This window comes from Nocardia sp. NPDC004654 (assembly GCF_040609595.1).
Lineage (GTDB): Bacteria > Actinomycetota > Actinomycetes > Mycobacteriales > Mycobacteriaceae > Nocardia.
In genome coordinates this window covers 779,712-836,736 of the sequence record NZ_JBEXKI010000002.1, presented here as the reverse complement: position 1 = coordinate 836,736, position 57,025 = coordinate 779,712, and the positions used below count along the sequence as shown (strand labels likewise).

Genomic DNA, 57,025 nt, shown 5'->3' with positions numbered 1-57,025 from the left:
GCGCGCGCGGGTCGGAGGCGTCGGCGATGCGCTGCGAGATCGACTTCTGCGGGGAGAGCGACAGATTCGCGAGCGAGGTGCCCTGCACGTCCTCGTTCACGACCTTGGTCGCGGTCTTGATCGAGGTGAACGCGAGCGCCTGCGCGATGGAAACCAGCGAGGCGATCGGGTCGCCGCCGCTCAGCTTGGCCTGGCCCGCCACCGAGGCCACGGCCTTCAGGATCGGCGCGCCCTGCGGCGCGTCACAGGCGAGATCGCCTGCCGCGCAAAAACTCGCCACGCGACCGGTGAGGGCCGCGAAATCGGCCGCCTGATCCCGTTCCGGACCGATGCCGCCGCCGTGCGCCGGCGTCTGCGGCAGCGCGGCGATGGTCGCGATCTGGGCGCCCGTGGTGCCGGGCGCGGGATCCGGCGTCTGCTTGCCCGGCGAGCCGGGGAACAGCGGCGCGCCCGGATTGCGGGTCGGGTCGGCGAACAGCGCGACGGCCGCGACCCGATCGGCGGGCACCACGCCGCGGCCCTGCCCGACCTCCTGGGCGAAAACCGAGGCGACGTGCGCGCCCTGGGAGTAGCCGACGATGGCCAGGCGCGTGTCGGCGCACCGCTGGGCGACCTGGGCGGCCATGTCCCGCAGCCGCGTCAGCCCGCCTTGCACGGACTCCACGTACGGCGCCGCGCCGCCGTTGACGAAGCCGCCGAAGCCGGATTCGTATGGCACGTAGGCGCGATCGACCAGGCCGGGCCGAGCGGCCTTGGCCAGCAACGGCATGAAGACCGTGGAGAGCATGCCGGTGTCGGTGGTCGGCGCGGCGTCCGGGGAGGACTCCCCCGTGCCCTGAACGCCCAAGGCGTACAACGCCGGACAGTCATCGATCGCCAGATCGGTCGACGGGGCGGGGGATTTCGGCGGATCGGCGAGCGCGGGGCTCGCCGTCGCGGCGGCGACGGCAACGGTGGTCGCGACCACCAACCCCGAGAGTCTTGCCGTGTAATCAGTCATAGCGATCCGCAATCAATCCCGTGTTGCCGCAGCTACCCTCAACGCCATGAAACGCAATAGACCGTAACAGATTCCGGCTATTACTGCCGCAACAGAGAAAACTTTTCGCGAAACGCCGAAGCATAACGCACACTGACCGGCGCGGCGAGCAGATCGGCCCGGCAAGTTTCCGAGAGTCCGCGCGAGACCGCCACCGAGGAGCGATAATTGGGCTTACGCTCGCCAGCAACCCCCATTGACGGCTCAGCAAATATTTCAGGTCTGCCAGCAAATCTACCTAGCCACAAGGGTTTCCGGACGCCCCGGATCGCTCAGTCGCGCCAGCTCGGCGAGGACGCGGCGGCTCACGCCCCGTGAGGCGCACGCGGGATCACCGCGCGGTCCGGTGACGGGGACGTAGCGGCGTCGCACCCTGACGCACCCCACGGGATCGCCGCGCGGTCCAGCGACGAGGATGCGGCGGCCTCACGCCCCTCATGCCCCTGAGGCGCCCGCCGGATGGCCGCGCGGCACGGCGACGAGCATGTGGCGGCCTGGCGACCCTGACGCGCGCGGAATCGTCGCGGTCGGCGAACGGGCGTTGGCTCAGGCGGCCGAGGTCACGCGGTAGACGTCGTAGACGCCCTCCACGTTGCGCACCACGTTCAGCAAGTGGCCCAGGTGCTTCGGATCGCCCATCTCGAAGGTGAACTTGCTGATCGCCACCCGGTCGCCGTGCGTGGCCACCGAGGCGGACAGGATGTTGACCTTCTCGTCGGCGAGCACCTTGGTGACATCCGACAGCAAGCGGGTGCGGTCCAGCGCCTCGATCTGGATGGCCACCAGGAAGACCGACGAGGGCGAGGGCGCCCACTCGACGTCGATGATCCGCTCGGCCTGCTCGCGCAGCGAACCGGCGTTGGTGCAGTCGGTCCGGTGCACGCTCACCGCGCCGCCGCGGGTCACGAACCCCATGATCTCGTCGCCCGGCACCGGGGTGCAGCACTTGGCCAGCTTGGCCACGGTGCCCGGCGCGCCGGGGATCAGCACGCCCGCGTCGCCGGTGACGCGCTGACGGCTCGGCGTGGTGGACGGCGTCGAGCGCTCGGCGAGCTCGTTCTCCACGTCGCCGATGCCGCCGAGCTGGGCCATGAGCCGCTGCACCACGTGGTGCGCGGAGACCTGGTGCTCGCCGACCGCGGTGTAGAGGGTGGAGATGTCGGTGTAATGCAGCTCGTGCGCGACCGCGGTCATCGCGTCGACGCTCATCAGCCGCTGCAGCGGCAGTCCGACGCGGCGGACCTCCTTGGAGATCTGCTCCTTGCCGCTCTCCAGCGCCTCCTCGCGGCGTTCCTTGGCGAACCACTGCCGGATCTTGGCCTTGGCGCGCGGCGAGACCACGAAGTTCTGCCAGTCCCTGCTGGGTCCGGCGTTCTGCGCCTTGGAGGTGAAAACCTCGACCACTTCGCCGTTTTCGAGCTGACGTTCCAGCGCGACGAGACGTCCGTTGACGCGCGCGCCGATGCAGCGGTGGCCGACTTCGGTGTGCACCGCGTAGGCGAAGTCGACCGGAGTCGACTTCTGCGGCAACGTGATCACGTCGCCCTTCGGGGTGAACACGAAGATCTCGGGCGACTTCAGGTCGAAGCGCAGCGACTCCAGGAACTCCGCCGGGTCGGCGGCCTCGCGCTGCCAGTCGAGCAGCTGGCGCATCCAGGCCATGTCGTCGACCTCGGCGGCGTCACCGGAGTGCTTGCCGCGGGTCTCCTTGTAGCGCCAGTGCGCGGCGATGCCGAATTCCGCTGTGCGGTGCATGTCCTGGGTGCGGATCTGCACCTCCAGCGGCTTGCCGTCCGGGCCGACCACGGTGGTGTGCAGCGACTGGTAGACGCCGTAGCGCGGCTGGGCGATGTAGTCCTTGAACCGGCCCGCCATCGGCTGCCACAGCGAGTGCACCACGCCGACCGCGGCGTAACAGTCGCGGACCTCGTCGCACAGGATGCGGATGCCGACCAGGTCGTGGATGTCGTCGAAGTCCTTACCCTTGACGATCATCTTCTGGTAGATCGACCAGTAGTGCTTGGGCCTGCCCTCGACGATCGCGTTGATGCGCGAGGCGGCCAGCGTGTTGACGATCTCCGCGCGCACCTTCGCCAGGTAGGTGTCCCGCGAGGGCGCGCGGTCGGCGACGAGGCGCACGATCTCGTCGTACTTCTTGGGGTGCAGGATCGCGAACGCGAGGTCCTCCAGCTCCCACTTCACGGTCGCCATGCCGAGGCGGTGGGCCAGCGGCGCGATGACCTCGAGCGTCTCCTTGGCCTTCTTCGCCTGCTTCTCCGGCGGCAGGAAGCGCATGGTGCGCATGTTGTGCAGGCGGTCGGCCACCTTGATCACCAGCACGCGCGGGTCACGCGCCATGGCGATGATCATCTTGCGGATCGTCTCGGCCTCGGCGGCCGCGCCGAGATTGACCTTGTCCAGTTTGGTGACGCCGTCCACCAGGTGCGCGACCTCGGCGCCGAAGTCGGCGGTCAGCTGCTCGAGCGAGTAGCCGGTGTCCTCCACGGTGTCGTGCAGCAGGGCCGCGACCAGCGTGGTGGTGTCCATGCCGAGCTCGGCGAGGATGTTGGCGACGGCGAGCGGGTGGGTGATGTACGGATCGCCCGACTTGCGGAACTGGTGCGCGTGGCGTTCGTCGGCGACGTCGAAGGCCCGCTGCAACAGAGTCAGGTTCGCCTTCGGGTACAGCTCGCGGTGCACCGTGGCGAGCGGCTCGAGCACCGGCTTGACGGCGGCGATACCGCGCTGGCCGGTCATCCGGCGGGCCAGCCGCGCACGCACTCGCCGCGAGGCGGAGGTGGGGACGGCGGCCGCGCTCGGCTGGCGCTGGGGCGGTTCGGCCGGACGCTGCGTCGTTCCGGACGGACGCTGGGCCCGATCGGGCTGCCGCTGGGGCACATCGTTGGGCGTCGGCCGGGCGGGCTGCGGGGGCGCGGAGGCGGCCGCCGCACCGTTCGACTGCGGGGCAGATGCCGCCGATTGCTCGACATTCGCCTCGCCCAGATGCTGAGTCATGCCACCACCTCTCCACGCCGCGGTCGGACCACCCTATCCGACCGCTGCAACCGCCCAGACCACAACTTTAGTCCCCGGCCAGGCCCACCGTCGGATCCGCAGCTGCCGAGACGGAAGCCTGTCCGGTTTCCGGCCTCCCGACCGGACTTCTCGAGGCGATGCCGGGAGCCCGGCGGAGGATTCGTCCGAACCGAAATCCTCCGAGGCAGAACGGATTTGCCACCGTCACGCGGGCGCGGAGCGGACCGGCCCCAATCTTCGGGGCGCGAAGCGGACCGCACCCACCAGCGCGAAGCTGGACCGCCCCAATCATCGGGGGCGCGAAGCGGATCGCCCCCACCGAGCGCGAAGCGGACCGCACCCCTCACCGAGGCACGAAGCGAACCGCACCCTTCACCCGGGGCGCGAAGCGGACCGCCCAATTATCGGGGCGCGGAGCGGACCGCACCCATCACCGAAGCGCGAAGCGAATCGCCTCCATCATCGGGGCGCGAAGCGAACCGCCCAATAGGACGCAGAGCAGACCGCACCCCCCACCGAGGCACGAAGCGAACCGCACCCTTCACCCGGGGCGCGAAGCGGACCGCCCAATTATCGGGGCGCGGAACGGACCGCACCCATCACCCGGGGCGCGAAGCGGACCGCACCCTTCACCCGGGGCGCGAAGCGGACCGCACCCTTCACCCGGGGCGCGAAGCGGACCGCCCAATTATCGGGGCGCGGAACGGACCGCACCCATCACCGGGGCGCGAAGCGGACCGCACCCATCACCGGGGCGCGAAGCGGACCGCCCTCACCGGGGCGCGAAGCGGACCGCACCCACTCGCGGGCGTCGGCGGGACGGGCGAGCATGGAACCGCCGTCCAGGCCGCGCGGGACGGGGACATCGAGCAGATCGAGGGCGGTGGGGGTGATGTCGACGAGGGCGTAGTGCGCGTCGGTCACGCCGGGGGCGAAGCCGGGTCCGCGTGCGATGACGAAGGTGGCGGTCTCGTCGCGCGTCTGTCCGCCGTGGCCGCCCCTCGGGAGGTGGCCGTGGTCGGTGGTGACCAGCACGGTCCAGCGCTCGTCGTGGCGCGCGTCCACGGCCGCGACGATCCGACCGACCTCGCGGTCCACCCGGGTGGTCGCGTCCAGGTAGGCCTTGGACGCCGCGCCGTGCCGGTGACCGGCGAAGTCGACCTGGTCGAGGTGGACGAAAAGGAAGTCGGGGGCGTCGCCGGTGAGCGCGGCGATCGCCGCGTCGGCGGTGGCGGCATCGGTCTTCGCCTCGTCCGGGTCGTCCGGCACCGGCGCGGTGACGTGGATCCGGCTCGCGTGCGGCGCTCCGCTGCCCGCGATGGTCGCGATCTTCGACCACGTCGCGACGGCGGCCGTGCGGCGTCCCGCGCGCTCCAGCAGGGTGAACACCGTCGGGTACCGGGCGAAGGGGACGGCGTCGAAGTCGTTGTGGGTGACGCCGTGTTTGCGGTCCCATACGCCGGTGAGGGCGGTCGCCCAGGACGGGCCGGACAGGCTCATGTGCGGCACGAGCGAGGTTTGGGAGAGGGTGCCAGCGGCGACCAGCCCCAGCAGGTTCGGCGCGCGGGCCTCGCGGATCTCGGCGTACATCGCGCCGTCGAGTCCGATGACGAGAACCTTGGTGCGACCGGGGGCGGCGGTGGCGGTGACCGCGCCGGGGACCAAGGCGGCCGCCATGACGGCCGTGGCTCGCAACAGCGACCGTCTTCGCATACCGTGACGATGACGGCCCGAGCCCTGCTCCCACCAGCCCTTTCCGGGTCTGTTCATCGAGCTTTCATCGACCGACTCGGTGCCGGTCGCCTCCCTGAACTCCGGCCGAACGCCACACGACCGTCGGGTCCCGACCACGCTGATCGCTCGGTCCCGGCCGCTGGGACTTCCTCGGCGCCGCGATCCGCCTGTTCGGCGTCGTCGTGCTCATAGCCCCCGCCGCTGGATCCCTCCGGGCTGTTGCTCAGGCAGCCTCGAAGTGCGCCGAAAGTCGTAGGCAGAGTTGATCGAGACCGGCATCGTCCAGGATCCGGGCGCCCGCCCACTCGTCCACGCCGAACCAGGGAATCTCGTCCGGCGTCCCTGTCGGCCTGGCGAAGACGTGCTGGTGGAAATGCGCCCAGGTGCGGCCGGTGATCGCGGAGAAGACGTGCTCCGGCGCCAGCTCGCGACGCAGCGCCCGCGCGGCGCGGGCCACCGCCCAGCCGACGGCCCTGCTCTCGTCGTCGCTCAGGTCGGCGACGCCCGCGGTGTGGCGTCGAGTCTCCACGAACAGGTAACCGGGCAAGCGGCCCTTGCTCAGCGGCCGGTGGGTGACCACGACCAACTCGTCGGCGAAGAGGACCGGCCCGACCAGCGGCCCTTCGCCCCGGTGTTTCGCGCAGATGCCGCACGGAGTCCCCACCTCGCTACCGTACGGCAGACAACCCTTTGGGGCGCAAGGTTATTCGGCCGTGGCGGGTTCGTCCGAGGTGAAGGCCCAGACGGCGGCGGGGCGACCGGTGGGTTTGGTGCGGCGGCGTTCGGTGGTGCGTTCGAGGCCGGGGAGGGCGGCCAGGGTGCGGTTGAGGTTGGCCGGGTCGGGGCGCAAGCCGAGCAGCGAGGTGCTGAGTTCGACGGCTCTGGTGGCGGGGAATTCGGCGCCGAGGATCGCGCGGGTGAACACGGTGTCTTTCCAGAGCAGCCGGGCCAGCACGGCGCGGGAGTCCTCGACGATACGGTTGTGGTCGAACGCCAGGATCGGCGTCGCCTCGAAGGAGACCCACTGGGCCGGGCCTTGGTGCGGGGCGACCACCGCCCACATGGCGATGGACAGGGTGGGGCCGCGCGGATCGCGGTGCGGTTCGTCGAAGGTGACGAGCTGGCCGACCGCGCCGATCGCGGCCTCGGGGACGCCGAGTTTGGTGTGCACCGCGCGGCGCGCGGCCGCGACGAGGCGCTCACCGCGGCCGAGCAGCACGCCGGGCAGCGCGAGTTCGCCGGTGAACGGTTCGTGGCCGCGCGGCGCGATTCCGATCGTGACCCCGGCGTCCTCGGGCCAGAACCGGAGCGTCACCACGTCGACCGACACAACGGATTGCTCCACGCCGAACCATCCTGCCCTCCTCCGGCCGCCCCGCGCGCGCCCGGCCCGGCCGCGCCGTTCAGGCGGCGACCTCCGTCCGCCACCCGGTGCGGTCGGCCCGGGTCGGACCGTCCGCGCTCAGCACGACTGGCGCGCCGAGCGTCCGCTCGAACCAGGACAGCCGATCCTCGGGCAGCTCGGTGAGTATCGGCTCGGCGGTGGCGAGCAGCTCGGTGAGCCGCCGCTGGTGTTCGAGGTCGCGCCACGGACCGAGCGGCAACTCCAGCACGGTTCCCGCGCCGGTTCGGTAACCCGTTGCGGCCCAGCGGGTTTCCACGGCGTCCAGGTGGTTGACCACGAGCCCGTCGACGCCGCCGCACGCCGCGACGGCGTAGCGCAGCAGCACCGCGTCGACATGACCGAGCCGGAACGCGCCCTGGTACTCGCCGAATCCGTTGTGCGGCTCGGGAATCGCGAGCCGCGGGTCCTCCGTCGGCAGGGGGCCCGCGCCGTGCCTGGTCTGGTAGGTGCGCGTGACGCCGACCGTACACCCCGAATGGCCGATGGCCGCGAGCATGGCGCGCGCGTTGCGCGGCTCGACCGTGGACCAGGTGGTGTGCGGGTGCAGTCCGCGCCACTCGTCGAGCAGCACACCCTGCGCACCCTCGAAGACGAGGCGGCCGCGCCGGGCCACGCCCGCCAGGTACCGCCCGTCCACGATCCGCACCGTGGCCGCGAATTCCCAGTACATGTCGACCAGGTCATCGATCGGCTCGTAGCGGTGCGCGCTTCCCGCGATCAACGGACCGTAGTGCGCGGCCAACGCGCGCAGTTTGCCGCGCAATACCGCGGGGTTCCGGCAGTCGGCGACCGTCGGCGCGTCGTGTTCGAGTGCGTACCAGGCGGTTTCACCGACTCCCCGGCCGCAGGACCCGTGCCGCGCCGCACCGCGGGCGTCCTCGCGCGCACGGTTGGCGGCGATGTGGATCGGCGTGGTCAGGAGCGCGCGCCCGTCGACGCGCAACAGCGCCAACGGATCCCGGACGCCCAGCGCCTCCAGCCGCCGCGCCTCCCCCGCCAGCGCGATCGGTTCGACGAGCATGTGTTCGGAGAGCAGGGTCGGCACGCCGGAGAAGGTGCCGGACCCGAACTGCGCGAAGGTGTGGTGCCGCCCATCGGCGATCACATTGTGCGCGGCCTGCGCGCCGCCGTTGAAGCGCACGACGGCGGACACGTCCAGGCCCGCCTCCGGCGAGCACAGCCAGTCCACCGTCGCCCCCTTCCCCGCGTCACCGAAGCCGAGGTCTACGACGATCAGATGCGATCCGATCATGCTGTCCCGCTTTCCCTTTCACGAACGCAAGCGCGCCGCACCGACCCCGCGACGGTGCGGCGCCGCCCGCTCAGCGCGACCCGCCGGGTAGCGCCCGCATGGCCGGACGCGGCTGTGTACCGAGAGCCTTGCCGACCGAATCCACCTCCGCCGCCGACCCGACGTCGCGCAGATCCGCCAGACCCGTGTCGACATCGACCCGTCCCTCCGCCAGCCCGATGGTGAGCGCGATGAGTTCGCACACCGCAGCCGGATCGTCGAGCTTCAGGAAGTTCTGGCCGAGCAGCCCGCGCCAGTGCTCCGCGATCTCGGGGTCGTCGTAGTAACTGGACTGATTCGGCAGGATGTAGTGCACGTGCCACTTCTCGGCCAGCTCGCGGTAGATCGAGTCGACCGCGATATCGCTGCGCACGTGATCACCGATCACGGCCCGGATGTGCCGCGAGGCCAGCCTCGGCTTGTTCAGCTCGTCACCGATGAGGAACAAGAATCCGCGCTTGCGCCGCTTCTCCCACGCGTCGGTGACGACGTGGGTGGCCATGAAATAGGCCGCCAGCTCGTAGCTTTCGGACTTCTGGCCGCCACCGCCACCCTCGAGCAGGATGTTGCGCAGCTGCTCGTCCATCCGGTTGTCGGATTCGAACTGACCGATCTGCAGCGGCGCCCGGTCGGTGTCGGCATCGCCGACCGCGCCGAACAAAATCTGCGGATCGTCGGCGTACCTCTTGCGCTGGAGCAGTCCGTGCAGCTTGCCGAGTTTGTCCTGCATGATGATCGGCACCTGCCCCATCGAACCGGTCACGTCGAACAACACCGCGATCGGCAGCGAGTTCCCGTGTTCGGCGGAGTCCCGGCATTCGCGCGCGTCGACCCCCAGCGGGTCGAGAGACGGATGCGCCCGCCAGTTCGCGTACGGCTGCGACCGCATCTCGGCGGTGTAGCCGAAGTCGTCGATCCCCCGGCTGGCGCGGTAGGTCTTGGCCGCCCGGTAAGCGGTGTCGTCCCAGTGTCCGTATCCCATGTCGCCGCTCCTCTCGTGTCCGTAGTTTTAGTGTAATTGACTAAAACTCGATCGGTCAAGGGAGCTGGCCGAACGGACGCCCATCCGGTTGTTAATACCCAAGGCACGCACCGCGATTCAGGCTTAGGCGGCACGTCGCCTATTGCATGCCATAGCGACGCTGGCCGTTCACCCTCCGGATGGACGATCGCGGAACGGGAAATTCGGACTCGCCGGACGCGCGGTGCGGAGCTCCCCGGAAGTGCGGTCTGAATCAGGGGCAAGCCGCCGAGGCCGGTGCTCGCTAGGCGGTGCGCGTCATGGGGGGAGCCGACAGGGTCGTCGGCTGCCAGGCTGCGGCGCAGGGCAAGTGTGCCGCAACGCATTTCAGGGAGTGGAGCACCGATGGGGAGACGAGAGAAGCCGATCGACATCCGGTCGGGCCCGATTGCCGCGTTCGCGGGCGATCTGCGCAAGTTGCGGGCCACGGCGGGCAATCCGTCCTACCGGCAGCTGGCCAGCGTAGCCCTCTACTCCCCTTCCGTCCTGTCGGACGCCGCGGGCGGCCACCGGCTGCCGACGCTGCCGGTGGCGCTGGCTTTCGTCCGCGCCTGCGGCGGCGACCCCGGGGAGTGGGAGCGCCGCTGGCGCGAGGCGCGCGGAGACGGCGCGCCTACCGAGCCGCTGCCGATCGTGGTGGACGAGACAGCCGACGCGGGACCGCCGCGCCCGGTCCAGCTGCCCATCGGACCGGACGATTTCGTCGGCCGGGTCGCCGAATTCGACGGCACGCGCGCGGCGACGGCGGGCATCGCCGACTCGCGGGTCCCGGTGGTGGTGCGCGGCCCGGTCGGCGTCGGCAAGACCGCTTTCGCGCTGCGGTTCGCGCACCGGCTCGCCGAACAGTTCCCCGACGGGCAGCTGTTCGCCGACATGGCCGCCATCCGCGGCGACGACGGCGCGCCGCTGGAAGTGATGGCCGGTTTCCTGCGCGCGCTGGGCGTCCCCCCCGATCAGGTACCCGCCGACGACATGCACCGGATCGGGCTCTACCGCTCGATGCTCGCCGAGCGCCGAGTCATCGTGCTGCTCGACAATGTCCGCGACGAACCGCAGGTGCGCCCGCTGCTGGCGCGCTCGCTCAACAGCCAGATCGTGGTGACCAGCCGCTCGCGGCTGCTCGGCCTGGACGGGGTGCGCCGCGTCACCCTCGGCCCGCTCCCCCGCGCCGAGGCGGTCGACCTGCTGCGGCTGCTCATCGGCGGCGACCGAGTCGGGGCCGAACCGGCCGCGGCGAGCAGCATCGCTCAGTTCTGCGGACACCTGCCCCTTGCCCTCACCATCGCGGGTCGCAAGATCGCCGCGCAGCCGGGGCGGCGCCTGTCGGAGATCGCCGCGCGCCTCGCCGAGGGGGTGAACGTGTCGAACTGGCTGCGGATCGGCGATGTGAGCCTGGCCGACGCGGTGCTGCCCGCCTACCTGTCGCGGCCGCCGTTGGCCAAGCACGTGCTGCACATGCTGGCGGGCGGGGCCGACGAGGTGACACCCGCGACGCTGGCGCGCACCCTGCACATCTCGATCGAATCGGCCGAGTACGCGATGGACAGTCTCATCGACGGCGGTCTGCTGCACCGGGTCTCGGAGCCCGAGCGCTATGTGATGTCGCCGTTGATCGGACAGGTCGTCGCACAGGAGGCGGACCGGTTCGCGCTGCGCCGCGGCGCCGACGACCTGGACGCCGACCCACTACGCGCGGCCATCGGTTTCGACAGCGGTTTCGGGCGCTGAGCCGAACATGTTGTCCGGCTTTGACGTTCGATTGTCCGCGGTGGTCCCCGACAGCGCCGATACGGCCGGTTCCGGGGTTAGGTTCGTCGAGTTCGACCAGATCAGGACAACGACTCAGGAGGAGCCGACGTGGCGGACGAGATCCAGCAGAGCCGGGCCAACGCGTTTCGAAACCTGCACGCGGCGGGCACATTCGTGCTGCCCAACGCATGGGACCCGATCAGCGCCGCGGTGATCGCGCAGGCAGGCGCCCAGGTGATCGCCACCACCAGCGCGGCCGTGGCCTGGGCGCTCGGCCGTACCGACGGTCAGCGGATGACGCGCGAGGAGGCCGTCGCCCAGGTAGCGCGGATCGTCGCGGCCGTCGACGTGCCGGTCACCGCCGACGTGGAGGGCGGTTACGGTCCCGCGCCGGCGGACGTCGCGGCCACCGTCACCGCCGTCGTCGGCGTCGGCGCGGTCGGCGTCAACGTGGAGGACTCCACCGCGCCGGGCGGGCCGCTGTTCGACCGCGCGGCGCAGGGCGACCGGTTGCGCGCCGCACGCGCGGCGGCCACCGAGGCGGGCCTGCCCGAACTGGTGATCAACGCGCGCACCGACGTCTACCTGTTCGGAATCGGCGCGCCCGAGGAACGCTTCGACGAGGTGCTGGCCAGGGCGGTGGACTACGCCGAGGCGGGCGCGGACAGCCTCTTCGTCCCCGGCCTGCTCGACCTGGCGACGCTCACCGATCTGGTGGGCAAGTCGCCGATTCCGCTGAACGTGATGACCGGGCCGGGCGCGCCGAGCGTGCCGGAACTGGCCGCCGCGGGCGTGCGCCGAATCAGCCTCGGACCGGCGCTGGCCCAAGCCGCCTACGCACGGGCCGCTGCCGCCGCCCGCGAACTCCTCGACACCGGCACCTACTCCGAACTCGCGGACGCGCTGGACTTCGGCGCGGTCGAAGCGCTGCTGCGCTGAACTGTCGAAGCGCCGTCCGGGACGTCGAAGCGTAGCCACGCCGAGACATCCCAGCGCTGCCGCGCCAAGCCTCCCGAACGCCGACCACATCCCGATCCCGGCGATCAAGGACTCACCATGAACGCAATCAGAACCGATTCTCGCACCGGCGTTTTCGCCGCGCTGCGCCAGACCCCGCGCCCGGTCGTCTACCTGCTCGTCGGCGTGCTGGTGAACCAGCTCGGCGCCTTCGTGCAGACCTTCCTGGTGCTCTACCTGACACATCGCGACTTCAGCATCGGCCAGGCCGGTCTCGCGCTCACCGCCTACAGCGCGGGCGCGGTGTTCGGGACCATGCTCGGCGGCGAGCTGACCCACCGGCTCGGCCCGCGCTCGACCATCATCGCCGCGATGACCGGATCTTCGGTCCTGCTCGCGTTCATCCCGCTGCTGGCGACGCCGGGCATGTTCGCGGTGTTGCTCGCGGCGGTGGGCGCGGCGGGCCTGGTCACCCAGTCCTACCGGCCCGCCGCAGCGCTGATGCTCGGCGACTTGATGCCGGAAGAGCATCGGGTGATGGGTTTTTCGATGATGCGCATCGCCCTGAACGGGGGCGCTGCGCTGGCGCCGCTGATCGCCGCGGCGGTGATCCTGATCGACTGGAACCTGCTGCTGTGGCTGGACGCCGCGTCCGCGTTCACCTACGCGGTGCTGGCGCTGCTGCTCCTGCCCAAGGTGACGGCGGTGCAGGACGCGCCGGAACCGGCGGCCGAGCGGCGCACTGGCTACGGCGTGATCCTGCGCGACCGGCGCTACCAGCTGTTCCTGGCTTCGGTGCTGATCGGCTCGATCATCTACGTGCAGTACACCGTCGCGCTGCCGCTGAACATCACCGCCGACGGTCACTCCACGGGCCTGTACAGCGCGGTGCTCGTCACGGCGTCGGTGGTGCTGATCCTGTGCGAGCTGAAGATCACCTCCTACGTCGAGCATCTGCGGGCGCCGCTGGTCGGCGCGGTGGGCACTGCGATCATGGGGCTCGGCGTCGCCGGATACTCCTTCGCCGAGCACGGCGCCGCGCCGATCCTGCTGGCCACCGTGGTGTTCGTTTTGGGCGTGATGATCAACGGCCCCACCATGTTCGCCTACCCGTCGACCTTCCCTTCGGCGGTGAAGGCGCGCTACATCGGTACCCACCAGGCCACCTTCGGCCTCGGCATGGCGCTGGGCCCCACGCTGGGCGTGCTGGCCTGGGATGGCCTGGGTTCCGGGATCTGGCCGCTGTGCGGCGTGCTGGGGCTCGTCGCGGCCTGGTGCGCCTACGCCGGGATGCGGGAGGACAAGGCGGATACGAGCGAGTCCGAGGTGAGCGAAAAGCCCGACGTGCCAACGGACATGGAGGTATCCGACGAAGCCGACACCGACGCGGCGACGGGCACCGCGGTGTCCACCGTCAAATCCGGCACCGGAGCGTGAACGCCGCACACCGGCGCCACGAGGCGCGTTCCGCGGAGGCATCCGCCGATCGAGTACACGATCGGCGGATGTTTCGCGTTCACCGCGAGTTTCCCTGCGACCGCGCGGTTCTCGCGTCACCGCGCCGACGCGCCGTCGCTCGATTAGCCTCTTACCCGCAGATCGCACGACATCCCCTGCCGAACAGGCACTTTCGTACGAGATGAAGGCACCCATGAACCTGACATCCCATCTTCCCGCCGGCCGCGGCGCGTACGTCGAAGACAGGCTGCGCAGCAATCTCATCGCGTGGCTGACCACGGTCCGCCCGGACGGCAGGCCAGACAGCGTGCCGGTGTGGTTCCTGCTGCGCGAGGACGAAACGGTCCTCGTCTACAGCCAACCCGGCAAGCAGAAGTTGCGCAATGTGGCGGCCAACCCGCACGTGAGCCTCGGCCTCGACGTCACCGACATCGGCCGCGACATCGTCCGCCTGGAAGGCACCGCCGAACTCGCCCCCGACCAGCCGCCCGCGGACCGGGAGCCGCGATACGCGGCGAAGTACGCCGAACGCATCGGCGCGATGTTCGGCACACCGGCGGAGTTCGCCACGATGTTCTCCGCGGCCATGGTCATCACGCCGACCCGCCTGCACAGCAGCGGGTCGGTGACGTCGCTGGACTGAGCGGCGGCAGGAGTAGGCGACCTGCCTGGGGCCCGGCCGACAGTCCCCGATGTTCCGCGGGTGCGGCATCGGGGACTGGTCGTCGGTGGGTCCTGCGAGGATGCCCGCGAACGTTGTCGAACGCGGGAGAAGTGCATGACGGACAAGACTTTACGGCTGATCGGCGAGCTCATGGATTCGGCGCCGCCGCCGGGTTCGTTCGCCGCGCGTCGGACGGGCTCGGCGGAGAACCTGGTGATCGAGGTAGCTGGGGTGGGGCCGATACAGTTGCCGGTGACGCCCGCTCAGGCGCGGCGACTGTGCGAGATCGCGCGGCCGGCGCGGTACGGTCTGCGCGAACAGACCCTGCTGGACGCGAAAGTGCGTGACACATGGGAGGTTCCGCGGGATCGGGTAACGGTCGACGAGCGGAGGTGGCGCGAGACGTTGCTGCCCATGCTGGACATCCTGCGAGCCGAGCTGGGTCTGGCGCCGGACTGCGAGTTGTCGGCGGAGTTGCATTCGATGCTGGTGTACGAGCCGGGACAGTTCTTCCAGCGCCATCAGGATTCGGAGAAGGCCGACGGCATGATCGGCACGCTGGTGGTGACGCTGCCTTCGGCGTTCACGGGCGGGGAGCTGGTGATCGAGCAACACGGGACGAAGATCACCGACCGGGGTTCGCCGGAGCAGCTGTCGTTCGTCGCGTTCTATGGCGACTGCGAACACGAGGTGCTGCCGGTCACCGACGGTTTCCGGATCACGCTGACCTACAACCTGGTGGCGAAGGGGCGCACCGGCCCGGACCCCGCCGCTTACGCCACGCATCCGTCGCTCGGGTTACTGGCCGAGCAGTTGCGCGCGCACTTCACCACACCGGTGGAAATGTCGACGTGGCCTTCGCAGCGGGAGCCGGCGAAACGCCCACCTCGGCAACTCGTGTACCTGTTGGATCATCAGTATTCCCAGCAGGGATTCGGGTGGGATCGACTCAAGGGTGGCGATGCCACCCGTGCCGGGATGCTGCTCGCGGCGGCCGACATCGCGGGATACGACACCTCACTGGCGCTCGCGGAGGTCGAGGACTCCTACGAGGAGGACTACACCTCGTGGATGCTGATCTATCGGCAGCGTTGGGAGCGCGTCGCGGACGGGTGGAAATGCGTCGAAAGCGCCGACGTGGAGTTCGATGAAGACGGGGAAATGGTGGAGCCCGAGCCCGATGACCCCGCGAGCCTTCCGGTGCTCCCCAGCCTTCCGGTGCTCCCCAGCCTTCCGCTGGCCCCGGGATCGGAGGATCTCGGCGAGCTGCGCTGGTCGACCATCACGTTGACGTGGCTGATCGACCCCTCAGGGGCGGCCGGTGAGCCCGCTGTGCGGGAGGTCGGGGACGAGGAGTTGTGTACGGGCGCAGCGAAACCGACGCTCGAGCCGTTCGCCTCGGAGATCGAGGGGTACATGGGCAACGAAGGAAACACCGCCAATTTCTGGTACCGGCGCGCGGCGATCGTCATCCGGCCCCGCCAGTAGCATCGCCCGGCAAGCCCCTTGCGCGGCGTCCAGCACCTCTGTCGCACAAGGCAAAAGGCGGTGGCGTTCAAACGCCACCGCCTTCGTCGTTTCCGCTCAGTCCACCCGCACCGCGAACAGATCCAGTTGCAGCAGCTGCGAGACGGCGACGTCCCTGGTCCGGTTCGACCAGCCGGACTGAACCTTCTGGAACCACAGTGGGATCGCGGGCATGTCCTGGAGGATCTGCCGCTCGGCCCGCTGGTACAGCACCCAGCCCTCGCGTTCGGCGGGTGCGGCGTCCGCGCCGGCGAGCAGGGCGTCGACCGCCGGGCTGGAGTAGCCGGTGCCGTTCACCGCGGCGCCGGTGCGGAAGATGGGGTTGAGGAAGTTCTCGATGGACGGGTAGTCGGCGACCCAGCCGGAGCGGAAGATCGTCGACATGCGGCGGTCGTTGATCAGCGTCCGGAATTCGCCGAATGTCGGCACTGGCGCGTACCGGCATTCGCGGCCGAGTGCCCTGCTGATCGTCGTGCAGGCCGCGTCCATCCACACCTGGTTGGCCGAGTCGTCGTTGGAGGTCAGTTCGATCGGCCCTTGAAAGCCGGTCGATTCGAACAACTCGCGCGCCCGTTCGGGGCGGTACTCGCACAGTTCCCCACATTGCCCGGCTACGTACCCCGGCACCGTGGACGGCACCAGTCCGTCGGCCACGAGCTTGTCGCCGTCGAAGGCGGTGTCCACCACGAATTTCCGGTCGATCGCCATCGAAATGGCCTGCCGCAAGCGCGGATCCGCGTACCTGGGATCGTAGAGCGGGAAGGACACGGACTGCACGCCGAGGTAGGTGTGCGACAGGTTCCGCCCGGACAACTCGGACTTGTACCGGCCGCCCGCCAGCGCGTCGGCGGGGACGAAGTCGAGATAGTCCAGCTCGTTCGCCACCACGTCGGCATAAGCGTCCTCGAGCGCCTTGTAGAACCGGAACTCCACGCCCTCGATGTGCGGCTTGCGCGTGCCGCCGTAGGCCTCGTACCGGTGCACGACGATGTTCTCGCCCGGGGTGTGCGAGACGAAACGGAAGGGGCCGTTGCCGACCGGTTCGGCCTCGAACCCGGCTCGGTCGGCGAAGAAGCTGCTCGGCAGCGGGAAGAACGCCGCGTAGCCGAGCTGGGTCGGGAACGCCGAGAACGGGGCCGAGAGGGTGACCTCGAACCGGCGATCGTCGAGGATCCGCAGACCCGAGAGCCGGGTCGCCGAACCATCTCGCAGCGCCTCGTAACCCTGGATGTGCGACAGGTACGTGGCGCCCTGTAGTTCGTTCGGACCGAATGCGGTGTAGTTCCAGGCGTCCACGAAACTCTGTGCGGTGACCGGTGTTCCGTCGTGGAAGGTCCAGCCCGGGGCGAGGGTGACGGTGTAGACGCGCGAATCGGCGGTGACGATGGATTCGGCCACCGCGTTGCGGGGTTCGGCGGTGGCGGTGTCGTATTCGACGAGCCCGGTGAACAGCGCGTTCACGATCTTGACGCTGTCGCGTTCGGTGGCGTCGCCCGGGATCAGCGGGTTCTCCGGCTCGGTCCCGTTGTAGCTCAGAATGTCTCGATCCGAAGAGTTCGCGGTGGGATCGCCGCCGCAGGCGACGGTGAGCAACGCGGCGGACGCGACGGCGGTGATCCCCGCGGCGACGCGCAGCGCTAGTGATCTGGTCGAGGTGCTCATCTGGCCAGCTCAGCAGAGCGCGAAATTGATCGGCAGTGCTGTGCCGCAGAAACCTTCAATCGACTGTCAGGCGCGACAGACCGGCCGAACGGCCCCGCTGTCGACAGGTTGTCGTGCGGATCGGCGCGCGGGTTTCGGTCAACTCACGCAGCGCATTCACTGGATCGGAGCAACTGATACCCATCGAGACTCAGGTGGAAATGTGAGCGATCACGAAGTCGACGTCCTGGCCATCGGCGCCGGACCCGCCAACCTCGCGCTGGCCGTCGCGCTCGAGGAATCCGACGCGCCGCGGCTGGCCCAGCGGACCATGCTGCTCGAACAGCACCCCGACGTGAAATGGCAGCGCAACCTGTTGCTCCCGTGGGCGCGCAGCCAGGTGTCGTTCCTCAAAGACCTGGTGACCCTGCGCAATCCGCGCAGCCGGTTCTCCTTCTTGAACTTCCTGTACGAGCGCAGGCGCCTGGACGAGTTCGTCAACCTGTCCACCTTCAACCCCTACCGCTGGGAGCTGTCGGAATACCAGCAGTGGGTCGCGCATTCGCTGGAGCAAGTCGCAGTGCGCTACGACGCCCGCGTCACCGCGATCGCGCCGCGGCGCACCAGCGACGGCAGGCTCGTCGGCTGGACCGTCACCCTCGCCGACGGCGACACCGTCGACTGCCGGGACCTGGTCATCGGCACCGGCCGCGACGCGCACATCCCCGAGGTCTTCCGAAACCTGCCCGAGGACCGGGTGATTCACAGCACCCAGTACTGCACCCGGGTCGCGCAGCTGCCGACCGACCGGCCGATCCGCCCGGTCGTGATCGGCGGCGCGCAGAGCGCCGCGGAGATGTTCATGGCGTTGCACACCGATCTGCCGCAGAGCGCGCCGACCATCGTCATGCGGTCCATCGGCCTGCAGAACTACCAGACGAGCAAGTTCGTCAACGAGCTGTTCTTCCCGTCCTTCGTCGACGAGTTCTATCACTCCGAGGCCGACGTGCGCGGTCGCATCCTCGACGAGGTGCACCTGACCAACTACGCGGGCCTGGCCCCACCCTTCCTCGACGAGCTCTACGCCATGCTCTACCAGCAGCGCATGCTCGGCCGGGAGCGCTCGACGGTCCGCTCGATGACCGAGGTGGCCGGCGCCAGGATGGACGGCGACGACGTCGTGCTCGAGCTGCGCGACCGCAAGAACGGCAAGGTCGAGCCGCTGCGCTGCGACGTGGTGCTGCTCGGCACCGGATACGAGCAGACGATGCCCACGCTGGTTCGTGATCTCGCGGACGAACTCGGGCTCGACGAGGTCTCGGTGAGCCGCCGCTACCGCCTCGATCTCGGCGAATCCGCTTGGGGCGCGGTGTATCTGCAGGGCGTCAACGAACAGACGCACGGCATTTCCGACACCCTGATCAGCGTGCTCGCGCACCGCTCGCAGGACATCGTCGACGACATCCTCGACCGCCGCCACGTCACCGCGGGCGCCTTCCCGGAAAGCCGCACGGCATGATCGAGATCCGCAGCCTGAACCGGGACGGCCTGGCCGAGGCCTACGGCGTCGCCTCCGAGCGGCTGCTGCCCTGGCCCGCGCTCAACGCGCCGTTCGAGGGCGCGTGGTGCGTGCTGCGTCCCGGCGACGTCTCCACCGCGCACGCCCACCACGAGTACGAACTGTTCATCGCGATGACCGGTCGCGCCGTCCTCGAAGTGGACGGCGAGCGGCGCGAATTCGTGGCGGGCGACCTCGCCCACCTGATTCCCGGCACCACCCATCACGTGCGTAACGTCGGCGACGCCGATTTCGAGTGGTACGCGATCTGGTGGGACACCGACATGTCGGCCGAATTCGTGCGCAGGCATACGACGGAGCCATCACGCAAGTCGAGCAACCTTGTGCCGCAGAAAGATTCGGTGACATCGTGAACGGCCCCACCGTCGTCATCTCCCCGGCGCCGACCGCCAACGGCGACCTGCACCTCGGCCATATCGCGGGTCCCTTCCTCGCCGCCGACGTCTACACCCGCTACGCCCGAGCGACGGGCGGGCAGGTGCTGTTCGGCACCGGCGTGCAGGACACCTCCACCTATGTCACCACCACCGCGCACCGCCTCGGCCTCGAGCCGCAGGCGCTGGTCGAGCGCTCGGCCAAGGAGGTCGAGGCGACGCTGGCGGCGCTCGGCATCGCCGTCGACGCCTTCACCGGATGGGAGCGGCGCTTCACCTCCTATGTCGCCAGGGTCGTCACCGAGCTGCGTGCCAAAGGCGCGCTGCGGCTGCGGCCGATGCCGTTCCCGTACGCACCGAGCACCGGCGAATACCTCGTGGACGGGCACGTCGCGGGCGGCTGCCCGGTCTGCCTCGCCGACAGCTGCGCCGGATTGTGCGAGAACTGCGGGCACGCGGTGACCGCAGGCGAACTGCTGGATCCGCGCTCGACGCGAAACCCCGAGGAGCGGTTGGAGATCCGCGAGGTCGAGGTGCTCGTCCTCCCCATGGAGGACTACCGCGAGCGGCTGCGCGCCCACTTCACCGAGGCCGCGGGGCTGCTGCGCCCGCACGCGGCGCAGGTGGTCGCCGAGCTGCTGAACCGTCCGCTGCCGGACTTCCCGGTGACCTACCCGATCTCCTGGGGCATCCCGGCGCCGGAGCTGCCCGGGCAGGTGGTCAATCCGAACGCCGAGCCGGTCGCCTGGACGATGTACTGCTCGATGCTCGCGGCCGAGAACCGCGGCATGGAGCCGAACTCGGAGGACGCGCTGTGGCGTCCCGAGGCCGCGGCGCAGGTCGTGTACTTCCTCGGCATCGACAACATCCATCCGTTCGGGATCTCGGGGCTGGCGATGCTGCTCGCCCTCGGCGACTACGCGCTGCCGAAACTGTTCCTCACCAACGAGTTCTACGAGCTGCGCCACGAGAAGTTCTCCACCAGCCGCGGACACCTGGTGTGGGGCCGCGACCTGGCGGCGCGGGCGCCGCGCGACCTGATCCGCTTCCACCTCGCGTGCAACAGCCCGGAATTCCAGCGCACCAGCTTCAGCCACGACGAACTGGTCGCGCTGAGCAAGACCCGGCTGGTGGAGCCGTGGAATCGGGTGGCCGCCAAAGCCGACGACTGGGTGTGGCGCGGTGCGCTGCCGATCTCGGATCGGGGCAGGTCCGATGCGCTGCGCATGGTCGAGCGGTTCGAGGTCGCCTACGAGCTGCCCGGCTTCAGCCTGCACCGGATCGCCGAGACGCTGACCCAGCAGCTGGCCCGGCTGGATCGCGTGCCGGTCGCCGACGGCGGGGACTTCTGCCATGAGGTGGACGTGCTGGTGCGCTGCGCCGCACCGTTGCTCGTCGATCTAGCCGAGGCGGCGCTGGCGGGTTCGGACATGCTGCCGGGAACCGGTTTGCGAGAAGTGGCGCGGCGCACCGTGATCGAACCAGTCCGGCTGCCCCGACTGCATCCGGTGCGGGGCTGACATGACCGACGTCGTCATCGCGGGCGGCGGTGTCACCGGCCTGATCGCGGCCGTGCGCTGCGCGCGGGCCGGGCACCGGGTCACGGTGGTGGATCGAGGCCCGATCCCGAACCCGGCGTCGAGCTCGTTCGATCATCACCGTGCGGTGCGGGCGCTGAGCCCTGGCGACCCGGGCGGGACCGCGGCCGCCGCGGAACTGCACCGGCGCTGGCTGCGGCTGCAAGCACTGCTCGGTGGCCCCTTCTACCGGCGTATCGGAGTGGTCACCGGCTGGTCCGCCGCGTCGATCGACTTCGCCCTGGCGGAGGCTCGCCGCAGCGGGTTGCCGGTGCGTGTCGTCGAGCCGAAGTCGTTGCCCCACATCGTGTTTCCTTCGGGTCACTACGGACTACTGGAGGCCGACGCTGGCGTGCTGCTCGCCGAACGGGTGCTGCACGCCGCCGCGCGCTGGTTGCGCGCGCAGCCCGCGGTCACGCTGCTGCCCTGGCGGCAGGTGGTCGAAGTGGACACCGACGCCGCCAGGCTCCGGTTGCGCGACGGCGCGCGACTCAGCGGTGATCTTGTACTGCTGGCGACCGGGGCGTGGACGGGCGAACTCGTCGACGTGCCGACCGTGCTGCACCGGCAGACCACCGTCTACCTGCGCCCGCCCGCCGATCTGGCCGCGTGGTGGGAGCAGGCGCCCAGCGCCGGGCGAATCGGCGCGGACGGCACCGGCTGGCTCATGCCGCCGGGGGCGGGCACCCTGCTCAAGCTCAGCTCCTCCCGGCTCTGCCGCACCGTGGACGACGTCGGCACGGACGCCGAAAGTCTCTATGCGGCAACCGACTACGTGGAGCACGTGCTCCCCGACGCGCACCGGTACCGCATCGCCGCGGTCAAACAGTGCCACTACACCGTCGACGCCGCGACCGGCGGCGCCACACTCGCCCGGCCGGGACCCGCGGTCTTTGCCCGCGCCGCCACCGGCGGCGACGGGTTCCGCACCGCACCGCTGGTCGCCGACCACCTCGTCGAACTCGCGGCCGACCGACCGGCCGCCTGATGCGGAAGGAACCATCATGACCCCCACCAACGACGTGCTGCTGGTGATCGGCAGTGGACTGCGCCTGTACCGGGAATACCTGGTGCGCTCGGTCGCGGCGCGGGCGCGCTCCCGCGGCCTGGATCTGGTGCTGCTCAACAACATCGAACCCACCTGGCAGCACGCCTATTTCGACGAGATCGTGGTCGCCAACGTCTTCGACCACGCCCTGCTGGCCGCCGAGGCGCGCGCGGTGGCCGCCCGCAGGCGGGTGGTCGGCGTGCTGTGCTGGGACGAGCCGCTGGTCCAGCCCGCCGCCGACCTGGCCGACGAGTTCGGCGTGCCCGGCCTGACCGCCACCGGCGTGCGCGGCTGCCGCGACAAGAACCGGACCCGCGCGGTGCTCACCAACGCCGGGCTGGTGCAACCTCGTTTCGAGCTCACCGGCACGCTCGAGCAGGCGCGGGCGGCAGCCGACCGCATCGGCTACCCGGTGGTGGTGAAGCCGCAGGCGCTCGGCGCGAGCATGGGCGTGGTGCTGGCCGCCGACCGCACCGAACTCGACGCCGCCTTCGCCACCGCCACCGGCGCGAGCGCCATCGGCGACGAACCGTTCCGCGGCACCGCCATCGTCGAGGAGTTCGCGGTCGGCCCGGAGATCAGCGTCGACGCCGCGGTCTACAAGGGCGAGTACTTGCCGATGTTCTTGGCGCGCAAGCGAACCGGGTTGGAGCCCTACTTCGAGGAGCTGGGTCATCTGGTCGACGCGGCCGACCCGCTGCTGGACGACGAGGCACTGATCGGCACGCTCGCCGCCGCGCACCGCGAACTCGGGGTGGAGAACGGCATCACGCACACAGAGGTGCGGCTGACCGCGCGTGGGCCGCTGATCATCGAGGTCAACGGCCGCCTCGGTGGCGATCTGATCCCGTTCCTGGGCAAGATCGCCACCGGTATCGACCCCGGCGAGGTGCTCGTCGACGTCGCCACCGGGCACCGCCCCTCGACCAGTCCCACCCGCAAGGCCGCTGCGGGCATCCGCTTCGGCTACCCCGAACACGACACGCTCGTGCGCTCGGTGACGGTGCCCGAGCACGCCCCCGGTCTGGTCACCGCCGCCGCGATGGTGGAGCCCGGCGCGGAGCTGCGGCTGCCGCCCGGCGGCTACATCGCCCGCCACTCGTTCGTCGTGTGCGAAGCCGCCGACGCGCCGCGCTGCGCCGAATTGCTCAAGGCGGCAAGCGCTTCGGTAGAGCTGGTCGGCGATCCGCTGGAGCCGCTCGCGCCCGGCGCCGCGTTCACCCTGCCCGCCGGACTCCTGGACGCCGACAAATGATCAACTACGACGGCCGCCGGTTCCGCAACCCGGACAGCGACGACGGGGTCGTCGCGCGCTACTTCCAGCGCGGCGATCTGGTGTGGGCGTCCTTCGCGGGCGGCAAGGTGCGCCGCGGCGCGCTCAATGGTCTGTGCGACGCCGACGGGGTGCTGCACCTGGCCTACACCATGGTGCTGCACGGCGGCGACATCGTCTCGGGCTTCACCCGTTCGGAACCGGAGCCCTCCGACGGCGGACCGCTGCGGCTGCGCGAAGAGTGGGAACGCTACGGGCCCAACGCGAGCAGCGGGATCTCCTTTCTGGAGGAGATCCGATGAACCGGCTGCTGCGCCGGTTCGGCGTGCGATCGTGGGACGGGTCCGCCGGTATCGACTCGCATAGAGCATCGGCATTGTCCGGCAACGAGACCGACGCGAGCTCGTCATCGACCGGGCGAGCCCCTTCCGATGCGGCAGAGCGCAGTCAGTTCGACCTGGATCTGCGAGTTGCCCTGTCCGGCAGCGCAATCGCACGTCCGGGTCCGGCCATGCCGGTGTCGACATGCCACGATGCGCAGCGCCGGACGAATCCGGCTCAGCCCGAGGATCTCCACGGTGTCGGCCCGCGGCAGGTGCCATTGCCCGGCACCGGAGCCGACCGGCGGTGGGCGGCGATCGGGCGCGGTACGCCCGACCTCTCATCCGCCGCCGCGTACGGCCACGCGACTTCAGCCGAGGTCGGCCGATGATCGCGAGCCTGGACCGCCTCGACGCCGGGACGGTGCGCTACCCCGGCGACGACGGCTTCGAAGCGGTCAGCGTCCCGTTCAACAAGCGCTATGCCGACATTCGGCCGAGCGCGGTGCTGTCGGTCCGCGACGCCACCGATGTCGCGCGCGCCATCCGCTGGGCGCGCGAGGAAGACGTGCCGCTGGTGGCGCGCGGCGGCGGGCACAGCTACGCGGGCCATTCCGTCGGCACCGGGCTGGTGCTCGACCTGCGCGGCCTCGGCGCGGTGCGGGTCGATCCGGCGAACGGTCTGATCACCGTGGGCGGCGGCGCGACCAACGGTGCGGTGTACGCCGCGCTGCAAGAGCACGATCTCGCGGTGCCGCTGGGCAATTCGAATCAAGTCGGTATCGGCGGCTTGGTGCTCGGTGGTGGCGTGGCCGCGGTGTCACGCGCGTTCGGGCTCACCGCGGACGCGTTGGTGGCGACCGAGATCGTGCTCGCCGACGGCAGCACGCTGCGCTGCGACGCCCGCGAGAACGCGGACCTGTTCTGGGCTTGTCGCGGTGGCGGCGGCGGAAACCTCGGGGTGAACACGTCGTTCACGTTCCAGGCCCGTGACACGGTGCCCAGCTCGACCTGCCTGCTGCTGTGGGAGTGGCGCGACGCCCGGCGGGTGCTCGCGGTCATGCAGGAGATCATGGCCGCCGCGCCCGACGAATTCGCGGCGCGCATCGGCGCGAGCCGCGCGGGCGACGATCCCGGCGTCGTGTCGGTGATCGGCCAGCACCTCGGTCCCGCAACGGAATTGCAGGAGCTGCTCGGCCCCGCGCTCGCGACCGCGACACCGCGCCGGGTCGACATCGCCGACCGAGACTACTGGCAGGCCAAGGACTTCCTGCACCACGAGACGTCCGGCGACCCGTTCGCGGTGCGCACCCGGTGCACGCCGAAACCGTTGACCGAGGCCGGGATCGACGTCCTCGTCGATGCCCTCGATCGCTGGCCGGGCAGCGCCAACCCCGACGGCGCGGGCGTCGCGCTGTTCACCTGGGGTGGCGCAATCAACCGAATCCCCGTCGGCGACACCGCTTTCCCGCACCGCGACACCCTGTTCCTCGTCTCCATGGACACCTCGTGGAGCACGACCGACCCGGCGCGCACGGTGTGGTGCAACCTCGAATGGCTCGACGGCCTCTACGCGGAGCTGGGCGGATACGCCACCGACGCCGCCTACGTCAATTTCACCGACCCCGCCCTCACCGACCTGTCCGCCTACTACGGACCCAACCACGCCCGCCTGGCCCGGGTGAAGCACCGGTACGACCCGGACGGCTTCTTCCGCTTCCCCCAGGCGATCACCGCACCCAGCAAGGAGACCCAGGCATGACCCTCGTCGACGAACCACCCACCACATCGCTCGGCGCGGGCGCCGAGATCCTGGCCCGCGCCCAGGCGCTGGCGCCCCGGTTGCGCGAACGCGCCGAGGAGATCGAGGCCGCGCGCCGCCTGCCCGCCGACATCGTCGAACTGCTGCGCGACGCGGGCGTCTTCCGCATGGCGTTCGCCCGCGACTGGGGCGGGCCCGAACTCACCTCGATCGAGCAGACCGAGGTGGTCGAGGCGCTCGCCTACGGTGACGCCTCGGTCGGCTGGTGCGCCATGATCGGCTCCGACACCGGCCTCTACGCGAGGTTCCTCGACGAGCCGGTCGCCAAGGAGATGTTCCCGAGCCTGGACATGGTGACCGCGGGCCTGCTGTTCCCGACCGGCCGCGCCGAGCGCGTCCCCGGCGGGTTCCGGCTCAGCGGACGCTGGCAGTTCGGCAGCGGCATCACGCACGCCGATTGGGTGGTGTCCGGCGCGTTCGTCGTGTGCGACGGCGAACCCGAGCGCGACGCGTCGGGCGCACCGGATTCGCGGCTGTTCATGGTGCCGCGCGCGCAGGTGGAGGTCGTCGACACCTGGCACACCACGGGCCTCGCGGGCAGCGGCAGCTGCGACTACCGCATCGCCGAGGTGTTCGTGCCCGACGAGCACACGCTCGAATTCGCTTCCGTGCGCCACGGTTTCGGCCCGCTCGGTCAGCCCGAGGTGCACATGCGCAACATGCCCGCCGTACCGTTGGGCGTGACGCGGGCCGCGTTGGACTACGCGCGCGCCGAATCGGCCGCCAAGTCCGACGACTACCGCGTCCAGGTGACCATCGCCGAATGCGAGGCCGAACTGCACGCCGCACGCTCCGGCGTCTACGCGGCGCTGCGCCGCCAGTGGGAGATCCTCGCGGCGGGCGGCACGCTCGACGAACTCACCCCGACCGAACGCACCGCGCTGCCTCTCTCGCGCCTGCACGCGTTCCGCACCGCCCGCACCATCGTCGGCCGCCTCTACGACCTGCGTCAGACGGCGGCCATCTACCGACCGTCCCCGCTGGACCGCTGGCTGCGCGACACCAACACCATGTGCCAGCACATCGTCGCCCAGGACCGCATCCTCCAGTCCGCGGGCGCGTACCTGATGGGCGGCACGCCCTCGTTCAAGCTCTGCCTCGGTGTGGTGAGCTGAACGCCAACGAAATTCGGAAGAGAAATGGCGGGGCCCGGAGCCGCCATTTCTCTCCGGCGAAACCATTTCTCGCGCCGGTAGACGAATGGTGGGAGGCGAGTCAATCCGAGGGGCGGCGGACCAGGATCTCGAGGCGGACGAAGGTCTGGTCGTAGGTGCCGTCCGGGCGGAGCAGTTCGTCGGTGGCGGCGACGAGCTCGTCGACCAGGCGGTGCGCGTCGGCGGCATCGGCCTGCCGGGTGAGGGATATCGACGCGGTCGTGCGCAACATGTCGGCGAGCTGGGCGCGGGTGAACGGGCGCAGCTGGGCGACCGTGCGGACGCCGTCGGCCGGGATGTCGAATCCGGTGGTCCGCAGCATGTCGAACACGGTCCCGGCGTCCGGGAACGGCCTGGGCGGTCGCAGCCCGTTGGCGACCGCGATGCGCTCGAGCAGCGCCATCAGGCCCGCCATATTCCCCGCGCCGCCGGATTCCGAGTGGAACCAGCCGCCCGGTCGCAGCGTCCGATACACCGCGCCGAAGACCGCGGGATAGTCCGCGACCGCGAGCCAGTGCAGCATGGACCGGCTCACCACCAGATCCGCGACGCCCGGCTCGAGCTGCCGATCGAACTCGGTGGCGGCGGCACGCACGAACTCCAAGTTCGGCGCCGAATACCGGTCCGCGGCCGCGAGCATGGACGGATCCTCGTCCACTCCGATCACCCGCCCACGCGGCACCGACTCCGCCAGCACGGCGGTGAACTCCCCGCTACCGCACCCGAGATCGACAACGGTGTCCTCCGGCTCGGGCCGAATCCGCGTGAGAAACCACTCGTCCACCGCGCGGTGATGCGCGGAAGTCTCCGCGTACTCCACACCGAGCCACCGCGCCCGCCGCTCGCCCACCATTCCCCGATCCTACGACCGGCGGATCGGAGCCGGGCTCCGAGCGAAGCGCTCGCCACCACCACTGTTCACGGCGCTCGCTATCGGCCGCCGCCCGGCTGAGACACCGCGTCTTGCCGTACGGCGCAAAGGCGCGCATGTCAGGCCGTCGGCTCCTCTTCCGGCACGTCTTCCTCCACGACCCTCTCGGCGTCGACCAGCCCGTCCCCGGTGAGTTCGAGCCGCCGGGTGACCCCGATGTCGTCGAGGAAGCGCGGGTCGTGGCTGACCACGATCAGCGCGCCCTCGAATCCGGCCAGCGCCTGGGTGAGGTGGTGCAGGCTGGGCAGGTCGAGGTTGTTGGTCGGCTCGTCGAGCAGCAGCAGTTTCGGCGCGGGTTCGGCGAGCAGCAGCATGGCGAGGGCGGCGCGCAGCCGCTCGCCTCCCGACAGCGCGCCCGCCACGACGTCGGCGTCGCCACCGCGAAACAGGAAGCGCGCCAAGTGGGACCGGACTTGCAGCGGCGTCGCGTGCGGCGCGGCGGCGGACACGTTCTCGAACACCGAACGACTCCCGTCGAACACATCCAGCCGCTGCGGCAGCATCCGCCACGGCACCTTCGGCGGCGCTTCCGCGATCCGGCGCAGCAGCGTCGACTTGCCGATGCCGTTGCGTCCGGTCAGCGCGATCCGCTCCGGTCCCGACACTCGCAGCGTGACCGTCGGCCCGCAGGCCAGCGTCACCTCGTCCAGCGCGAGCACCTCCTGCCCCGGGTAGAGCCGGGTGCCGGGCAGATCTATGCGAATCTCCTTGTCGTCGCGGACGAGTTCCTCCGCCTGCTGGAGCTGTTCTTTGGCCGTGTCGAGCCGCTCGATGTGGGTGTTGCGCAGCTTGCCCGCCGACACCTGCGCCGCCCGTTTGCGTGCCCCTGCGAGGATCTTCGGCATGTTGTCGGCCTGTTTCTTGGCGTAGCGCTGTCTGCGGTCGAGCTTGACGCGCGTCTCGGCCAGTTCCTGCGCCTGCCTGCGCACATCGTTGCGCGCCTCGCGCACCGCGGACCGCGCCGCCTGCTGTTCGGCCTCGACGATGCGCTCGTAGTCGCCGTAGTTGCCGCCGAACAGCCGCAGCTCGCCGGCCCGCAGCTCCGCGATGGCGTCCATCCGCTCGAGCAGTTCGCGATCGTGGCTGACCGTGAGCACCGTGCCGGAGAACTGCCCGATCACCTCGTAGAGGCGTTCGCGCGCAACGTGATCCAGGTTGTTGGTCGGCTCGTCCAGCAGCAATACATCGGGCTCGGCGAGCAGCTCGGCCACCAGACCGAGCAGCACCGTCTCACCGCCGGAGAGGGTGTCGAGCCTGCGGTCGAGTCCCTCGGCCGAATCCGCGACGTAGTGCAGCCCGAGCCTGCCGAGCAATGCGACGGCGCGCTCCTCGACATCCCACGCGGCGCCGACGGTCTCGAAATCGCGCTCGTCGCCCGCACCGGATTCGATGCGGTGCAGCGCTTTTCGCACCGCATCGATGCCGAGCACCGCGTCGACCCGCTGACCGTCGGCCAGCCCGAGATCCTGGCGCAGGTAGCCGAGATGTCCCGACACCGTGACCGATCCGCGCGCGGGTGTCAGCTCACCGGCGATCAGGCGCAGCAATGTGGATTTCCCGGCGCCGTTGACGCCGACGAGGCCGATGTGTCCGGCCGGGAACACCGCGCCGAGGCTTTCGAACACCGGAGTGCCGTCCGGCCAGGAAAAGGTGAGATCGGAAAGAGACAGAAAGGTCATGCGGAACCCCTGAGGTTGCGACGGAAACGCGGCGCGCAAGATGCGGGCCGCCCGAAGGCGCTACCTCGAGAAGATCAACACACGCTCCGATCGCCGGGGACAAGACTGGTCCAGGTTAGCCATACAGCCGGTGATCGCGCCAGTGCTATTTCGCTCACAATGCCGCGATACCGGTTCCTCTCTGGCGCGAATCATTCTGCGGCCGCGATGAAATCGCCCACCAGCATCGTCCCCGGCCCCCGCCGCGCGCCGGGCCCCGGCTCCCATCGCACCGTCTCCGCGGTGAGCGGTTCCCCGCATTTCTCGCACACCACAACACCCGAAGTGCGCCGCCCGCACGGGCGGTGGACCGAGACCACCGGCGGCCCCTCGGGCCCCGCGCTCCACTTGTCTCCCCAGGCGATCAGCGTCGCCAGCACCGGGTACAGCTCGCGCCCCTTGGCGGTGAGCAGATACTCCCGCCGCACCGGATTCGTCTGGTAGACCCGCGATTCGACGATGCCGTGCGCCCGCAGCGTGTCCAGCCGGGCAGCGAGCACGTTCGAGGCGATGCCGAGATCGCGCCGGATGTCCTCGAAGCGGGTCATCCCGACGAACAGGTCACGCAAGATCAGCGGCGTCCACCGCTCCCCCACCGCGTCCAGCGTGCGGGCGATCGAGCAGACGATCTCGGAAAGGTCAGCCTTGGCCACCGCCCCATCCTAGTCCGTTGCAAAAAACAAGCGACTCGGTTACGTTCACACCCATCGACCAACGGAAGGGTGCGACGACATGTCGGATGTGGTGGACCAGTTCTGCGCGGCGACCGAGACCGCCGATATCGATGCTTTGATGGACACCCTCGCCCCGGACGCCGAACTGCGTTCGCCGATCTCGGGCACCCTCGTCTTCCGCGGCCACGAGGACCTGCGCATCCTGCTGACGGTCGTCTACCGCGGCGTCTCCGGCCTGCGCTGGACCGCGCGGATCGGCGACGGTCCGCGCCGGGTGCTGCTCGCCGAGGCGAAGGTCGGCCCGTTCCGGATGACCGAGGCGATGGTCCTCGACTTGTCCGAGGACGGGCGCATCCGCAGACTCGACCCGCACCTGCGCCCCTGGCTCGCGATCAGTTTCCTCGCCGCCAAGCTCGGCCCCGGCCTGCTGCGCTACCCGGCGGTGATGCGGCGGGCACGAAGCGCCGAAGCACCCGCCGCCGCCTGATACCTAAGGGTTCGCCTGAAGCGGACGATCGGTCGGCAGATTGATGTAGCTCGGCTTGTCCGGATCGATGGCCAAGAGCTGCGGCTTGAGTTCGGTGTTGTTGAGCATCGGCCGGAACGGTAGCCCCTTGGGCGGGTTGCCCGCGAAGACGTCGACCCGCAGCCGATGTCCGGGCTTCAGCACCGCCTGGGTGGGGATGACGGCGATGTCGAGCGCGATCGGCTCGCCCGGCGTGACCGGCAGCATGCTGTCCAGGGTGATCGGGTTGTGCGGCGCGGAGTAGTCGCCGGAGGGCGACCGCTCGCTCTTCGCCTCGTCGACGGCGCGCATCGAGGTGGTCAGCTGGCCGGTGGTCAGGACCAGTGAGGTGCCGTCGGGCGCCACATCGTTGACGGTGACGTTCCAGTAGCCGTCGATGGCGTCGTGCACGGTGTTGAGGTGCACGTTGATCGGGCCGGAGATCACCGTCGGCTCGGTGACCGGCGGGCTGGTGAAGGTGAGCGCGTTGCGTTCGGCGATGCGGGAGTCCTTTGCGCACATGTCCAGGACCGCGCTGAGGCCCGCCGATCCCTGGGCGGTGTCGCGCGAGCAGATCATGGTGAGGCCCGGCGCGATGGTGAGCGTTTCCGCGTCGGCGGGGCGAGTGTGGATCAGCGAGCCGTCGTACTGCACGTGCTCGGCGGTGCCGCTCGGCGCCGCGGACAGGTAGACGCGGCGGTGCACGACGCCGGGCCGCGGAAAGCGTTCCAAGGTGACCCAGCCGCCGCCCTGCTCCCAGACCACGATCGGTCCGAAGCCGTCGATACCGTTGTCGATGCCCTTGAGCCACCGGTCGAACCACGCGCGCTGCAGCACGTCCAGCCGGGGCGGCGCGCCGGGCACACCGGTTCCCGCGCCAGGATTGGCGTGGTAGGTGTCGCCGACGACGAGTTTCTTCTGGTTGTCGGGCAGCGGCATGGCGTTGTACAGCTTGGTCGCGCTGTTGGCGAAGATGTCGTGCCAGCCGCCGTAGACGAAGGCGGGGACGTTCACTCGCTCCGGATGCCCGAGAATGCCCTGCCGGAACGGACTGTCGGCATCGAGCGCGGCCGCCAGCGCGGGCGGCACATCGTCGAGCGACGGCGTCGTCAGCGCCTGGGCGAGCAGGTCGAAGTTGGTGTTCGGGTCCGACACTCGCTCGCGGAACCACGCCCAGTCGAAATTGCCGTTGAGCATCGAGGCCACGTCGGGGATCAGCTTGAGCTGGTTGACGTTGCTGAGCCACATCGGAAGGAACATGGTGCCGATGCCGCCGCCGGGCGCGACCACGTCGCGCATCAGATCGCTGCCCGGTTCCACGGGGAAGATCGCCTTCAGCGGCGCGGGGGCGTCCTCGGCGGCGCGCAGCTGGTTGATCCCGGCATACGAACCGCCGCTCATCGCGATGTCGCCGTTCGACCAGGGCTGACCGGCGGCCCATTGGATGACCTCGCGGGTGTCGAGTTGTTCACGGGCGCCGAGGGTGTCCCAGCTGCCCTGCGAGTATCCGGTGCCGCGGACGTCGACCACGACCAGGTTGTAGCCGCTGCGGATCAGTTTGCGATCGATGCCGAGGACGGTCTGCACCGTGCCGCCGTCCAGCGCGTGCAGCAGATCCTCGAAACCGCTGATGGGCGTCCCCGAGAAGTTCTGCCGTCCCACGAAATCCATCGTGAGCTGCTGCAACCCCGGCACCGCCAACGCCGAATCGATGAGATTCGTCATCAGCTTGGTGTAGGGCGTGAGGTTCACGATCGTCGGCAGCGGCCGCGACTCCGGCGCGCCGCCGGTCTGGGAGGGCCGGTACACATTGGCCTTGAGGACGACGCCGTCGCTCATCTCGATGGGAACGTCCCACTGGATGTCCACATCCGAGTACGGCTGCGGGCCGTCGTGCAGTTCGGTCCACCGGTCGGCGAGAGCCGCCAGATCCGGCTGTTCCGACGCCGGATGATAGGCCCCGATCGCGACCACCGCCAGCACGACAGCGAACGCCCCGACCACCGACCTGATCATCGAGCCCGACAGCCCCCTCGGCTGCAATGTCCTGGCCACCCCTGCCCTTTCCATCGTCACCGGTCACATGAGACAGACTGGGACGATAGCAATCGGCTACCGGGGAATCGGGGACCTTCGGGCCGGTCGGCACGTCGAAACATGCCGCGTCAACGGTCCGGGGCGACCGCCTCGGGGGTCAGACCCGGACGATGGAGGTCAGCGGGTAGTCGCCTTGGCGGCCGCGGCCCTCCAGGAAGCTCAGCTCCAGCACGACCGCCGCCGAGACGATCTCGGCGCCTGCCGCCTGGAACAGTTCCGCGGCCGCGGCCAGCGTGCCGCCGGTGGCGAGCACGTCGTCGAGCAACAGCACCCGGCGGCCCGCCAGGTCGACGCCGTCACCGGGGATCTCCAGGGCGGCGGTGCCGTACTCGAGGCTGTATTCGCGCGTCAGCACGGGCGGCGGCAGCTTGCCCGCCTTGCGGACGGCGAGGACTCCCGTGCCGAGGGTGGCGGCGACGCCCGCGCCGAGCAGGAAGCCGCGGGCGTCCACGCCGGCGACCAGGTCCGCGTCCGGCGCGCAAGCGGCGAGGCAGTCGATGACCGCGCGGAAGCCCTCGGGATCGGCGAACACGGGAGTGAGATCGGCGAAGCGAACGCCGGGCGTCGGGAAATCGTCGCGCCAGCGGGTCAGGCGTTCGACCAGCTCGGCCGCCTTGGCGGTCCGCTCGGCGACAATCTCGTCGGACTCGACCGCCGCGTGCTTACTCATCGACACCTCTCCATGATCACTCACCCACCAACACCTGTCACCGCCGCAACACCCAGCGGTCCATGTTCCAGCCGGTGCCACCTGAAGTGGGACCGGCCACACCGTTGCGCAGACCGTCGCCGAAAGCGATCGTGCGCGGAGTGGCGAACAGGGGAATGCTCGGCATCTCCGACCACAACAGGTTCTCGGCCTCGGTCAGCAGACCCAGCTGCGCGGCCGAGTTGTCGTCGGCCACAAGCTGATCGGTGATCGCATCGTAGCGGCCATTCCCGAATCGTCCGAAATTGAGTCCGTTGCCGGTGCGCAACGCGCTGGTCGCCGCCACTCCGGTCAGCGAACCGGCCGGGCCGGGCGCGCCCGCGGTGCTCGCCAGCACGGCGTCGACGCGCCCCTCGGCGAGCTGGCCGGGGCGGAAGTCGGGCGCGCCCGCGTCCACCACGCCGATACCCGCGGGTTTGCACGCCTCGGCGATCATCTGCACCGTCTTGGCGCGGCGCTCGTCGGGGGCCAGATAACCGATGCGGATCGTCGGGTTGGCCGCCCGTGCCGAGGCGAGCGTGGCGGTGGCCGCCTGGACGTCGGTGCCGCGGTACCGCTCGGCGGCACCGGTAGTCGCCGGGTAGAACAGCGAATCCTGCTGCGTGGTACGGGAATTCAGCGGGCCCGCGCCGAGTCCGGTGGTCGGCACGTCGGCGGCCTTGCCCAGCGTGTCGAACAGGGCCTGGCGCGGCACGCAGAGCGCGAAAGCGCGGCGCGCCGCCACCGATCCGAACACGCCGTCGGTAGCCAGCACCAGCTGCTCGGCGCCGCGTCCCGGCACGGTCTTCGCCGAGAAGCCGCCCAGGTCGAGGTCTTTCACCGAGTTCGCGCCCACGTCGACCACGCTCACGGCGTTGTCGGAGACCTTGGTCTTCAGGTCGGCGGTCTTATCGAACACCACGATGCGCCCGGTCTCGGCCTTGTTGCCCCACCACCGTTCGTTGGCGATCAGCACCAAGCCGTCCTTCGCGCTGAAGGATTCGATCCGGTACGGACCCGAGGACGGGAACCGCGACAGGTCGAGCTTCTCCGCGCCGATCGTCCAGCCGGTGTTCCAGAAGTCGGCCAGCCGCTGCACCGCGCCGAGATCGCCGGACTGCACGGCCGACACCACATTCGGCACGTTGGCCACCCGCGCGGCGATGTGCGCGGGCATCACCTCGCCCGCGGTGAAAAGGTCTCGCCACGGGCCGAACCGCCGGTCCGGACGGAACACCACGGTGGCGTCCTTGGACCCGGGCTGACACTCGACCCGTTCGATGTCCGCGTAGCCCGCGGTGTCGGCGGCGTCGAAGAGCGAGCCGCCGTCGGGCTTGGTGAAGCGCCCGCTGTGCGCGGCCCAGGTCAACACCAGATCGTCGCAGGAGGTCGGCACACCGTCGGAGTACACGCCGTCGGGGTTGAGCCGGTACTGGATGGTCTGGGACTCGCCGGGCACCTCCTTGGCGGTGCCGACATCGGTGTCGGCGACCTGCTGCCCGTCGGGTCCGGTGTAGAAGAACCCGGTGAGCACGCGCTGGAACACCGCCGCCGAGCCGCTGCTCGCGCCGAGCGTGCTGCCGCCGTTGTAGCTGGCGATCACGGCGTCGACGGCATAGCCGATGGAGGGCACCTGGTTCTGGCCGGAGCACCCGGCCGCCATTCCGGCGGCCAGGGCGCCCGCGGCGACCACTCCGATCAGACGCACCGCAACGCTGCGTGGCTGTCGCATCGAACGAAACCCCCTACCGTTGGTTTGGTCAGTGCCTCTTCTTCTGCTGTCGCTTCCCGGAGGGCCGGGCGCCCGGACGCGGTGACTGGCTGCTCTCCCGGTACCGCCGGGCCGGGGCGTCGGGCAGACCGCGACCGGTCGCGGCCACCACGCGCTGTTCGGCGGCCGCGCCCGCCCGCGCCGCGGCGATGCTGGAACGCTTGCTCTGCACCTTCTTGGTGTGCGCTGCCACCGGACCCCAACGCTCCTTGATCGAGACCAGCAGCGGGGTGGCGAAGAAGATCGACGAGTAGGTGCCGACCAGCAGACCGACCAGCTGCACGAGCGCGAGGTCCTTGAGGGTGCCGACGCCGAGCATCCACACCGCGATCACCATCAGGCCGACGATGGGCAGGATGCCGATGAGCGCGGTGTTGATCGAACGCATCAGTGTCTGGTTCACGGCCAGGTTGGCCTGCTCGCCGTAGGTGCGGCGGCTCAGATGCAGGATGCCCCTGGTGTTCTCCTCGACCTTGTCGAACACGACGACCGAGTCGTAGAGCGAGAAGCCGAGGATCGTCAGGATGCCGATCACCGTCGCGGGGGTGACCTCGAAGCCGACCAGCGAGTACACACCCGCGGTGACCACGACGTCGAAGACCAGCGCGGCCAGCGCCGCGATCGCCATGTCGCGCTCGAAGCGGACGGCGATGTAGATCGAGACGATCACCAGGAACACCGCGAGCGCCCGCAGGGCCTTCTCGGTGATCTGGCTGCCCCATGTCTCACTGACATCCGAGGTGCTGATCGCGGCCCGGCTCGGGTTGCCGTTCTTGTCGAGGGGCTTGAACTCCTCGAACAGCGCGCCGTTGAGCTTGTCGACCTGCTGCACGTCGAGCGCCTCGGAGCGGATCAGCATCGTCGCGGTCGATCCGGTGCCGACGGTCTGCACGGAGACCGGGTCGGTGCCGATCGCCTCGTGATACACGGCCTCCACCTGGGAGGTGGTGGCGTCGCCCGCGGGGAACTGAATGCGGGAGCCGCCCTCGAAGTCGATGCCGAAGTTGAACCCGCGGAACAGGATGCTGCCCAACGAGATCAGCATGATCACGGCCGTGATCGCGTACCACATGCGCCTGCGGCCGATGACGTCGATCGCGCCGGTTCCGGTGTAGAGCCGGTTGAAGAAGCTGTGCTCGGACGCGCGCTGCCCGTAGGCGTAGTCGTCGAAGGGCCGTTCGGCGTCCTTGCGCAGCGAGGGGCTGGTCTGGCTGTTGGTCATCGCGTCCTCACGCCTTCTGCGACAGCGGCTTCTGCGGCACGGCGCTCACGCGCGACCTCTTGGATCGCGCCGAGGCCGTTGATCGACGGTTTCGACCAGAACGCACTCCGCGAGGCCAGCAGCACCAGCGGCGCGGTGACCAGGAACACGACCACCACGTCGAGGATGGTGGTGAGGCCGAGGGTGAACGCGAAGCCCTTGACCTGTCCGGCCGCGAGCCAGTACAGCACCGCGGCGGCGAGGAAGCTCACCGCGTTACCGGACAGGATGGTGCGGCGGGCCCGCTGCCAGCCGCGCGGCACCGCCGAACGGAAGCTGCGGCCCTCGCGCATCTCGTCCTTGATGCGTTCGAAGAAGACCACGAACGAGTCCGCGGTCATACCGATACCGATGATCAGACCCGCGATGCCCGCCAGGTCGAGCGTGAAGCCGATCCAGCGCCCGAGCAGCACCATGATGCCGTACACGGCCAGGCCGGAGGCGATCAGCGACAGGCCCGTCAGGAAGCCGAGCATGCGGTAGTAGACGAGGCAGTACAGCAGCACGATGGCCAGACCGATCGCGCCCGCGATGAGACCGGCGCGCAGCGACGAGAGACCGAGGGTCGCCGAGACGGTCTCGGCCTCCGAGGTCTGGAACGACAGCGGCAGCGAACCGTACTTCAGCGTGTTCGCCAGCTCCTTGGAGCTGCTGGCGGTGAACGAGCCCGAGATCTGGGTGGTGCCGCCGAGCTGCGGGCCCGCCTGGACCTGCGGCGCGCTGACCACCTTGGAGTCGAGGGTGAACGCGACGCGCTTGTAGAGGTACTCGCCGGTCAGGTCGGCCCAGGCATCGCTACCGGTCGACTTGAACTCCAGGTCGACCACCCAGCGCGACTGCTGCTGGTCGAGGTTGGCGACCGCGTTCTTGATCTCCTGGCCGTCGATGCGGCTCTTGTCCAGCAGGAAGACCTCGGTGCCGTCCTGCGAGCAGGTGACCAGCGGCAGGTTCGGGTCGTCGTTGCCCGCGAGCGGATCCGCCTTGGCGCAGTCCAGCGCGGCCATCGCGGCCTGCTGGGTAGCCGGGTCGGTGCTCTGCCTGGTCGCCTTGGCCGCCGCGATCTCGCGCTGCGCCTCTTCCTGCGGGGTCAGCGTCGGGTCGGCGGGCTCGGTGGGCGCCTGCGCCGGGAAGACGCGCTGCTGCGGCGCGGGCACTTCTTCGGCGGGCGGCTCCTGGGCGGGCGGCTCCGGCGCGGGCGCCTCGGGGGCGGGCGCCTCCGTCGGGACCTGCTCTCCGGCGGGCGGCACCGGCAGCTGAGCGGGCGGCGTCTGCGGCAGCGTCGCGCCCTTCGGCACGGCCTGCAGCACCGGGCGGATGTAGAGCTTGGCGGTGGTGGCGAGCGCGCGGGCCTGCTGGCCGTCGTCGCCGGGCACCGTGATCACGATGTTGTCGCCCTCGATGGCCACCTCGGAGCCGGAGACGCCGAGACCGTTGACGCGGTTCTCGATGATCTCCTGCGCCTTCTGCAGGCTGTCCTGGCTCGGCTTGCTGCCGTCCGGGGTGCGGGCGGTCAGCGTGACCCGGGTGCCGCCCTGCAGATCGATGCCGAGCTTGGGTGTCGGGGACTTGTCACCGGTGAAGAACACCAACGCATAGATCACGGCCAGTAGCGCGGCGTAGACACCGAGCAACCGGAGCGGATGCGCCGATCCCTGGGAAGGTGGCACAGTTCGTATCTCCTAGGCGGGAAGTCGAGGGTGGATCAGGCGCGCACACGCGTGCGCCGCCGAACGCTACAGCGTCCGGCGCGCGGTCGTGGCGCAGCCGACGTCAGTCCTTGGTCAGCCGGGTCTCGGTCTGCTCCGGCGTTTCCTCGGCGGTGGCCGTGGTCTCGTCGGTACCGGACTCGTCGGCGGTCGCCTCGTCGACGGTGCGGACCTCACGGATCGCCTGGCGCAACCAAGTGGTCACGACGTCCTCGGCGATCTCCAGGTCGACCGTGTCGTCGTCGAGGTCGACAACGGTGCCCCACAGACCCGACGTAGTAGTCACCGCGTCGCCGATCTTCAGGCTTTCCTGCATGGCCGCTACCGACTCGGCCTCCCGCTTCTGGCGGCGGATACCGAGGAACATCGGCACGAGCAGGGCTACCAGTAGCAGCGGAAACAGTAGTTCCATCGTCGAAGTCAGTCCCTGTCTTGTGGGTGGGATGGACAAGTACCACCACAGTCTGCCAGCTGTTGTCGGCACTGCCACACCCGCACACCCTTGACGTGCGCCACTCGTGTCGTCTCGAGCGGCGCGCGGCACGGCCACGGGCGTCCCCCGGCGCGAACGCCACGGCGTGTCGACCACCCGTTCCGGGCACAGCAAAGCCCCGCGACCAGGGGGTTTCCCGGTCGCGGGGCGAACGCGAAGATCAGGCCGACACCCCGTAGACGTAGTCGTCGAGCGGGAAGCTCACCGCTTTGCGGTGCGTGCTGACCGTGCTGTTCGGGCGCAGCAGCGCCGCCTCGCCGTGCTGGTTGAAGTAGTAGCTGCGCGCGCTCGCGCAGTCGCCGCCGTAGAAGACCGAGGCGCCGAGCTTGTCGGTGACGGTGTCCAGGAAGCGGGCGTTGGCCGCCTCGGTCACCTCGAAGGTGGTCTCGCCGCGCCGGAACAGCTCGCCGAAGAGCCTGCCCATGTGCTTCATCTGCGCCTCGATGGTGGTGAAGTAGGACAGACCGCTGTAGGAGTACGGGCTGTTGAGGCTCAGGAAGTTCGGGAACTTCGGCACCGTGATGCCCTCGTAGGCCTGGAAACGGTTGTCCCGCCAGAACTTTCCGAGGTTCACCCCGTCCCGGCCGATGATCTCCACGGCCGGGAAGTTCACGTCCCACAGGTTGAAGCCGGTGGCCAGGATCAGCGTGTCGATCTCGGTCTTGTGCCCGTCGGCGGTGACGATGCCGTCGGCCTCCACGTGGTCGATCGAGTTCGTCTCCAACCGCACGTGCGGCGCGTTGAAGGTCTTGAAGTAGTGGTTGGAGAAGGTGGGGCGCTTGCAGCCGAAATCGTAGTGCGGGGTGAGCTGCTGCCGGGTGCGCTTGTCGCGAACCTGCGCGCGCAGATGCGCCTTGGCCAGCAGGCCCGCGCCCTTGTTCATCGCTTTGGCCTGCTTGAAGTGCAGCACGCCGACCACCATCAGCGCCTCCAGCAGGGAGGTGTTGACCATGCGCGCCGCCTTCTGGGTGGCGGGCACCTTGGCGAACAGCTTCTGCACCGACGGCGGGATCGGCGCGTCGACCTTGGGCACCACCCAGATCGGGGTGCGCTGGAAGACGGTCAGCGCCGCGGCCTTCTCGGCCACCTCGGGCACCAGCTGGACGGCGGTGGCGCCGGTGCCGATGATCGCGGCGCGGCGGCCGGTCAGATCGAAATCGTCTTCCCACGCGGTGGTGTGGATGATCTTGCCCGCGAACGACTCGATGCCGGGGAACGGCGGTGTGTAGGGCTGCGAGAGGAATCCGGTGGCGGTGAGCAGGTAACGGCCCGTGACGGTTTCACCGCCCGCGATCGAGACCACCCACTGCTGGTTCTCCTCGTCCCAGCGGGCGCCGTCCACCACCGTGCCGAAGCGCATCCTGCGCCGCAGGCCGTACTTGTCGGCGACGTGCTCGGCGTACTTCTTGAGCTCCTTGCCCGGCGCGAACAGCCGCGACCAGTAGGGGTTGGGCTCGAACGAATAGGAGTAGGTCACCGAGGCGATGTCGACCGCGAGGCCCGGGTAGTGGTTGACGTGCCAGGTGCCGCCGAGATCGTTCTCGCGCTCCAGGATCACGTAATTGCTCAATCCGAGCCGGTCGAGCTCGATGCCCGCGCCCATGCCACCGAAACCCGCACCAACCACGACCGCGTCGTACTGAGGCGCCACGTCGAACCTCCAAAGCTGTGAATCAGTTGTCACGGAATGACACATCATTCCGTTTGTGACGACTGTATCATCGTCAGGGTGACGAAGCCATCCACCCGAGCGACCCGGTCGGCGGCCGGAAGTGCGCTCCAGCGACGCAAGGCCGAATTGCGGCAGGAGATCATCGATACGGCGTTCGTCTGCTTCGCCGAGAAGGGCTATCACGCCACCGGCATCGCCGACATCGCCAACCAGCTCGGCATCGGTCACGGCACCTTCTACCGGTACTTCGCCAACAAGCGCGACATCATCGATCACGTCATCGACGACCTGTCGGCGCGCATCATCGACGCGCTCGGCACCCAGAACGCCCCGGACGCGGCGGGCTCACTGGACGAGTACCGCGCCCAGCTGGAGCGCATCGGCACGGCGCTGTCACACATCCTCATCGAGGAGCGACGCATCCCGCAGCTGCTGCTGTTCCACGCCACCGGCATCGACGACGAACTCACCGCCCGGCTCTACGGCCTGCTGGACACGGCCGACGCGCTCACCGCGGGCTACCTGGAGCACGGCGTCGACATGGGTTACCTGCGCGCCGATCTGGACACCGCCAACACCGCGCGCGCGGTGACGGGCATGCTGCTCGCCGCCGTCATCCACGGCATGCGCGACCCGGACGAGGCCGCGACCCAGGGGCTGAACCAGGCGATCCGCCGCCTGCTCATCGACGGCGTGCGGAAGGACTGACGACCCGCCGTGCGAGTCGCCCCCGGCGACTACAGTGTGGGTGCACAAGCCGGCACTGGTTCGCATGGGGGCGTTCGTGTTTGCAAGAGACGTGTTCGCGCGAGACCGCGCGGTCCGAAATACCGGCATTCGACCGGAACCGAGCGGCGACCCTGACACAATGTCGCGGATGATGACCCCCGAGGACGTGAGCCGCATCCATTTCGACATGCCGACATTCGGCCATCGCGGCTATCACGCCGAGGAGGTCGACGCCTTCCTCGAACTGGTCGCCGCCACCCTCGACGGTCACGGCGCACTCACCGCCGACGACATCCGCCACGTCGCCTTCGACGCGCCCCGCTTCGGCGCCCGCGGCTATCAGGCCGATCAGGTCGACGAGTTCCTTGATCGGGTGCGCGCCGAACTCGAACACCGCCAGAACGGCACGCGTCCGCTGCCCGCGGGCGGCAACGGGCCCGGCCCCGCGCCCCTGCTCACTCCCGACGACGTGCACCGTATGCGGTTCACCCAGTCCTCCGTCGGCCGCCGCGGCTACCACGAGGAGGAGGTGGACGCCTTCCTCGACCTGGTGGCCGCCAGCCTCGCGCACGGCGGGCCCGGCAGTCTCACGGTCGCCGACGTGCGCGCGGTCCGCTTCACCGAGGCGCGCCTGGGCACCCGCGGATACCAGCGCGACGAGGTCGACGCCTTCCTGGATCTGGTGGTCACCGCGCTCGAGCACGCGCACCACTGAGGCTGTTCCGACGCCGAATCAGCCCTGGATGCTGTGCAATTCGGCCTCGCGAAGGTCGTCCGGGAAGACGAAGCGGCGCAGCGCCCAGAACCGGAACGCCATGGCCAGCAGCACGCCGAGGATCTGACCGGTGACGAAGTTGGCCACCGCCTGGGTCACCGGTCCGACGTGCGGCACCCGCAGGTCGAGCACGTACAGCGAGATCGCCTGCGGGATCATCGTGACGCCGATGCCGAGCGCGCTCACCGCGAAGAACAGCGCGGCCTCGTGGTGGCGCTGACGGCCGCCCCTGGTGCGGAAGGACCACTCCCGGTTCAGGATGTAGGACGCGATGGTGGCGATCAGCACGCCGAGCAGGCGCGCGGTCAGCGGCTTGTCGCCGAGCACCGTCAGCTTGGTGGCGTACACGACGCCGGTGTCGATGAACCACGTGATCGCGCCGACCGTGGCGAATTTCAGCAGTTCGCGGTGCTCGATCGCCTTGCTGCGATACGGCTCGGGGATGCGGTCGAGCACGGAATGGACCACCGTCATGTCCCGACTCTATCGGCGCTCGCTGAAGCGCGCCGCTCGCGCGGATCCCGGCATCACTGGAGCAGGGCATTTACGTGCCGCACGCGAAAGACCGGTCAGTCGAACAGGTCCAGCGTGGGATGCGGTTCGCGGCCGCGCACCTCGATCGAGCCGAACACCAGGTCGGGCGGCGGCACCAAGCCGAGATGCTCCCAGGCCGCGGCCGTCGCGACGCGACCGCGCGGCGTCCGCGCCACCATCCCGGCGCGCACCAGGAACGGCTCGCAGACCTCCTCGACCGTGGCCGCCTCCTCCCCCACCGCGACTGCGAGGGTCGAGACGCCCACCGGTCCGCCGTTGAAGCTGCGGACCAGAGCGCCGAGGACGGCGCGGTCCAGCCGGTCCAGGCCGAGGGAGTCCACGTCGTAGACCTCGAGCGCGGCCTTGGCGATGGGACGGGTGATCAGGCCGTCCGCGCGAACCTCGGCGTAGTCGCGGACCCGGCGCAGCAGCCGGTTCGCGATCCGCGGCGTCCCGCGGGAGCGGCCCGCGATCTCCGCCGCCGCGTCGGTCTCGATGCCTACGCCGAGGATGTGCGCCGAGCGCAGCAGGATGCGCAGCAGTTCGTCGGGTTCGTAGAAATCCATGTGGCCGGTGAAGCCGAAGCGGTCGCGCAGCGGGCCGGTCAGCGCGCCGGACCTGGTGGTGGCCCCGACCAGCGTGAAGGGGGCGATGTCGAGCGGGATAGAGGTCGCGCCGGGCCCCTTGCCGACCACCACGTCGACGCGGAAGTCCTCCATGGCCAGATAGAGCATTTCCTCGGCGGGGCGGGCGATGCGGTGGATCTCATCGATGAACAGCACGTCGCCCTCGACCAGATTGCTCAGCATGGCGGCCAGGTCACCGGCCCGCTCCAGCGCCGGGCCGGAGGTGATGCGCAGCGCGGTGCCGAGTTCGGCGGCGATGATCATCGCCATGCTGGTCTTGCCGAGTCCGGGCGGGCCCGAGAGCAGGACATGGTCGGGAGTGCCGCCGCGCTGTTTGGCGCCGCGCAGCACCAGGGCGAGCTGTTCGCGGACCCGGGGCTGGCCGATGAAATCGTCGAGCGACTTCGGGCGCAGGCTCGCCTCGATCTCCCCGTCGGACTTCGAATAGCTCGCGCTGACCGGGGATTCGGCCGCGTCGGTTTCGTCGTACTCCATCACGGCCTATCGGTTCTTGCCGAGCAGCGAGAGCGCGGCGCGCAGCGCGGTCGAGGTGTCGGCGGCGGGCTGGTCGGCCAGCACGGTGTCCACCGCCTGCTCGGCTTGCTTGGCGGGGAAGCCGAGTCCGGTCAGCGCCTCCACGACCTGTTCGCGGACCGGGGTGAGCACCGGCGCGGGAGCACTGCCGGGCGGGCCCGCCTGCACCGGAACGAGATTCACCTTGTCACGCAGTTCCACCACCATGCGCTCGGCGCCGCGCTTGCCGATGCCGGGCACCCTGGTCAGCGCCGCGACATTGCTCTCGGCCAGCGCCTTGCGCAGCGCCTCCGGCTCGAGCACCGCGAGCACCGCCATGGCCAGGCGTGGGCCGACGCCGGAGACCGTCTGCAGCAGACCGAACAGGTCGCGCGCCTCGGTGTCGGCGAAGCCGTACAGCGTCATCGAGTCCTCGCGCACGATCATCGCCGTGTAGAGGCGGGTTTCCTCGCCGCGCGTCAGGGCGGCCAGTGTCGAGGGGGTCGCGTTGAGCCGGTAGCCGACGCCCGACGCCTCGACCACCGCGTGGTCGAGCGCGATCTCCAGCACCTCGCCGCGTACCGACGCGATCACCCGCGCACCGCCTTCCGTTGTTCCGCCAGTCGTTCGGTGTAGCGCCGCCGCGCCTCGGCCGCCTTGGCCTCGGCCGCGGCCATCCGCTCCAGCAGCGGCGCCCGCCAACAATGACAGATCGCCAAGGCCAGCGCATCCGCCGCGTCCGCCGGTTTGGGCGCGACTTGGAGGCCGAGGATGCGGGTGACCATCGCGGTCACCTGCGCCTTGTCCGCCGTGCCGTTGCCGGTGACCGCGGCCTTCACCTCGCTCGGCGTGTGAAAGGCCACCGGAATCCCGCGCCGCGCCGCGGCCAGCGCGATGACGCCGCCCGCCTGCGCGGTGCCCATCGCGGTGCGCACATTGTGCTGGGCGAACACTCGCTCGATCGCGACCGCTTCCGGCCGGTGGGTGTCCATCCAGTGTTCGGCGGCGTCGGCGACGCGCATGAGCCGCTGCGCCAGTTCCATGTCCGCGGGGGTGCGCACCACATCGACATCGAGCGCGGTGACCTTGCGACCGAGCCCACCCTCCACGATGCTGAGGCCGCACCGGGTGAGCCCGGGGTCGACGCCCATCACCCGCACGAATTCCCCTCTCGCAGACACGAACAACTGTTCGAGAGTCTAACGGAGCGCTGCGGTCCGGGTCACCAGCGACACGGTCGGGACCCCGTGGACGACGCCGCCGGACGCGGAGGCGAAGCGCTTTATGCGTGTTCGGCGAAGGCGGCGTAGGCGCGTTCGTCGAAGAGCACGAAGCGCACGGCCCGCACCGCGGTGTCGGCGGCGCGGACGGTCTCGACCGCGATGCGCGCGCCGTCCTCGATCGGCCAGCCGTAGATGCCCGTGGAGATGGCGGGGAAGGCGACGGTCTGCGCGCCGAGTTCGTCGGCGACCCGGAGGGATTCGCGATAGCAGGAGGCCAGCAGCTCGGAACGGTCCTCGGTGGCCGACCAGACCGGGCCGACCGTGTGCACCACCCAGCGCGCGGGCAGCCTGCCCGCCGTGGTGGCCACCGCCTGACCGGTGGACAGGCCCTTGCCGTAGTGGGAAGCGCGTAGGTCGCGACACTCGGACAGGATCTCGGGACCGCCTTTGCGGTGGATGGCGCCGTCGACTCCCCCGCCGCCGAGCAACGAGGAGTTGGCGGCGTTCACCACCGCGTCGACCGCCTGCTCGGTGATGTCGCCGCGCACGAACTCGATACGGACCATGCCGGGAATTCTTCCTCGCCCGACGGTCCGGCGAAAATACCGAGGTAGCGGCGGCGCCGGAACTACCATCGGACGATGAGCAACGGTGCGAAAGCCATCCTCGAAGGCGGGCCGGCGGACTTGCCGGAGCGGATCGTTCCCATCACTCCGCCGGGGATCGAGCTGAAAATCCCCTTCAAGGGCGGCTACGAACACTTCAAGGTCACCCAGCGCCAGGCCGACACCGAGTCGGGTCGCCTGACCGTCTACGAGTGGTGTGACCGCACGAAGATCGCCGAATAGCCCGAGGGCGATCCCTCCCGTGGGCGATCCCCGGATCGGTCGCCCGTCGGTACCGCACGATCGCCTCCGGCGCGCGTCGGTGACCGTCTGCGCACACGACGAATCGGCATGCGACCGTTGACATTCCACCACCACGCCGGACCGGACGCGGACTCGCTCTCGCGCGACGATCGACTCGCGAGCAAGTGGCATGCGTCTGCTCGAACTCGACGACCAGATTCGCCGCATCGGCCCCAACTCTGAGATCCCCATTTCGCCGTAGACAAACGCGTAACCAAGTGGTTACGCTTTTCGCGTGGACGAGGTGGCCGCGGCGATCGCCGACCCGGTGCGCAGGGAAATCCTGGAGATGCTGCACAACGGCAGGCTGACCGCGGGCGAGATCGCCGAGCGGTTCGAGATCAGCAGGCCCGCGGTGAGCAGGCACCTGCGGGTGCTGCGCGAGAGCGGGCTGGTGCGGGACGAACCGATCGGCCGACAGCGCTTCTACGCGCTGAACGCCGAACCGCTCGCGGAACTGGCCGGTTGGCTCGCGCGGTTCGAGCGGCCCGCGGGCTGGGCACAGCGCCTCGACGCACTGGAAACCGAGATCTACCGCACCCGCCGGGAGCGCAGGCAGCCTCCCGAGAATCGCACGACGAGGGAGAACACGGCATGACCAAGCAACCCACCGGACGCCTGCTGCGCGCCGCGCAAGGGCGCGATCTCGTCCTGACCAGGACCTATCGCGCCCCCATCGCGGATGTGTGGGCGAGCCTCACCGAATCGGACCGCACCGCGCGCTGGTTCGGCCCGTGGAAGGGCGAGGCGGGACCGGGCCGCACCGTGCAGGTGCAGATGGTCCACGAAGACGAGCAGCCGTGGATGGAGATGACCATCGACGCCTGCGAACCGCCGCACCGGCTGGCTGTCTCCGCGATCGACGAGTACGGATCCTGGATTCTCGACGTGCGGCTGACCGAGACCGACGGCGTCACCGAACTGCGCTTCACCCACCACCTGCGCACCGACGACGAGATCGCGCAGGCCCCGCAGGTCGGGCCGGGCTGGGAGTACTACCTGGACCTGTTCGGCACCGCGCGGGACGGCGCCGAACCGCCGAACTTCGACGACTACTACCCGCCGATGGCCGACTACTACCGCGAGCAGCTCGGCGCCTGACCTGGAAACGACAGCGAGCCCCGGACCGGTCCGGGGCTCGCCGCGGGACAGCTCAGTCTTCCAGCTGCGCGAGGACCTCGTCGGAGAGGTCCACGTTGGTGTAGACGTTCTGCACGTCGTCGCTGTCCTCGAGCGCGTCGACCAGCTTGAACACCTTGCGCGCGCCCTCGGCGTCGACCGCGACCGAGACCGACGGCTGGAAGCCGGATTCGGCGGAGTCGTAGTCGATTCCGGCCGCCTGCAGCGCCTTGCGCACGTCGATCAGATCGCTCGGGTCGCTGATGATCTCGAAGGACTCGCCGAGGTCGTTGACCTCCTCGGCCCCCGCGTCCAGCACGGCCATCAGCACGTCGTCCTCGGACAGCCCGTTCTTCTCCAGGGTGACCATGCCCTTGCGATGGAACAGGTAGGCCACCGAGCCCGGGTCGGCCATGTTGCCGCCGTTGCGGGTCATCGCGACGCGCACCTCGCCCGCGGCGCGGTTGCGGTTGTCGGTGAGGCATTCGATGAGCACCGCGACGCCGTTGGGGCCGTAGCCCTCGTACATGATGGTCTGCCAGTCGGCGCCGCCCGCCTCTTCACCGCCGCCGCGCTTGCGGGCGCGCTCGATGTTGTCGTTGGGGACCGACGACTTCTTGGCCTTCTGGATGGCGTCGTACAGCGTCGGGTTGCCATCCGGATCACCGCCACCCGTGCGGGCCGCCACCTCGATGTTCTTGATCAGCTTCGCGAAGAGCTTGCCCCGCTTGGCGTCGATCGCGGCCTTCTTGTGCTTGGTGGTGGCCCATTTGGAGTGGCCGCTCATTCCCTACTTCCTTCAGGTCGGTTGCACTGGGAGTGACCGCCGGGGACGGCGGCGCCCCGGGGAGGGATCGAGCCGCGTGCCAACCGAACGGACAACTCCTCCAGCCTAATGGACGCCGCCGAGACGGCATCCTCCCCAGCCCCTCAGAGCGAGACCACGTAGGCCTCCGGGAAGAAGGCGCCCTTGATGTACTTCGGCGACGCGTACGCGAAGCCCTTGTCGCCCCACGCGGTGCCCCAGCTGTTGCGGACGATGAAGTGCCCGCTCGGCAGGTAGCCCACGATGGCGACGGCGTGCCCGCCGCGTTCGGTCCCCGCCGCGAAATCCTCCAGGAAACCCCCGTTGGCGGTGGCGTTGTCCCAGGTGTCGTCCACCATGAACCCCGCGAGGATCGGGCGGCCGTCGGCCAGCACGGTCTTCCACTGGTTGAGGTTCTTGCCGACGTTGAAGTACGAGGCGATGCGCAAGGTGGCCGCGTGCGCCCAGAAGGTGTTCTCCTGGCCGCGGTACATCTTGGTCTGGATGTGGAACGGCAGCAACGATTCCTCGACGACGCCGTACTTCTTGCAGACCTCGACGGCCGACTTCAGCTCGGTGCCCGCGCCCTCGATGAAGGTCTCCGGCCGCTGGAAGAACGCGTCGGTCTCCTTGGAGGCCATCCACACGAACCGCGGCGAGACGCGGCGGTCGCTGTTCAGCTTGCTGGCGGTCACCAGGTGGTAGCGCATCAGTCCGTCGCCGGTCGCCCAGCCGACGCAGGACCCGGTGTCCTCCTGGTCGCCGATGGTCCACCAGTCGCGGCGCAAGTCCACCGAGGTGGGCAGTGCGGTGACGGCGCCGAGCGCGCCGACGGACAGCGCGTCGGTGAACGTCCAATCCCGCGCGGTGTCGCGGGAGGGGACGAGATTGCAGATCCGTGCCTCGGCGGGCACCGGTTCTTCCTTGTTCGCACGGGGTGCGGAGATGACATCGGTCATGTTCGTGCTCGTTCGTCCGGTGGTGTCGCCACCACGCCCGGGTCTGTCGGGATCGCCCGGATGGCAGCGATGATGCACCGCCCGGCGCGGCGTGGCGCGAGTAGCCGATTACCCGTTTCACCAGCGGGTTCGGCGCGAACTACGCAGCGCGGACCAGATCGACGAACATGCGGTGCACCCGCAGGTCGCCCGTCACTTCGGGGTGGAAGGAGGTGGCGAGCACCTTGCCCTGGCGCACCGCGACGATGCGGCCCGCGAACGGACCGGAGGGCACCGTGGCGATCACCTCGACGTCCTCGCCCGCCCGCTCGACCCACGGCGCGCGGATGAAGACCGCGCGCACGGGACCATCGGCCAGACCGGCGAAATCCAGATCGGTCTCGAAGGAGTCGACCTGGCGTCCGAAGGCGTTGCGGCGCACCGTCATATCGATGCCCGACAGATGCTTGGCGTCCGGCCGGGTGTCGAGCACCTCGGAGGCCAGCAGGATCATGCCCGCGCAGGAACCGAAGGCGGGCATGCCGTCGCGCAGCCGCGCGCGCAGCGGTTCGAGCAGTTCGAACGCTTCGAGCAGCTTGCTGATCGCGGTCGACTCGCCACCGGGCAGCACCAGCCCGTCCACGGCGGCCAGCTCCGACGCGCGCCGCACCAGAATCGGCTCCGCGCCGCACTGTTCCAGCGCCGCGACGTGTTCGCGCACATCGCCCTGCAAAGCGAGAACACCGATGGTGGGCCGGGACGGCGTCTGCCGCGCCTCGGTGGCGGGTGCGGCGACCGATGATGCGTTCACCCCGCCGAGCTTATTAGTCCCGCCGCTGTGGGCCCGCTCACGGTTGCCGTCAAGGTTGCGTCAACAGCGGGGCCGGATGGCGGGAGCCGACGCCACACTCGCAAAGGTGACTGCTGTAGTGCCGCGCCCCGCCGCAACGCCAGGCGGAGAACCGACTGTCCTTCCCCGCCGCGGATTGACGGTGCCGACCGGATTGGCCGGCCTTTCCCTCGACGCCATGGCGTCGGTGTCCTACGGTCCGGAGGCGATCGTTCTGGTGCTGGCCGCCGCGGGCGCGGCCGGGCTCGGCGCGACGCTGCCGGTGACGTTGGCGATCGTCGCCCTGCTCGCCGTGCTGATCGCGTCCTACCGCCAGGTGATCGCGGCCTTCCCCGACGGCGGCGGCGCCTACGCGGTGGCCAAGCGGCACCTCGGCCATCGCACCAGCCTGGTCGCGGCCGCCTCGCTGATCGTGGACTACGTGCTCAACGTCGCGGTCTCGATCGCCGCCGGCGTCGCCGCGCTGACCTCGGCGTTTCCCGCGCTGTACGGGTACAGGGTGTGGTTGTGCCTCGCCGTGCTCGCGGGCATCACTGCGCTGAACCTGCGCGGCATCACCGAGAGCGCCCGCGCGTTCATGCTGCCCACCGTCGTGTTCGTCGGCGGCATCGGAGCGGTGATCCTCGGCGGGCTGCTGCGCGGTGAACCGGCCTCGGTGGTCACCGGCGACCCGGCGGTCACCGATATGCACACCCTCGGAATCCTGTTGCTGCTCAAGGCGTTCTCCAGCGGGTGCGCGGCGCTGACCGGCGTCGAGGCGATCGCGAACGCGGTGCCCAGTTTCGCCGAGCCGCGGGTGCGGCGGGCGCAGCGGGCGGAGGTCGCGCTCGGCGTACTGCTCGGCACGATGCTGATCGGCCTCGCGGTGTTGATCGAGAAGTTCTCGCTGCGCCCCGTCGAGGGCGTCACGGTGCTCTCCCAGCTCACCGAGGCCGCGCTCGGTCACGGATTCGCTTACTACGTGGTGCAATTCGCGACGGTGGTGTTGCTCGCGCTGGCCGCGAACACCTCCTACGGCGGGCTTCCGACGCTGACCAGGATCCTTGCCGACGACAACTGTCTGCCGCACCGGTTCGCCGTCAGTTCGCCGCGCCAGGTCTACCGGTACGGCGTGCTGACGCTCGGCGTCAGCGCGGGCGCGCTGCTGATCGGCGCGGGCGGCGCGATGAACGCCCTTGTCCCGCTGTTCGCCATCGGCGTGTTCGTCGGATTCACCATCGCCCAGGCGGGGATGGTCCGGCACTGGTGGCTGAACAGGGGCGCGGGATGGCGAGTGCGGATCGCGCTCAACGGATTCGGCGCGCTGCTCACCACCGCGGCCGCGCTGATCACCACCGCCATGAAGTTCACCGAGGGCGCGTGGCTGATCGTGCTGGTGCTGCCCGCGCTGGTGTTCGCCATGCAGCGGGTCCGCGCGGCCTACCACCGGATCGGCGATCGTCGGGCCGCGGGCGCGATCCCGGCCCAGCCGCAGGCGACCGGCACCGCGATCGTGGTGCCCGTCTCGGAGGTGTCCGAGCTGAGCAGGGAGGCGCTCTCGGCCGCGATGTCCCTCGGCTCCGACGTCGTCGCGGTGCACGTCTGCCTGCCCGGTGAATCGACGCGAGCGTTCACCAAGGCCTGGGAGGCGTGGCACCCGGAGGTCCGCCTGGTACTGCTGGAAGACAGCGACGCCACCGTCGGCGGGCCGGTCGCCCGCTATCTGCGGGAGAACTTCGCGGGACGGCGCAAGGTCGTGGTCGTCGCCGAGGTGGACCCGCCCGGCGGCTGGGATCGGGTGCTGCCGAGCCATCGCAGCGACGAACTCGAGCGCGAGCTGCGCCGGATGTCCGACACCGTGGTCTGCCACCTGCGCGTCCAGGTGGTGTGAGCCCCGCTATCCCCGGAGGGTGCGGATCAGTCCCTCCTGCACGACCGCCGCGACCAGCTTGCCCTCGCGGTCGAAGATCTTGCCGCCGGTCAGCGCGCGGCCGAAACCGGCCGACGGCGAGGACTGGTCGTAGAGCAGCCAGTCGTCGGCGCGGAACGGGCGAAGGAACCACATGGCGTGGTCCAGCGACGCGTCCTGGGTTCGCTCGTCGGGGTGGGTGACCTTCGAGGAGCCGAGCAGCGTCATGTCGCTCATGTAGGCCAGCGTGCACACGTGGAACAGCGGGTCGTCGGGCAGCGGGTGCCGGTAGCGGAACCACACCTGCTGCTGGGAGACCACGCCGTCGCGGCGCGACACCGACTCCTGCGGCACGGTGCGGATGTCCCAGTGCTCCCATTCGCGCATCGCCCACAGCCGTTCCGGGCTCATCGAGGTCTGGGCGTCCGGCAGGTTCTCCGGCGCCGCCACCTCGAGCATCTCGTCCTGATGCTCCGGGCCCTCGTCGCCGACGTGGAACGAAGCCGACATGGTGAAGATCGCCGCGCCGTCCTGCACGCCGGTGACCCGGCGGGTGCAGAAGGAGCGGCCGTCGCGGATCCGCTCCACCAGGTACACGGTCGGTTCCTGTGGATTGCCGGGCCGCAGGAAGTATCCGTGCAGCGAATGCACCTGGAAACGTGGCTCCACCGTACGCACCGCCGACACCAGGGCCTGCCCGGCGACCTGGCCGCCGAAGGTGCGGGGGAGCTGGGTCTTCGTGGACGCGCCACGGAAGATGTCCCGCTCCAGGCGTTCGATCTCCAATGCCTCTTCGATTGTCGCCATGCGCTGAGGTTAACCAACGGCGTCCGATTCGCCCCGTTCGGCATCCGGTCGAGGAGCTCGACCGGATGCCAGAGAGTTGCTGAATGTAGCGCTCGTCACAAGCGGGGGCAGCGGAATTCGCGGCGGCTCGGCCTGCCCGCACGGGTCTCGCCGGGGCGCAGGGAGATACCGGCGGGGGTGTCTGCTGTGATGGAGCGGTGCCGCAGTTCGTGCCGATCACCCAGGACGGCCTCGCCGATCTGCTCGTCGATCGGCTCCGCGCGCTGCCGGGCCGCCGCGTGATCGCCATCGACGCGTCCGACGCCGCACAGCCCGTCGCGTTCGCCGAGCGCGCCGCCGAAAGACTGCGCGGGACAGGACGTTCCGCCGAAGTGATCGCCCTGCACGACTACGTCCGACCCGCCTCGCTGCGCATGGAATTCGGTCGTGAGGACGAATTCTCCTATCGCACAGCGTGGTTCGACTACGACGCGGTCCGCCGCGAGGTGGTCGACGCGCTGCGCGAGCACGGCCGCTGGCTGCCCGCGCTGTGGGACGAGGCCGCCGACCGCTCGGCCCGCGCGGCCGTCCGCGCCGCGCCCGCCGACCTGGTGCTCTTCCTAGCGGGTCCCATGCTGCTCGGCCGCGACCTGGTCTTCGATCTGACGGTGCGCCTCGACCTCAGCGAAGCGGCGCTGCGACGCCGCACACCGCGGGACGAACACTGGACCATCCCCGCGCTGCTGCACTACGACCGCGAGAATCCCGAGGTACCAACGTTTTCGGTGCGCTGGGACCATCCCGACCGCCCCGCGCTGAGCCGCACCTGAACCCCGCGCGCGTCCCCATATCCGTTGCACCGCATGTCGAATCAGCTGGCCTCACCGCCGGAGAACGAACACCCGGCCGCTATGCGCGACCGGGTGTGGTTGGCGGACTGGCGGTTCGGCCGTGTTCGACGAGTGGCACACACAGCGGTAGCGGAGCTTCCGCCACCCCCGACTTTGTGTGCCACTCGCCCGCCGAGGCGTGTGCGGCACGATCCGCGCTCCGGCGGATCAGCGCTGTCAGGCGCAGGCGGCCGACTGCTGGCCGAGGTTGGTCAGCATCCCGCAAGCCCACGCCTTCTGGACCTTCCAAGTGCCGTCCTCGGCGACGAACGGCACGTCCGCGATGTTCTCCTGGTTGTTCAGCACGATCTTGGCCTTGGCGTTGATGGTGTCGCCGAAGGCGGTCACCTCCGTGACCACGACGCTCGCTCCGGTCTGCTGGTAGGCCTGTGCCAACCGGCCGGGCAGCTCGGGATCGGCCTCGGCGCCCTGGATCATCTCCAGCTTCTCCTGGTTCGGCACCGCCGGGTCGAGCGCGCGCTGTAGCTGCGCGTTCAACTGCTCCACCGTCGGCACCGGCGGCACGTTCGCGGCGGTGGCCTTGGCGCTGGTGGTGGTGCGGGTCGGCGTGGTCGCGCTCTTGTCGTCGCCGCCGCACGCCGTCAAGCCCAGCGCGGCCGCGACGGCCAAGCCCGCGATCGCGATTCTTCCGGTGTTGCGAAGCTTCAACTCTTGGTCCTTTGCGTTCGACTCGGTCGGCATCACCGGCGACCCGTAACTGTTCGCCGTGCCCCGAAACCTACTCAGCGGCTCTGTGGGAACTCTGAGATCGCCGTGTGGCGGTTCGAAGAGTCGAGTCGCGAACGCGAAACGCCCGCTCCCTGGCTTGCGGCCAGGGAACGGGCGTCACGAAAAACCAAGCGTCGCTGGTTCACCAGCCGCGTTCGGCGAGCCGGTGCGGCTGGGCGATCTCCTCGACGTTGATGCCGACCATGGCCTCACCGAGGCCGCGGGAGACCTTCGCCAGCACGTCCGGGTCGTCGTAGAAGGTGGTGGCCTTGACGATGGCGGCGGCTCGCTGCGCCGGGTTGCCGGACTTGAAGATGCCCGAGCCGACGAACACGCCCTCGGCGCCGAGCTGCATCATCATCGCGGCGTCGGCCGGGGTGGCGATGCCACCGGCGGTGAACAGCACGACCGGCAGCTTGCCGGTCTCGGCGACCTCGCGGACCAGCTCGTACGGCGCCTGCAACTCCTTGGCCGCGACGTAGAGCTCGTCGGCGGGCAGTGCGGCGAGCTTGCGGATCTCCTGGCGGATCTGACGCATGTGGGTGGTCGCGTTGGACACGTCGCCGGTGCCCGCCTCGCCCTTCGAGCGGATCATGGCCGCGCCCTCGGTGATGCGGCGCAGCGCCTCGCCCAGGTTGGTGGCGCCACAGACGAAGGGAACGGTGAAGTTCCACTTGTCGATGTGGTTGGTGTAGTCGGCCGGGGTGAGCACCTCCGACTCGTCGATGTAGTCGACGCCGAGGCTCTGCAGGATCTGCGCCTCCACGAAGTGGCCGATGCGGGCCTTCGCCATGACCGGGATGGAGACGGCGCCGATGATGCCCTCGATCATGTCCGGGTCGCTCATCCGGGACACGCCGCCCTGGGCGCGGATGTCGGCGGGCACGCGCTCGAGCGCCATGACCGCGACCGCGCCGGCGTCCTCGGCGATCTTGGCCTGCTCGGGGGTGACGACGTCCATGATCACCCCGCCCTTGAGCATCTCGGCCATGCCGCGCTTGACGCGGGCGGTGCCGACGGTGTTGGTGGTCTCGGGCGTGGTCACGGCAAACTCCTGGGTCATGTGCGCCTATCAGGTCGCGCGGAACGAAACGACCTAATTCTAGGCGTGCCGAGAAAGCCACTTGATAGCCAGTTGAGGGCCACTGGACTGGTGGCGAGATCGGCCCGGGGCCAGCTCCGCGCGCCGTGACGCGCGCCACCCCTGGCCGAATCGACTTCCGGCTATCGGCGAACCCCGCGCAATCGAGCCCGGGCGGAATCCGCCGGACCGACCCGGCTCAGATCGGATTCACGACCAGTAGCTGCGCCCAGTATTCGGCGGCCGCCGGGCCCACGATCGGCAACAGGAAATCGAACAGCAAGTACGACATGGACTACCTACCTCCAACACCAGACAAGGACCGCCCCGCATCATCGAGGAGCACCGAATCCTGATACCCGCCGGGACGCGATCCAGTCACGAAGCTATCACGATCGTGAACCAGATCACAGCGCGCACGGCGGCGCTCAGCGGATGGAGCGGACCTCGGGGTCGTCGGAGCCCGCGGCGATCTCGGCGGCCTCGGGAAGCAGTTCGTCCAGGTGATAGGGGTAGACCGTCTCGCCGGAGCGGTCCAGGGTCGCGATGTCGGCGGGCGTACACCACTGGTGCCCCGTGATGGATCGGCGCTCGATCACCGTCAGGTTGCCCGGTTCGGGCGTGAAGGCGCGCACCCGCAGCACGAAGAACAGCTCCTCGGCGCGGATCAGCTGCCCGTCGAACGGGAACACCGCGACGCGCCGCCAGACCGGGCCGCGCAGACTCTCGGGATCGGCGCGATGCCCGGTCTCCTCCCACAGCTCGCGCACGGCAGCCGCGCGCAGCGACTCCCCCGGCTCCACACCGCCGCCGATCGTGAACCAGAACGAGACCGCCGGGGTCTTCGGGTCGTTGCCGCGCATCAACAGCACCCGGTCCTGTTCGTCGAGCAGGACGACGCGCGCCGAGGTGCGGATCGTGTCCACCGCGAGACCGGTCGAGGCGGCGGGCGTGGCGCGCTCGGTGATCTCGAAATAGGTGGGCAGCGGCGCGGTGCCGCCCAGGTGCAGCAGGCGGACCGGACGCCGGGTGCGCAGCGCGAGCGTGTCGCGGACCGCGTCGTTGTGGAAGCGCCGGGCGATCAGCACCCTGGCCTCGGCGTCGGCGAGTTCGGCGACCAGCTGCGGGCGCAGCTGGGCGATGTCGACGGCCGAGAGCGCCGAGGAGAGCTGGTTCTCCACCGTCTCGCGTTCCGCGCGTCCGGCGCGTTCGGCCCGATCGGCCAGGGTGGACAGACGTTTGGCCTGATCGGCTGAAGCAGGGTCGGAGACCGGACCCGCGATCGCCATCGCCACCGCCCGCGCCACCACCGCCCGCCTGGCCAGCGCCGAGTCCAGCGCCTGCCACGACTGGTCGGAACGCACGTGCAGCCGGTCCAGCCGATTCGCCGTGGAGTAGGCCCACAGACCGATCGCGACGACGACCGCAGCGATCAGCGCGAGAACGAGAACCGTTGTGGCCGAGAAGGTGATCATCCGGCGGCCCGCACCCGGGTGTCGCCGATGGTGACGGTCTCGTAGACCCGCAGGATCTGCTCGGCGACCACCGGCCAGTCGTATTCGCCGACCACCTGATTGGCGGTGTGCACCAGCGATTCCCTGCGCACCTCGTCGGTCAGCACGGTGTCCAGCGCGGCCGCGAGCCGCGCCGAATCCCCGACCGGGACGAGCATGCCCGCGGTGCCGTCGCGCAGCACCCTGCGGAACGCGTCGAGCTCGCTGGCCACCACCGCCGTGCCCGCGGCCATGGCCTCGATCAGGATGATGCCGAAGCTCTCACCGCCGAGGTTGGGCGCCACGTAGACATCGGCGCTGCGCATGGCCGAGGCCTTGTCCTCGTCGGAGACCTGGCCGAGGAAGCGCAGGTGCCCGGCGTTCGGCCCGGCCTCGCGCCGCAGCCGCTCCTCGTCGCCGCGACCGACGATCAGGATCTCCACGTCGGGGTGGCGGCGCACCAGCTCCGGCAGCGCGCCGAGCAGCACCTCCATGCCCTTGCGCGGTTCGTCGTAGCGTCCGAGGAACAGCACCGTGCCGCCCGCGCGCGGATAGCCCGGCAGCATCGGAGCGCGCGCGAAGGCGGCCACGTCGACGCCGTTGGGGATCTCCACCGCGTCCGAACCGAGCGCCTCCACCTGCCAGCGTCTGGCCAGCTCCGAGACGGCGATCCGGCCGCTGATCTTCTCGTGGTAAGGCCGGAGCACACCCTGAAAAGTGCTGAGCACCAAAGACTTCGTGGTCGAGGTGTGGAACGTCGCGACGATCGGGCCCTCGGCGATCTTGAGCGCGAGCATGGACAAGCTCGGCGCGTTGGGCTCGTGGATGTGCAACACATCGAAATCGTTGCCGTCGATCCAGCGGCGGATCCTGGTGTAGGCCATGGGGCCGAACGAGAGCCGGGCCACCGAGCCGTTGTAGGGAATCGCCACCGCGCGTCCGGCGGAGACCAC

The 57,025-nt window shown here is 69.8% G+C and carries 53 protein-coding genes (2 of these 53 only partly in view); 22 read left to right on the top strand and 31 right to left on the bottom strand.

The genetic code is table 11. The features are described from left to right. The 7 genes from ABZV58_RS09610 to ABZV58_RS09580 all read right to left on the bottom strand — a co-directional run. A protein-coding gene (locus ABZV58_RS09610) for a cutinase family protein (RefSeq protein WP_354999687.1) crosses the window boundary here: on the bottom strand, positions 1-1,000 show its 5' portion. 638 nt of this gene lie to the left of the window's left edge; the window shows 1,000 of its 1,638 coding nt (coding positions 1-1,000); its start codon is at positions 998-1,000; the stop codon falls past the left edge of the window. Positions 1,001-1,585: 585 nt separating this feature from the next. Continuing rightward, the gene (locus tag ABZV58_RS09605; protein WP_354999686.1) at positions 1,586-4,054 is read right to left on the bottom strand and encodes a RelA/SpoT family protein; all 2,469 of its coding nucleotides are present in this window, start codon (positions 4,052-4,054) and stop codon (positions 1,586-1,588) included. A 738-nt stretch (positions 4,055-4,792) separates the two neighbouring features. Then, positions 4,793-5,788: an alkaline phosphatase family protein gene (locus ABZV58_RS09600; protein ID WP_354999685.1), complete on the bottom strand. Its 996-nt coding sequence runs from the start codon at positions 5,786-5,788 to the stop codon at positions 4,793-4,795. Positions 5,789-6,032: 244 nt separating this feature from the next. After that, a complete protein-coding gene (locus tag ABZV58_RS09595) occupies positions 6,033-6,473 on the bottom strand; it encodes a hypothetical protein (RefSeq protein ID WP_354999684.1) in 441 nt (146 codons plus the stop codon). 39 nt (positions 6,474-6,512) lie between these two features. Continuing rightward, positions 6,513-7,154 carry an NUDIX hydrolase gene (locus tag ABZV58_RS09590; protein ID WP_354999683.1) on the bottom strand — a complete coding sequence of 214 codons (642 nt, stop codon included), beginning with the start codon at positions 7,152-7,154 and terminating at the stop codon, positions 6,513-6,515. 58 nt (positions 7,155-7,212) lie between these two features. Continuing rightward, positions 7,213-8,466 carry an adenylosuccinate synthetase gene (locus ABZV58_RS09585; protein WP_354999682.1) on the bottom strand — a complete coding sequence of 418 codons (1,254 nt, stop codon included), beginning with the start codon at positions 8,464-8,466 and terminating at the stop codon, positions 7,213-7,215. Positions 8,467-8,536: 70 nt separating this feature from the next. Then, complete coding sequence (locus ABZV58_RS09580; RefSeq protein WP_354999681.1) at positions 8,537-9,487, bottom strand: hypothetical protein; 951 nt, start codon at positions 9,485-9,487, stop codon at positions 8,537-8,539. Positions 9,488-9,871: 384 nt separating this feature from the next. Here ABZV58_RS09580 and ABZV58_RS09575 point away from each other — a divergent pair, with 384 nt between their 5' ends. The 5 genes from ABZV58_RS09575 to ABZV58_RS09555 all read left to right on the top strand — a co-directional run bounded on the left by ABZV58_RS09575 (position 9,872) and on the right by ABZV58_RS09555 (position 15,842). After that, entirely contained in the window at positions 9,872-11,254 is a 1,383-nt protein-coding gene (locus ABZV58_RS09575) for an NB-ARC domain-containing protein (protein ID WP_354999680.1), read from the top strand. 129 nt (positions 11,255-11,383) lie between these two features. Continuing rightward, entirely contained in the window at positions 11,384-12,214 is an 831-nt protein-coding gene (locus tag ABZV58_RS09570) for an isocitrate lyase/phosphoenolpyruvate mutase family protein (RefSeq protein ID WP_354999679.1), read from the top strand. Between the two features lie 117 nt (positions 12,215-12,331). Continuing rightward, positions 12,332-13,669 (top strand): MFS transporter, encoded by a 1,338-nt coding sequence (locus ABZV58_RS09565; protein WP_354999678.1) that lies wholly within the window; start codon positions 12,332-12,334, stop codon positions 13,667-13,669. Between the two features lie 214 nt (positions 13,670-13,883). Further along, complete coding sequence (locus ABZV58_RS09560; RefSeq protein ID WP_354999677.1) at positions 13,884-14,333, top strand: TIGR03667 family PPOX class F420-dependent oxidoreductase; 450 nt, start codon at positions 13,884-13,886, stop codon at positions 14,331-14,333. A 135-nt stretch (positions 14,334-14,468) separates the two neighbouring features. After that, positions 14,469-15,842 (top strand): 2OG-Fe(II) oxygenase, encoded by a 1,374-nt coding sequence (locus ABZV58_RS09555; protein ID WP_354999676.1) that lies wholly within the window; start codon positions 14,469-14,471, stop codon positions 15,840-15,842. Positions 15,843-15,938: 96 nt separating this feature from the next. Here the strand turns inward: ABZV58_RS09555 and ABZV58_RS09550 are convergent, their stop codons facing one another. Further along, positions 15,939-17,543, bottom strand: a complete 1,605-nt coding sequence (locus ABZV58_RS09550; protein ID WP_354999675.1) for an ABC transporter substrate-binding protein — start codon at positions 17,541-17,543, stop codon at positions 15,939-15,941. Positions 17,544-17,745: 202 nt separating this feature from the next. Between ABZV58_RS09550 and ABZV58_RS09545 the strand changes: the two genes are divergently transcribed. From ABZV58_RS09545 to ABZV58_RS09505, 9 genes are read left to right on the top strand one after another with little or no spacing between them, the layout of a single operon-like run. Beyond that, positions 17,746-19,041 (top strand): SidA/IucD/PvdA family monooxygenase, encoded by a 1,296-nt coding sequence (locus ABZV58_RS09545; protein WP_354999674.1) that lies wholly within the window; start codon positions 17,746-17,748, stop codon positions 19,039-19,041. Beyond that, positions 19,038-19,454: a cupin domain-containing protein gene (locus tag ABZV58_RS09540; RefSeq protein WP_354999673.1), complete on the top strand. Its 417-nt coding sequence runs from the start codon at positions 19,038-19,040 to the stop codon at positions 19,452-19,454. Before ABZV58_RS09545 ends, ABZV58_RS09540 begins: the two co-directional genes overlap by 4 nt. Then, positions 19,451-20,995 carry a class I tRNA ligase family protein gene (locus tag ABZV58_RS09535; protein ID WP_354999672.1) on the top strand — a complete coding sequence of 515 codons (1,545 nt, stop codon included), beginning with the start codon at positions 19,451-19,453 and terminating at the stop codon, positions 20,993-20,995. The genes ABZV58_RS09540 and ABZV58_RS09535 overlap by 4 nt, the downstream gene beginning before the upstream one ends. A gap of 1 nt (position 20,996) precedes the next feature. Further along, a complete protein-coding gene (locus ABZV58_RS09530) occupies positions 20,997-22,040 on the top strand; it encodes an FAD-binding oxidoreductase (protein WP_354999671.1) in 1,044 nt (347 codons plus the stop codon). 16 nt (positions 22,041-22,056) lie between these two features. After that, entirely contained in the window at positions 22,057-23,355 is a 1,299-nt protein-coding gene (locus ABZV58_RS09525; RefSeq protein ID WP_354999670.1) for an ATP-grasp domain-containing protein, read from the top strand. Further along, on the top strand, positions 23,352-23,675 hold the full coding sequence (locus ABZV58_RS09520) for a hypothetical protein (RefSeq protein ID WP_354999669.1): 324 nt from the start codon (positions 23,352-23,354) through the stop codon (positions 23,673-23,675). The genes ABZV58_RS09525 and ABZV58_RS09520 overlap by 4 nt, the downstream gene beginning before the upstream one ends. Beyond that, positions 23,672-24,085: a hypothetical protein gene (locus ABZV58_RS09515; RefSeq protein ID WP_354999668.1), complete on the top strand. Its 414-nt coding sequence runs from the start codon at positions 23,672-23,674 to the stop codon at positions 24,083-24,085. The genes ABZV58_RS09520 and ABZV58_RS09515 overlap by 4 nt, the downstream gene beginning before the upstream one ends. Next, positions 24,082-25,455: an FAD-binding oxidoreductase gene (locus ABZV58_RS09510; RefSeq protein WP_354999667.1), complete on the top strand. Its 1,374-nt coding sequence runs from the start codon at positions 24,082-24,084 to the stop codon at positions 25,453-25,455. The genes ABZV58_RS09515 and ABZV58_RS09510 overlap by 4 nt, the downstream gene beginning before the upstream one ends. Further along, positions 25,452-26,630 carry an acyl-CoA dehydrogenase family protein gene (locus tag ABZV58_RS09505; protein WP_354999666.1) on the top strand — a complete coding sequence of 393 codons (1,179 nt, stop codon included), beginning with the start codon at positions 25,452-25,454 and terminating at the stop codon, positions 26,628-26,630. The genes ABZV58_RS09510 and ABZV58_RS09505 overlap by 4 nt, the downstream gene beginning before the upstream one ends. A gap of 100 nt (positions 26,631-26,730) precedes the next feature. On the opposite strand, the gene ABZV58_RS09500 is transcribed toward ABZV58_RS09505, so the two are convergent. From ABZV58_RS09500 to ABZV58_RS09490, 3 genes are all read right to left on the bottom strand, one after another. After that, positions 26,731-27,522: a methyltransferase domain-containing protein gene (locus ABZV58_RS09500; RefSeq protein ID WP_354999665.1), complete on the bottom strand. Its 792-nt coding sequence runs from the start codon at positions 27,520-27,522 to the stop codon at positions 26,731-26,733. A 137-nt stretch (positions 27,523-27,659) separates the two neighbouring features. Beyond that, a complete protein-coding gene (locus tag ABZV58_RS09495; RefSeq protein WP_354999664.1) occupies positions 27,660-29,279 on the bottom strand; it encodes an ATP-binding cassette domain-containing protein in 1,620 nt (539 codons plus the stop codon). Positions 29,280-29,470: 191 nt separating this feature from the next. Beyond that, positions 29,471-29,971, bottom strand: coding sequence for a helix-turn-helix domain-containing protein (locus ABZV58_RS09490; RefSeq protein WP_354999663.1), 501 nt, complete (start codon positions 29,969-29,971; stop codon positions 29,471-29,473). A 79-nt stretch (positions 29,972-30,050) separates the two neighbouring features. Between ABZV58_RS09490 and ABZV58_RS09485 the strand changes: the two genes are divergently transcribed. Next, complete coding sequence (locus ABZV58_RS09485; RefSeq protein WP_354999662.1) at positions 30,051-30,479, top strand: nuclear transport factor 2 family protein; 429 nt, start codon at positions 30,051-30,053, stop codon at positions 30,477-30,479. A 3-nt stretch (positions 30,480-30,482) separates the two neighbouring features. Here ABZV58_RS09485 and ABZV58_RS09480 read toward each other — a convergent pair whose 3' ends face one another. From ABZV58_RS09480 to ABZV58_RS09450, 7 genes are all read right to left on the bottom strand, one after another. After that, a complete protein-coding gene (locus tag ABZV58_RS09480) occupies positions 30,483-32,567 on the bottom strand; it encodes a CocE/NonD family hydrolase (protein WP_354999874.1) in 2,085 nt (694 codons plus the stop codon). Positions 32,568-32,691: 124 nt separating this feature from the next. Continuing rightward, positions 32,692-33,264: an adenine phosphoribosyltransferase gene (locus ABZV58_RS09475; protein WP_354999661.1), complete on the bottom strand. Its 573-nt coding sequence runs from the start codon at positions 33,262-33,264 to the stop codon at positions 32,692-32,694. 37 nt (positions 33,265-33,301) lie between these two features. Continuing rightward, the gene (locus tag ABZV58_RS09470; protein WP_354999660.1) at positions 33,302-35,014 is read right to left on the bottom strand and encodes an ABC transporter substrate-binding protein; all 1,713 of its coding nucleotides are present in this window, start codon (positions 35,012-35,014) and stop codon (positions 33,302-33,304) included. Positions 35,015-35,042: 28 nt separating this feature from the next. Beyond that, positions 35,043-36,275, bottom strand: a complete 1,233-nt coding sequence (secF, locus tag ABZV58_RS09465; protein ID WP_354999659.1) for a protein translocase subunit SecF — start codon at positions 36,273-36,275, stop codon at positions 35,043-35,045. After that, on the bottom strand, positions 36,272-37,981 hold the full coding sequence (gene secD, locus ABZV58_RS09460) for a protein translocase subunit SecD (protein WP_354999658.1): 1,710 nt from the start codon (positions 37,979-37,981) through the stop codon (positions 36,272-36,274). Before secD ends, secF begins: the two co-directional genes overlap by 4 nt. Positions 37,982-38,084: 103 nt before the next feature. Next, positions 38,085-38,432, bottom strand: coding sequence for a preprotein translocase subunit YajC (gene yajC / locus ABZV58_RS09455; RefSeq protein ID WP_354999657.1), 348 nt, complete (start codon positions 38,430-38,432; stop codon positions 38,085-38,087). A gap of 241 nt (positions 38,433-38,673) precedes the next feature. Then, on the bottom strand, positions 38,674-40,164 hold the full coding sequence (locus tag ABZV58_RS09450; protein WP_354999656.1) for an NAD(P)/FAD-dependent oxidoreductase: 1,491 nt from the start codon (positions 40,162-40,164) through the stop codon (positions 38,674-38,676). A 147-nt stretch (positions 40,165-40,311) separates the two neighbouring features. Here ABZV58_RS09450 and ABZV58_RS09445 point away from each other — a divergent pair, with 147 nt between their 5' ends. Both ABZV58_RS09445 and ABZV58_RS09440 read left to right on the top strand, forming a co-directional pair. Further along, positions 40,312-40,893, top strand: coding sequence for a TetR/AcrR family transcriptional regulator (locus ABZV58_RS09445; protein ID WP_354999873.1), 582 nt, complete (start codon positions 40,312-40,314; stop codon positions 40,891-40,893). A gap of 169 nt (positions 40,894-41,062) precedes the next feature. Continuing rightward, positions 41,063-41,629 (top strand): DivIVA domain-containing protein, encoded by a 567-nt coding sequence (locus ABZV58_RS09440; RefSeq protein ID WP_354999655.1) that lies wholly within the window; start codon positions 41,063-41,065, stop codon positions 41,627-41,629. An 18-nt stretch (positions 41,630-41,647) separates the two neighbouring features. On the opposite strand, the gene ABZV58_RS09435 is transcribed toward ABZV58_RS09440, so the two are convergent. The 5 genes from ABZV58_RS09435 to ABZV58_RS09415 form a co-directional block, all read right to left on the bottom strand. Beyond that, entirely contained in the window at positions 41,648-42,163 is a 516-nt protein-coding gene (locus ABZV58_RS09435) for a GtrA family protein (protein WP_354999654.1), read from the bottom strand. Positions 42,164-42,258: 95 nt separating this feature from the next. Further along, positions 42,259-43,344, bottom strand: a complete 1,086-nt coding sequence (gene ruvB / locus ABZV58_RS09430) for a Holliday junction branch migration DNA helicase RuvB (RefSeq protein WP_354999653.1) — start codon at positions 43,342-43,344, stop codon at positions 42,259-42,261. 6 nt (positions 43,345-43,350) lie between these two features. Further along, entirely contained in the window at positions 43,351-43,956 is a 606-nt protein-coding gene (gene ruvA / locus ABZV58_RS09425; protein ID WP_354999652.1) for a Holliday junction branch migration protein RuvA, read from the bottom strand. Further along, positions 43,953-44,522 (bottom strand): crossover junction endodeoxyribonuclease RuvC, encoded by a 570-nt coding sequence (gene ruvC / locus ABZV58_RS09420; RefSeq protein ID WP_067779840.1) that lies wholly within the window; start codon positions 44,520-44,522, stop codon positions 43,953-43,955. The genes ruvA and ruvC overlap by 4 nt, the downstream gene beginning before the upstream one ends. Before the next feature lie 122 nt (positions 44,523-44,644). Then, positions 44,645-45,151, bottom strand: coding sequence for an O-acetyl-ADP-ribose deacetylase (locus ABZV58_RS09415; protein WP_354999651.1), 507 nt, complete (start codon positions 45,149-45,151; stop codon positions 44,645-44,647). A gap of 75 nt (positions 45,152-45,226) precedes the next feature. On the opposite strand from ABZV58_RS09415, the gene ABZV58_RS09410 reads away from it, so the two are divergent. The 3 genes from ABZV58_RS09410 to ABZV58_RS09400 all read left to right on the top strand — a co-directional run bounded on the left by ABZV58_RS09410 (position 45,227) and on the right by ABZV58_RS09400 (position 46,594). Further along, the gene (locus ABZV58_RS09410) at positions 45,227-45,433 is read left to right on the top strand and encodes a DUF5988 family protein (RefSeq protein WP_354999650.1); all 207 of its coding nucleotides are present in this window, start codon (positions 45,227-45,229) and stop codon (positions 45,431-45,433) included. Positions 45,434-45,728: 295 nt separating this feature from the next. Next, a complete protein-coding gene (locus ABZV58_RS09405) occupies positions 45,729-46,091 on the top strand; it encodes a metalloregulator ArsR/SmtB family transcription factor (protein ID WP_354999649.1) in 363 nt (120 codons plus the stop codon). After that, a complete protein-coding gene (locus tag ABZV58_RS09400) occupies positions 46,088-46,594 on the top strand; it encodes an SRPBCC family protein (RefSeq protein ID WP_354999648.1) in 507 nt (168 codons plus the stop codon). Before ABZV58_RS09405 ends, ABZV58_RS09400 begins: the two co-directional genes overlap by 4 nt. Before the next feature lie 52 nt (positions 46,595-46,646). Here ABZV58_RS09400 and ABZV58_RS09395 read toward each other — a convergent pair whose 3' ends face one another. From ABZV58_RS09395 to pdxT, 3 genes are all read right to left on the bottom strand, one after another. Beyond that, a complete protein-coding gene (locus ABZV58_RS09395; protein WP_354999647.1) occupies positions 46,647-47,399 on the bottom strand; it encodes a YebC/PmpR family DNA-binding transcriptional regulator in 753 nt (250 codons plus the stop codon). 143 nt (positions 47,400-47,542) lie between these two features. After that, on the bottom strand, positions 47,543-48,376 hold the full coding sequence (locus tag ABZV58_RS09390; protein ID WP_354999646.1) for a C1 family peptidase: 834 nt from the start codon (positions 48,374-48,376) through the stop codon (positions 47,543-47,545). Between the two features lie 139 nt (positions 48,377-48,515). Continuing rightward, a complete protein-coding gene (gene pdxT / locus ABZV58_RS09385; RefSeq protein WP_354999645.1) occupies positions 48,516-49,166 on the bottom strand; it encodes a pyridoxal 5'-phosphate synthase glutaminase subunit PdxT in 651 nt (216 codons plus the stop codon). Between the two features lie 217 nt (positions 49,167-49,383). Between pdxT and ABZV58_RS09380 the strand changes: the two genes are divergently transcribed. Beyond that, positions 49,384-51,075: an APC family permease gene (locus ABZV58_RS09380; protein ID WP_354999872.1), complete on the top strand. Its 1,692-nt coding sequence runs from the start codon at positions 49,384-49,386 to the stop codon at positions 51,073-51,075. A 6-nt stretch (positions 51,076-51,081) separates the two neighbouring features. Here the strand turns inward: ABZV58_RS09380 and ABZV58_RS09375 are convergent, their stop codons facing one another. Further along, a complete protein-coding gene (locus ABZV58_RS09375) occupies positions 51,082-51,900 on the bottom strand; it encodes an acyl-CoA thioesterase II (RefSeq protein ID WP_354999644.1) in 819 nt (272 codons plus the stop codon). A gap of 197 nt (positions 51,901-52,097) precedes the next feature. Between ABZV58_RS09375 and ABZV58_RS09370 the strand changes: the two genes are divergently transcribed. Next, positions 52,098-52,709, top strand: coding sequence for a hypothetical protein (locus tag ABZV58_RS09370; protein ID WP_354999643.1), 612 nt, complete (start codon positions 52,098-52,100; stop codon positions 52,707-52,709). A 237-nt stretch (positions 52,710-52,946) separates the two neighbouring features. Here the strand turns inward: ABZV58_RS09370 and ABZV58_RS09365 are convergent, their stop codons facing one another. From ABZV58_RS09365 to ABZV58_RS09350, 4 genes are all read right to left on the bottom strand, one after another. Next, positions 52,947-53,438: a hypothetical protein gene (locus ABZV58_RS09365; protein WP_354999642.1), complete on the bottom strand. Its 492-nt coding sequence runs from the start codon at positions 53,436-53,438 to the stop codon at positions 52,947-52,949. Between the two features lie 202 nt (positions 53,439-53,640). Continuing rightward, on the bottom strand, positions 53,641-54,561 hold the full coding sequence (gene pdxS, locus ABZV58_RS09360; protein ID WP_067779814.1) for a pyridoxal 5'-phosphate synthase lyase subunit PdxS: 921 nt from the start codon (positions 54,559-54,561) through the stop codon (positions 53,641-53,643). A gap of 446 nt (positions 54,562-55,007) precedes the next feature. Beyond that, on the bottom strand, positions 55,008-56,051 hold the full coding sequence (locus tag ABZV58_RS09355) for an NUDIX domain-containing protein (protein WP_354999871.1): 1,044 nt from the start codon (positions 56,049-56,051) through the stop codon (positions 55,008-55,010). Then, a protein-coding gene (locus ABZV58_RS09350) for a glycosyltransferase family 4 protein (RefSeq protein ID WP_354999641.1) crosses the window boundary here: on the bottom strand, positions 56,051-57,025 show its 3' portion. 150 nt of this gene lie beyond the right edge of the window; only the last 975 of its 1,125 coding nucleotides appear in the window; its start codon lies beyond the right edge, outside the window; it ends in the stop codon at positions 56,051-56,053. Before ABZV58_RS09350 ends, ABZV58_RS09355 begins: the two co-directional genes overlap by 1 nt.

Excerpts from the sequence above, each read along its gene's own strand:
- ABZV58_RS09510 (WP_354999667.1), top strand. The coding sequence starts at position 24,082 with ATGATCGCGAGCCTGGACCGCCTCGACGCCGGGACGGTGCGCTACCCC.
- ABZV58_RS09515 (WP_354999668.1), top strand. The coding sequence starts at position 23,672 with ATGAACCGGCTGCTGCGCCGGTTCGGCGTGCGATCGTGGGACGGGTCC.
- ABZV58_RS09500 (WP_354999665.1), bottom strand. The coding sequence starts at position 27,522 with ATGGTGGGCGAGCGGCGGGCGCGGTGGCTCGGTGTGGAGTACGCGGAG.
- ABZV58_RS09395 (WP_354999647.1), bottom strand. The coding sequence starts at position 47,399 with ATGAGCGGCCACTCCAAATGGGCCACCACCAAGCACAAGAAGGCCGCG.
- ABZV58_RS09415 (WP_354999651.1), bottom strand. The coding sequence starts at position 45,151 with ATGGTCCGTATCGAGTTCGTGCGCGGCGACATCACCGAGCAGGCGGTC.
- ABZV58_RS09555 (WP_354999676.1), top strand. The coding sequence starts at position 14,469 with ATGACGGACAAGACTTTACGGCTGATCGGCGAGCTCATGGATTCGGCG.
- ABZV58_RS09560 (WP_354999677.1), top strand. The coding sequence starts at position 13,884 with ATGAACCTGACATCCCATCTTCCCGCCGGCCGCGGCGCGTACGTCGAA.
- ABZV58_RS09525 (WP_354999670.1), top strand. The coding sequence starts at position 22,057 with ATGACCCCCACCAACGACGTGCTGCTGGTGATCGGCAGTGGACTGCGC.
- ABZV58_RS09410 (WP_354999650.1), top strand. The coding sequence starts at position 45,227 with ATGAGCAACGGTGCGAAAGCCATCCTCGAAGGCGGGCCGGCGGACTTG.
- ABZV58_RS09600 (WP_354999685.1), bottom strand. The coding sequence starts at position 5,788 with ATGCGAAGACGGTCGCTGTTGCGAGCCACGGCCGTCATGGCGGCCGCC.
- ABZV58_RS09580 (WP_354999681.1), bottom strand. The coding sequence starts at position 9,487 with ATGGGATACGGACACTGGGACGACACCGCTTACCGGGCGGCCAAGACC.
- ABZV58_RS09435 (WP_354999654.1), bottom strand. The coding sequence starts at position 42,163 with ATGACGGTGGTCCATTCCGTGCTCGACCGCATCCCCGAGCCGTATCGC.
- yajC (WP_354999657.1), bottom strand. The coding sequence starts at position 38,432 with ATGGAACTACTGTTTCCGCTGCTACTGGTAGCCCTGCTCGTGCCGATG.
- ABZV58_RS09575 (WP_354999680.1), top strand. The coding sequence starts at position 9,872 with ATGGGGAGACGAGAGAAGCCGATCGACATCCGGTCGGGCCCGATTGCC.
- ABZV58_RS09400 (WP_354999648.1), top strand. The coding sequence starts at position 46,088 with ATGACCAAGCAACCCACCGGACGCCTGCTGCGCGCCGCGCAAGGGCGC.
- ABZV58_RS09565 (WP_354999678.1), top strand. The coding sequence starts at position 12,332 with ATGAACGCAATCAGAACCGATTCTCGCACCGGCGTTTTCGCCGCGCTG.
- ABZV58_RS09585 (WP_354999682.1), bottom strand. The coding sequence starts at position 8,466 with ATGATCGGATCGCATCTGATCGTCGTAGACCTCGGCTTCGGTGACGCG.
- ABZV58_RS09440 (WP_354999655.1), top strand. The coding sequence starts at position 41,063 with ATGATGACCCCCGAGGACGTGAGCCGCATCCATTTCGACATGCCGACA.
- ABZV58_RS09390 (WP_354999646.1), bottom strand. The coding sequence starts at position 48,376 with ATGACCGATGTCATCTCCGCACCCCGTGCGAACAAGGAAGAACCGGTG.
- ABZV58_RS09530 (WP_354999671.1), top strand. The coding sequence starts at position 20,997 with ATGACCGACGTCGTCATCGCGGGCGGCGGTGTCACCGGCCTGATCGCG.
- ABZV58_RS09485 (WP_354999662.1), top strand. The coding sequence starts at position 30,051 with ATGTCGGATGTGGTGGACCAGTTCTGCGCGGCGACCGAGACCGCCGAT.
- ABZV58_RS09380 (WP_354999872.1), top strand. The coding sequence starts at position 49,384 with ATGGCGTCGGTGTCCTACGGTCCGGAGGCGATCGTTCTGGTGCTGGCC.
- secF (WP_354999659.1), bottom strand. The coding sequence starts at position 36,275 with ATGACCAACAGCCAGACCAGCCCCTCGCTGCGCAAGGACGCCGAACGG.
- ABZV58_RS09480 (WP_354999874.1), bottom strand. The coding sequence starts at position 32,567 with ATGGAAAGGGCAGGGGTGGCCAGGACATTGCAGCCGAGGGGGCTGTCG.
- ABZV58_RS09475 (WP_354999661.1), bottom strand. The coding sequence starts at position 33,264 with ATGAGTAAGCACGCGGCGGTCGAGTCCGACGAGATTGTCGCCGAGCGG.
- ABZV58_RS09470 (WP_354999660.1), bottom strand. The coding sequence starts at position 35,014 with ATGCGACAGCCACGCAGCGTTGCGGTGCGTCTGATCGGAGTGGTCGCC.
- ABZV58_RS09540 (WP_354999673.1), top strand. The coding sequence starts at position 19,038 with ATGATCGAGATCCGCAGCCTGAACCGGGACGGCCTGGCCGAGGCCTAC.
- ABZV58_RS09495 (WP_354999664.1), bottom strand. The coding sequence starts at position 29,279 with ATGACCTTTCTGTCTCTTTCCGATCTCACCTTTTCCTGGCCGGACGGC.
- ABZV58_RS09520 (WP_354999669.1), top strand. The coding sequence starts at position 23,352 with ATGATCAACTACGACGGCCGCCGGTTCCGCAACCCGGACAGCGACGAC.
- ruvB (WP_354999653.1), bottom strand. The coding sequence starts at position 43,344 with ATGGAGTACGACGAAACCGACGCGGCCGAATCCCCGGTCAGCGCGAGC.
- ABZV58_RS09375 (WP_354999644.1), bottom strand. The coding sequence starts at position 51,900 with ATGGCGACAATCGAAGAGGCATTGGAGATCGAACGCCTGGAGCGGGAC.
- ABZV58_RS09550 (WP_354999675.1), bottom strand. The coding sequence starts at position 17,543 with ATGAGCACCTCGACCAGATCACTAGCGCTGCGCGTCGCCGCGGGGATC.
- pdxS (WP_067779814.1), bottom strand. The coding sequence starts at position 54,561 with ATGACCCAGGAGTTTGCCGTGACCACGCCCGAGACCACCAACACCGTC.
- ABZV58_RS09605 (WP_354999686.1), bottom strand. The coding sequence starts at position 4,054 with ATGACTCAGCATCTGGGCGAGGCGAATGTCGAGCAATCGGCGGCATCT.
- ABZV58_RS09505 (WP_354999666.1), top strand. The coding sequence starts at position 25,452 with ATGACCCTCGTCGACGAACCACCCACCACATCGCTCGGCGCGGGCGCC.